Raw genomic sequence first — 52,928 nt, forward strand, 5'->3', positions numbered from 1 at the left:
CTCGAGGAACGGCTCTCGACTACGCCCATCGGCTGCCGCTCAGGGCATGCTCGGGGAACAGCTCAGGGCATTGTCAATAATACCCAACTGAGGTGTAGATTCATTCCTTCATTCCTTCATTCCAAACTCCAAACTCCAAACTCCAAACTCCAAATTCTAAACTCCAAATTCTAAACTCCAAATTCTAAACTCCAAATTCCAAACTCCAAATTCCAAACTCCAAATTCCAAACTCCGATGCTTGGATTTAATGGCATATAAGCGCCTAATAAAAAAGTATATTGGTAATGGCTGATTTAGGGCTGAAAGCGATAGAACGTTCTTAAATCCCAAATAAAAACAATTTAGAACCAAGCTAAAGGATACCAAAGTTATGTTACATATATATGTAGACGCAGACGCATGTCCGGTAAAAGAGGAGGTGTACAGAGTTGCCCAGCGCTATGGGTTAGAGGTAACACTGGTGGCTAACTCATGGATGCGAACACCAAATTACCACTGGTTACGGCTGGTGGTGGTTAAAGATGATAAACTTGACGCGGCTGATGACTGGATTGCTGAGCAGGCAGGAGAGGGAGATATCGTGGTGACGGCTGATATTCCGCTTGCGTCACGTTGTCTTAAAAACGGTGCGTTGGTTACAGGCTGCACCGGCCGTGAATTCAGGGAGGATACCATTGGAGACGCACTGGCGTCCCGAGAGCTAATGTCTGAGTTGCGTGAAAGCGGTTTTCAAATGGGTGGTCCGCCACCTTTTCAGAAAAAAGACCGCTCGCGGTTTTTGCAAAAACTCGATGAGATGATCCAAAGAGTACGCAGGTCGCAGAGTTGATCTAAGGTAAAGTAGTGGATAAAGATTAGAAGAGATTGAGCTCTTTCTGTTTCCATAGTCGTTTTTATCAGCTTACCGGGGTAACGGAATTAGCAATAAAAAGAAACAGAGGGATGTATTCTTTTCTCTCACTCCAAAACGGTCATCTTTGAGGAGGCGCTCCCGCGTCCTGAACTTCACTTGCCGTATTTTGCAATGATTTTTGAACTGTGTTCTCTTATAAGTTCAATAGCGTCCTCAATCATCGAATCGCGTTCCGGATGGTCAGGGAACCTTTGCTCTAAAGTAACGTGAGGATCTATTCCATACCCCTGAACTTCGGGTACATCCAAAGCTTTTACCTGTGCAACTGTTACACTGAGTAGGTAATCGTAGGGCATCCACTTATATGTTATACTGCCAAATGTTCCGGCTGTTTTAGATCCTGCGTGAATTACGTGTGGACACTCCCGCAACGCTACGGTAAACCATTCTGCCGCACTACCTGTAGACGAATCGGTAAGTAGTACCACTGGCTTGCGATAGGGGTTCTTTGATGGAGTAACTGTATGATAGTTATAGTCGGTAAATGAATTGTGACCGGGACCATTTCGAAACCTGCTTTTTGCATAGTTTCTGGTGGTATCAACAAAACGGGCGGCAACGGTCTCAATAAATTTTTTTTTACCTCCACCATTTCCCCGTATATCTATAATTATACCCTCTGTTTCTGCAAAATCTACTATTATGCTGTCCATGATTGTTGCCAATTCAGAGTAAGTATCCGCATACGATTCCATGGTGGGTATATAGATATAGCCGACGTTTGCGTTCATTATGCGACCGGTGATAAATACACTTTGAATCCAGTTATTTCCCCACCTTTTCGGGAAGAAATAGTAACGATGGTGATCATAAGGAGGCAGATTACCAAACATTTCTTCAAACTGGGCAGAATCAATTTCGGTGAAACTGTAATCGATCACAACCAGATGTTTGTCATTTAAGCTGCCCAACATTTCATCGAGTATATCGTTAAGCTCTTCTCTGGTTGTATTTTCATTCACCATTGGCCGGTATAGATTATATAAACTGTCCCAACTAACATCGTTGCGATCGAAATAGGCGTAACTGTAGTCAATTTCTTTCCAGATAGTCTCAAACGCTTCAACAGGTGTATGTTCGGGATCCGGGCCAAGAAGAGAGTTGCAACTATACAAAAGTTGAATAATTAAGAGCGCGAATACAACCTTTACCATTGCCCTGTGTTCCTTTCTTTTGCCCTGATGTGCCACTCGATTCCGGTATTTAACTCCAGATTATAGGATCTGAGTTCACGTTCACACAATGTCTTTCGGTACACGAAGTTGAGGTCAGCACGCAGTGAAAAATGGCTGTTTAACCTTACTGCATTTATACTGTTTATTGAAATTGCTCTGAAATTGTAGAGTTTGACATCAGTACCTTTGGCTCCGATAGGGAAGTACCAGTCCTTTTTATTCGGCGAGTGCACCCAGGTCCAGGGATGTCTGTTTAAAAAGGTGATAAATGGTGTATAAATAGTTATCTCAGAACGGAATCGTCGTCCCGGTGTCCATTTTAGATACAGAGATAAATTGCCGGATATTAGTGAATGCCAGTATTCATAAAATTTAATTTCCTCCATTAGATCATACTCTGCTGCAATCCCCGGAGCAATGGTAAAATGGTCTGATCTGTGCACCATATAGTGCAGTGTATTAACAACATTAATCCGGTACACATACAGCCCCGAGGAGTGAAGATAGTGATCATCAAAGTTTCTAAAGAACCCGGAATGGTTATAACTAAGTTTGTTGAGTAACCGTTTCCCCTCTACTTTGTGCCCCACATTAAAGCCTGCACCTGAAACCGTTTCGGCAAACCATGTTACCCGCTGATCTCTGAAACCCGTATGCCTGAAACCACCGGTAACAGAAAGTGAATGAATGCCGTTTTGAGCACATGCAGAAGCTGCAAGCAAAAGGATGCTAAGAAGAAAACTGTAAAATAATTTGCTCATATTCCTATTTATCTCTATTCACGCAAAAATTAGCAGGCATTGTTTCTGTATAACTGTTTTTCAATCAGTACCTCTTTGTATCCACTTACTTTCGCAAGTTCCCGGTAGCGGTGGAGGACCATAGTTTTCATTTCTTCTACTGACTCCGAGATTTGCATGAAACCAACTATCTAATTTCTTATATATACTCTCTAATCTTTCTTCTGAACCATCTCTCCATGTTTCAGTACCATCTTTCCATGTTTCAGTACCATCTTTCTATGTTTCAGTACCATCTTTCCATGTTTCAGTACCATCTTTCCATGTTTCAGTACCATCTTTCCATGTTTCAGTACCATCTTTCCATGTTTCAGTACCATCTTTCCATGTTTCAGTACCATCTTTCCATGTTTCCGAATAGAATAAAGGTTCATCTGGAAAATGTCTCTGAAATTCTCTCAGTATTGGCCACTTTATACTCTCAGTGATACATTTGTTAACATAATAAGTACTATCTTTTACTCTGGTAATGTTAATTACGCGTTCTTCCACCCAAGGTTCCCAGAATACCTCGGCTAATTTAACAAGCGACTCTTTGCTCCCTATATAACCAAACGCTTCTACTGCTTTACGCTTTTCTCTATATAGAGTATCTGAATCCAAAATCTTAAATAATGATTGTTTTGCACCCTCATCCCCGAGGCGTGCCCTTACTTTTAAGGGGAGGATGTCATATCGAAAATTTACTATCTTACTAACTTCTGCAGTATCAAGGTTTGCAAATCCGGCGAGGTAATTACGACTTCTAAAATCAAACTGTGCCGTTTCTAAAGCACTCCTTATCTGTTTGGAATAAAAATTAAGAAACTCATACGGAGTACGCAGTTTTAGAATTTTTGCACCTGCGGAATTTGCAGGGCTCATTAGTGTTGTATCTTTTTCTGTTAACAACGCTATAGCAATTTTGACCATTACAGAGTCGTTAAGCGTGTTGCCTTTCACTTTGATTGAACTCGATGTAGCTCCGCAAAGACCTCTAAAAGTATTTATAACTCTCCTATAATCTGAATACCAGTCTTCCAGTGGTTTATCCATAAATTCTTTGAATTTCTCAATGTCTTGAAAGCCACTACATGGAAACTTATCATTTCTTATCATGCGTGGAGTGCAATCATCCCACAGGGAGGAAATGTACTCCCTATTATGGTAAATAAGCTTAATTACATCGGTTTCCTGTTGTTTTTGGCCATAGGAAAACACAAAGGTCATAAATAGTATTGTAAGAAATAGTTGTAATTTCATTGTAGGCTCCCATTAAGGCTTTTCCACTGCTGTTCCCACGTGATAGCGCGTTTTCCACCTGTATACCTTACATCCTAATATATTTTGCACATCCCGGTGAGTAGTATTCCCGGTCTTTCATGCTGCAATGTAACATCGTAGGTGCTTTCCAACCACCGTTCAACTTTTTCCAGATAGGGATTTAATATTTCCGGATCCCTGCTCAACTGAACTGCACGAAGCTTTTCTCCAATAAGCTCTTCTGTAGGATGGTACACTCTCAGTGCTATCAAGATTTCATAACGAATAGAACGGGAAACGCATCCACTACTGGTAACGCTGAAAATTGGCTCATTAAAGTTACTAACCACATGGCGGATCGTGTTATCGGTTCCTGCAAACAGAAGTTTATACACCAGATCCCTTTTTTTTCTGAAATCTTCAGTTTCCTGTGAGTACTTTTCAATTAGTGCTTTTTCTGCTTCTTTATCGCCAACTCTTGCTTTTACATGAAGCGGCAATTCGAGCCTTTCATTATCTAATAAGTCCCTGATCTCCGGTATTGTTGCTCCTGTTAAAGCCAGAAGCTCAGATTTGGGTACATCATTAACTCTACTTCTTTTTAAATGATGAAAGATTACCTCTGCATTTTCTCTTATAATATCGTACGATGTGAACCGTAGCAATCGTCTTGCGTAATTATTAGAAAAAGAATGTTGAGACAGAAAAGAGGCGTATATTTGCACATAAATATCGTTATTGGTTATACCAGAGTATTGGTTTCCTTCAGTAGCTCTTAGACGACGAATTGATCTGGTAAATTTAGCTTCAACCGCCCTGCTTTGCTCTATCCAATTATCAAAGGGTGTAGTAATGTTTTCTTTGATAAAATCTACCAAATCAGGAGGATTAGATTGTTTTTCAAAGATGGGTTCATCAAACAATTCTAACAATTCATACCGTCTCTGGTAGATATAGTGGATGGGGCTGTTTTCTACTAAATGTTCTCCATTAGGGTTAGTTGGTTGTGCATTACATGACAGCCATACTGAATTAATGAGCAGTAGATAGGTGCTCCAAATGTGTTTTATATTCATACTATACCCTTTTATCTGAACGTACATGCACTGGTAATATAAATAAATAACCACTACTTGTCATGGGTAGTATCCCACAGGGATTAAATTGTGACGCAGTCATTCCAGGGTGTCACAAAATGCCCTGTTTCACCCTGCGGCCAAAAGGGTGTTTATTCAAATCTATTCACATTTGGTAGATTTATTTCTGTGGTACTGATTAGTTTGTCTTATATAATAAGGAACATAGTCTGGATCGATTTCCATTGTGCTACGCCTTAAATGAAAGTTTTCTTCGGTTAGATTTAACTCTATTTTAAAATTGTCATAAGCCCATTGATTTAACTTTTCCATGTATTCCATTCTTTCTTCTTTTGGATAAAAGCGATCACTTCTCTCCCGGAAAGGTACTTTTTGGAAGAGTGGTTCGTCCGGGAAGACCCGACTTAGTATTCTTAATATCTCACGTCTGAGATATATTACAACATCACCAAACTGAGAGTGGGTGGAGCATGCAATTGTCTCAACAAGAACCCTGATTGTATTCTCTGTTTCAACAAAACCAAGCCGCATTGCCCACATCCTTTTTCTAAGGTAAGTTTCAGCATTGTAGAAACTATCAATGAGGGATTGTTCTGCAGAGGTATCACCCAAAAGGGCATGGAATTCCAAATCTCTCTTATCGAAAAATATACGAAGAGAATCTATCTCTTCGTTACTTAAATCACACCGTAAATAAATACTTGGATATGGGGAGTGGGTTTTTGTACTTTCAAGTACTCTTAGTGTTTTAGGTTTCAGATAATCACAAAACGCGTAAATATGATCACTTCTACCGAAATTTGATATATACCTTAATGCACCTTCATAACCATGTACTGCGGCGGCAGTGATAAGTGCAAAGAATACAGGGTCCTGAATAGGCCTCATTGTTCTTCTATTAGGTCCTCCACCTCTGTTGATGAACCTGTGCGCTCGAAGTAGACCGTCTAAATGATGTTGGAAATTACTGGTTAAAGAGGACTCCTCCCACTCTGCCACATTTGTTAGTCCTATACTCATAAGGTGGTCTCGCTTTTTTATCACAATTTCTCCCGGATGCATCTCCGCAAGAGAAATAATGTCCGGATGAATTGGGCCAAAAGGCTCTTCGGCTTCTGTAGCGAAGGAATTTTTAAAAAATATGAGAATCGCGATTAAAATAATAGTCTTAATCATAGTAACCTCTAAAGTTATACATGTTTTTGTACTTATAATCAAAATTAGTCTATTTCATGTAGTGCATACCACTGTTTTTGGGTACCTGCTTCATATTTTATTGGCAGTTCCCTGAAACTCAGTCGTTTACCCATTTCGGGAACATTATAGTTCATTAAATTACCTGGAGATTTGACATCTAACAAACTGTTATGCAAGTCAAAATGTAACATTTCATGTAATATAATTTCATGTAAGTTTTCATGATTTCCTTTAACGAAACCGATGTTAAAATGACGAAATGACAGTCCTCCAGCGGTACTTCTAGAAATATAGGCACCCTTGGGATAGTCATTTTCTATAGGTTTGCATAAATAAACAACATGATCAGAATATCCTATAACAGTTATACCTATAGAATCGGTTTTTTCCAGCGAATTAGTATACAGTAAGTCTTGGCTTACAAAACAATCATTTTCGGAATCCTGCATTACATTCAGACCATTAGTTGTTTCTAGAGTAAGAGTTTTGTCACCTGCTTGAGCTGGCTGAGCAAGCACCCATGTTAACTTAAAATCATTTACAATATTTATTGAATTTTCGTTATTTTCTATAAAATAATCAAGTTCAGGATTAGAACCATCAGCATAATGAAAAATATCGACCCAATTATTACCATTGATATCCTTGTAATTATCTTCTTTTTTTGTATAATTAACTGTGTCTACAGAAAAGACAGCTTGTTTTAGAATAGTTTTAGCTTGTTCATAAAAAGATGTCTCATCAATAGTGAATCCGTTATACGCATAGATATTTGGAGTTATTTCTTTAGTATTAAAAAGGTGCACCCAGACTGAGAAGTCACAATCGTGAGAATCACAAATAAGCAACTTTGAATCCTCTCCTCTATTTCTACCTTCAACGGTAATTTCAAAGGGAATAGTTGCATTAAATTCAATACGACTATAAAGATTGATCATTGTATTTACATCATTTATGATTAGGCTATCTAAGAAATGATCGGGATCAAAAGAAACTCTTGAAGCATTGCTACTTTTAATTATAAATTCATCGTAATGATCAAAAAGCTGTTCTTCAATATGAAGTTCAATAGCAACTCTGCTTTCATTTGGCATTGAAATATAGATCTTATCGTAATCTCTGGGCTCTTGGTGATCTTTCGGGTATTCTCTAAAAAAATCGAAACCGTAAAACAGAGAAGAATCTGGTATAGTAAAAGTTATAAGTGTCGATGCTAAGGGGGGATCATTTGGATCTATTTCTGAACCTGGTCTGGTAGGTTGACTCTTTCGTACAAGATCTCTGGAACATCTGTGCCCTTTTGGTAATCTTTGTTTTCCTCTTGTTGTTAGATCGTAGCATGTTGTATCCTTATCGGTTACCTCGCATGTTACATTAACACAGTCAACATTCGTTCTATCTATACTTCTAGGTACATATGTTGTAGAGTTATTATCTCCGTCTTCATAACAACCATAACTTATTATAAACAAAAAATATATTAGAAAATATGCACTAATTTTAAACATAGTAACTATCCTTTTTATCTAAATTGTGAATGGGGTACTTCTACTTTTAAAAGGCCATTCGTTGTAGAAATAATGTGAGCCCACCTATTTTCCCAGTTATGAAAAGTTGTATCATTAACAAAAAGAATTGGTTTACCTTGTCCATCTGATGTAAGTGTCTGGTAAATTAATACACCTGCATCTTCTCCAACATGATATATTGGAATTTTAATAGGTTCCAAATCATCCCTGATTGTTTTATCGTCATTCAGAGAATAGAAATAAGCATTTATTTTGTTTTTTCTTCTTGTGTGTCTATTGTTTGGAATATAATCCCTCATAACGTATGCATGGTTCCCTGCTGCATATATATGAACTCGAGACCAATGGTGTATTGTATCCAATAATGTTATTGGTGCTGATGGTATAAAATCACCATCTCTATTAAGATATCCAAAAATTGAATCAACATCTTTTTGAATAAAATATTCATATGCACCTATATCAACGGTATGCTCAATAGGTCTTGTCATATCTAGAAGATCTGCTTCGGGTGCAAAGTGATTGTTTCCTGCATTTCTACATGGACTATTATCTGATAACTGTAAACCATCTTTGAAACTTCCATATCCATCACTTCCTTTAGGATCCTCCATATCCACAAACTGCGGATCCTCAAAAATATTGCCCTCTCCCTCATACCACCCGGTAATGCAGGAGTAACTAATATCGAAACCATCACCACCTACTTCTACCCGGTTGCGATTATTCCACAATATTGTATTAACAACCTCAGCCGTAGCACTGTCATTCCAGATGCTTTGTGCATAAATATTGGCGTTATTATCAGCAAAAGTGCAGTTGGTAATAGAAAGATGGCTCTTTCTGTTTACTATGGCTCCCCCTCTTGCACCACATGAATTGCGTGTAAATACACAATTCACCATTTCTATATCTGAAGATTGGGAAAACAGTGCGCCGCCACCGGAGGTTTCAATGGTATCCAGTACCCGGTTTCCATCAAACACTGATGCGTCCATGATTATATTAGTCTCTGATGTAAATAGTCCTGCACCGTATCCCGTTGTACTTACATTGTCCTCAAACAAACAGTTTTCAATTTTGATTATACCACCTTTATCCATAATCCCTGCACCGGAAGAGTCGGCGATATTGCGTTTTACCCCAACAAAGATAAGGGTAGGTGAGCACTTTTTGTTTAAAATTCCAGCACCAGTACTGTTTTTCGGACCACCATTTGCCACTCCACCAGTTATAACAAGCCTCTCAAGTCGTACACCTCTGCTACCATCATTTCCATCAATTGTTACCACATGGTAGGCGTTATCACTTAAATAGCTACTGTCAGCAGGGGCCGGGGGCCACACGCTTATGCTGTCATCATTGCCGGCAAGATCGCCGCTGAGTATGGTATTATAGGGTGATCCCTGAGGGGTATCGGTTAGCTCTGTCCCGTCATATCCACCCTTGATTTCAACACCCGGTCGTATGAGAAATGTTGCGGACCTAAGGTCATCATCATCCATCTTTAAAGTAGGCCTGTATATACCCTCTGCAACCCAAATCTCTCTGCCCTCTTCCATAGCCTTATCGATTGCCGGCTGCAGGTCTCTAAATGCAGTTTCCCAGGATTCACCATCCTGTTCATTCTCAGGTGCAGGGGTGTTTATATCGACAAATAACTGATGACGGTGCTCTCTTTTTACCGTAAGAGTGTACTCTGTTTCGCCACAATTGATACTATCAGAGAGGTGGACAAAAATATCTGTCTCATCGCTGTTAAGGAGCACTGGTGTTGCCGGATTTTCACCATTTACCGTAACCGTTACACCTTGCGGGGCTATGGGTGCGGTGAGAATTTCAGTTGTGGTAATTGGTACAACTGCGTCATATTCAAAGACCATAGGGTTAAATGGTGGGGCATAGGCCCACTTCGAATGCCAGATATCCTTTAGAACCGGAGGTTTACATACAACAGCCTGGGGCTTAATAACAGCCCGTTTTGCTGCAACAGCACCATAGAGCGTTGTACGCGAAGAAACATGAAGATCTGCAGAAGGAGCGGTAAATAGCCCGTAAACAAGAGCATCTGTACCTATTCTTAACTGGCCGCTTTGTGCACTGTAGAATGAGACAGAGAAGGGCAGCTCCTCTTCTTCAAAGCTCATCTGGACTCTGTCGCCAATGCTGAGTTGGTCACTTACCCGTATGTCGGTTCTTTTGCCTTCTCCTGATTGCAGTTTGATGGACACATCGGGTTCTACTACAAACGATTTCGCTGTATAGGTGCCAGGTGCAAGGGAAATCTTTGCATTAGCGAAAACCTTAATGTCATTGTAAGCACCTGGTTCAAGATGCACAGTATCATTGGGGGCAACAGTTATATCCTCTGTGCCATAATCAACAGAACTAAACGCAAGCTGCGGGAAATTGATCTGAGCAATATTACGCTGTTCGCCGGTAATAACTATGTTATTTTGCTTATTAATTTCCTGTGTTGCGGCAACATCACCCTCTATACGAGCCCGCTCTCTTAAAAAGATGTTACCGCCAGAGAAAAGGCTTCCAAAGATTTCCGAATCGCATCCGGCCTCTGCATACTGCCCAGAACCAACATTGCCGCCTCTTACAGTGGAACCATCGCGCAAATCCGTATACTGACTCGAAAACACCGCATAAGTACCAAGACCTAAATCTACACGGGGAGGTTGAGGTGGATTTTCGGGGTCGGGTATGCCGTTACCATATATCTGGGTACCATCGGCAAGAAAAACGGGTATTTCACCATTAAGGGCAAAATGAGGGCTAAGATTATTTGATGGATCGTTTGTTTTGTCCCAGGTAGACCAGTCATGGTAACGTAACCCTATAGAATTACCACCGGTATTGGGTTTAACCTCACCAGGTTCCAGGGTTACACCGGCAAAATGGTACCTTATAAAATGAATATTATCGCCTGCGCTGTGAATGGACAGGGCACAATCAGGAGTGTAGTAGTCATCAAATACGGGGGTATAACCTTCATCTATCTTAAAATAGTAGTAATAATAAAAATCAGATATCGGCTCTGTTCCATTATTTTCTATATATATCCGTGGCTTCGATATATTGGGTTCATGCAATGATTCCTCTTTAGAATAGACTCTTACAGAGATGTGTGCCTGCGCCAGACAGACAAAAAGTGCGACAATTGCAAACGCAAAGCGCAGTTTACCTGAATTCATAGTGCCTCCTGTGTTCAGAGTGATAGGGTTTAATCTTTATCCGTAATTTGCAGATCGAGCTCTAATCAGCTACAATACTGTTTTAAAATTCGTCCTATAGTATTTTAAAAGAGATAAATGTTTATAAATATGCTTTTGTTAAATCTAAAATCAATTGGTTTAGCAAATGTATATACGACAAAAAGGTAATATATATATATATATATATAATAAATCAACTTTTTTTTTCTAATTATTTAACCTGTTTAGAATATTGGTTGCCTGGTAATAAAAACCAAACAGTATATATAAGGAATAGACACTTGCCTTTTATTAGGTCACTCAATGAGGCGGGGAGGTATTTCGATTAAATTTTCGTATTAAAATGATTTGGCACAAAATTGAGAATCAGGTTGTATAAAAAAAACTTGTTAATACTTAATGTAAACAACCACGCTTGCACGTGGCAAGCAAGTCTCATGGCGCCCCCGTGAGGAACTTTTCACGGGCCACAAGACGTTTCTGGGGGGTGGCCACTTTCGCCTCGGGCGACACTGAATCATATGATAATAAAAAAATTTGAGTTAACACAAAAGGCATATCACCTACCAATGAAGACAGAGAACTGAACGACAGAACGACAAAACGAAAAGAGTAACACTAAAGAAGTCTGCTCTACATGTCTATCACTCTTCTTCGGCTCAAAGGTCACGGCTCACCGCTACACAACAAAATCACCATTTATTGATCTGTATCAAGTTTATTGTCCACTCCTGATGGTAATTTAGAGTTAAAAGCTCTCAACAGCAAAAAGGGGTAGATCTCATTAGGGATCTGATCAAGAAACGTAAACAGGAGTACTATGATGCACGATATAATAAACACCAACATAATCGATTTGATAAAGAAATACCCTCCCATCGAACAACATCTTGCAGCGTTTGAAATCGGGTGTGTAACCTGCTCTTTAGGAACCTGCAAACTGGGTGATGTCGTAGAGATACACAATCTTTCTGTAGCTCAGGAAAAGGAGCTGATGTCAAAGATCGCCAAAACCGTTTTTCCGGGGCAGGAGGTCGAGCTACCTGTTTCTGAGAGAAAACAGAGTAGTACCGATAAATCGATCATCCCCCCGGTGAGAGAGCTTATCGATGAGCATAGAGTGATAAAGCGACTCATTGCCGTTATTCCTTCAATAACAGAGAAGGCGATATTAGAGCAGGAGAGTGATTATCAGCTGTATAAAGAGATACTTACATTCATTGCGGACTATGCCGATGGGTTTCATCACGCAAAAGAGGAGAAGATACTCTTTGATTATTTTGACAAGGATTCCGACATAATAACTTCCTTTCTAAAAGAACATGAAACCGGACGAAGCTACGTACGAAACGCACGGGAGGCATTGGAAAGTGCAGACCTTGCTACACTCCGGGAAAACCTTATTGGATACGCAACGTTGCTTAAAGAGCATATTCAAAAAGAGGATGAGATCCTTTTTCCATGGATGAACCGCTCTTTGAGTGACAATCAGGTGGGAATGCTGTTTTCCAGATTCGGAAACACTAATAAAGAGTACCAAACCATAGCAGCAGAGCAGAAAAAAGTTATCGATGAGCTGGAAAACAGGTTTGGATAATCAGACCGTTTTGCGACTTTTTAGGGGTATACGGTACTTAAGAGAAGATAGATGCCAGTAAGGAGAAGGAATAGCGAAATAATCTTTCTGAATCGTTTTTGGGGGATTTTCCGCAAAATCCGTTTGGCCAAATATGCTCCCATAAAGGATGCGGGAATATAGATAACCATTCCGTAGAGCAGGGTTTCTGTAAGCACAGTTCCCTGTTCCACATATACTGCAACCCGTGTTATATCAACGCCTAACGATATGGCGCCATTGGTGAATATATAGATGGTTTTGTGGAGATTGAAGGCGCTGAGAGCCGCGCTTCTAATGGCGCCACCCACCCCTATAATGCCAGCTATAAAACCGGAGAGTATTGCGGTGCTGATTGTAAAACCGGGGCTTGTTTTAAGCTTAAGGGATGGTTTTAAAAGGAGTGTGACAGGGTAAATGATCAAAAAGACCCCAAGCAACTGTTTAAGAACTGTTTGATTGACCACTCCTGTGAGTTGAGCGCCCGCGAAGGAGAAGATTACACCTGGAATACCAAAGTATAGTAGTAAGCGCCATCTGATGCCCCGGTAAAAGAGCAGCATTTTCCAAATATTGCCAAACAGATGAATTATTCCAACAAACAGAAGGGTCATCTGGATGGGAAAAAAGAGGGATAACAGCGGCACCATTACAGTAGAGGTTCCAAAGCCGCTTAAAGTACCAACTCCGGAAGCCACAATTGTAAGAAGCGTTATGATTGCAACCTGCATGTTCCTATCACCGTTTGTTGTTAAATGATGGTTTGAATACCCAAACAAATAGTGTACCCTTTTTTGCTGATAGCCGATCTAAGGTGCAGCAGGATCCAGATGGTTCCGGTGAATCGGTCGGGAGAATAATAACGGGAAAGATTTTTTGAGCTCAGGTGAGAACAGTGGTACTGCATAATCTGCCTGTTACCAAAACGGTATATATTTTGCTTTTCTATAGTAATATGTTTACTCCATTGTTTCAGACGCAGAGGTGGCCTTTAGAGGAGGCCGGTTTAAAAAAAAATCAAACAAGGAGTTTTAAATGGCAGATAGAGTTTCCGAACGGGAAAATTCTACAGCCCCTGCGGAGCGCTGGTATAAAAGAGTATCCTGGGGAGCGATTTTTGTCGGTGTTCTTGTAGCGATTGGTATCCAGATTACCCTTTCGATGCTGGGAATAGCTGTTGGCCTGGCTTCCATAGATGTTTTTGGTGAACAGGAACCCGGAGGTTTAGCTATTGGTACAGTAGTATGGCTCATAATCACAGGAATTATCTCTCTTTTCTGTGGTGGCTGGGTCACTGGGAGGTTATCAGGAGATGTAGTAAAGCTGGACCGGGCACTTAACGGACTGGCTGTCTGGAGTCTCACAATTGTACTTTCGGTCTATCTTATGTCCGCTACAGCCAGTGCTATAGTAGGTGGTGCGTTTGGTTTACTTGGAACCGGAGCTGAGGCTGTGGTTGGTGTTGCACCTGAAGCTGCCGAGTTTTTGGAGGGTAATGGAGAAGGCCCATTGCAGGGTCTGCAGGACGAAGCAGAAGAGTTGTTACAGGAGGCACAGGAAGCTTCTCCTGAGGAAAGAGAGCAAATCCAGCAGGAGCTTGAAATTGTACTGGACGCCATAGGTGAGCTTATTGCAGAGGGAGAACTAACGGAACAAAACCATAATCAGGTCACAGATATTCTGGCTCGGCGCACAGAGATGTCTGAGCAGCAGGCAGATTCTGCGGTAAGTGCCTGGGAAACCGAGGCAAGGGAGACCAGGGAAGAGGTTCTGGAAACTGCAGAAGAGGTCAGGGAAGCAGCTGCCGCTACTGCCGCCGGACTCTTTTTTATCCTGGTGCTCAGTGGTGCAGCTTCAGCACTGGGAGCATATCTTGCAGGTAATCCTAACCCTAAAAAACCCTGAGAAAAGAGAGTGTTGAGATATGCTGTAAAAACAGCGTATCTCAACACTCTGACTATACTTCACCTTGCGTTCTAATCAACGGTACCAACGCAACCCCATGTGGCTCTAAGGGGGGACGGTGTGTCAAAAAAACAATTAACCCCCCAACAAAACTACCACCTACCTTTTACTTCCAAAACGATTAACAACGAGCCCAAGTATCATTATGGATGCGCCTAGAGTCAAACGAACTAAATCAGCATCACGGTTCCAGATCAAAATATTTACCACCAGGCCCACCGGTATTACTGCGTTGTTCATCACAGCAAGGGTTCCGGCATCGACTTTGGTTCCGCCGTGATTCCACAGGAATGATCCGATTGCTGATGCGCCTAACCCCAGCCAAATCAAAACCGCCCATTGGGTAGTGGTTGATGGCATCATTGACAAATTACCGAATAGCAGATACCCTGTCAGGATTATTATGATGGCCCCAAGGTAAAAGTAGCCAAAAAAGCGAAACGGGGGGATGTTTGTAGAGTATCGTTTTACCAGTTGTTTGTATCCCACCTGTCCGGCCGCAAAGGATGCATTGGCTATTTGCATTAAAACAAAGCCAAGCATATAGCCGCTCTCTGTGATCCCATCATATCTGATCACACCGGCTCCCAGCACCGCAAGAAGTGCCGCGGCCATTGCCGGGACCGAAAAACGCCGATTCAGAGCGTCATCAAAAAGTGTCACAAAAACAGGGGTCATAATTGTGAAAAGAAGGACCTCGGGTGCAGAAAGAAAACGAAACGATTGGTACAAACACAGATAGGTTACTCCAAACTGAAGCGCTCCTACGCACATCATTCCGACTATCAGCTCTTTATGTACCCCGCGAATTTGTGTGAAGGGCAGCATCGCTGACCCGGCTATTACTACACGCGATAATACGGCAAAGTAGCTGTCTACCTCTCCAAGATAATTATCAATCAAACTGAAAGAGAACGCCCATAGAAATGTCACGAAAAGGAGAAAACGCATAGAAGGATACCAATTGAGTTAGTGGTTGTCTCTGCTGTGGGCTAAAATAATCGGGTAGGGGAAAAAAAGCAAGAACGCTTTAGTGCTGCTTGCAGCGGGAAGAATGAGCAGAAAGGCAGAGTGTAGCTTATATCATTATCATAACAGGGTATGGGAAATGCCTTTCATATAAATGTAGAGAACGTATCAGTAATCAGTTTTTTGGGACCTTGAGCCCAAACACCCAGTAGCCAATAGTATCCCTGCTCTTTTCAGAGTTGCAAAACGTGAAACCGATCCTTAAAACCAAATTTCCTGTAAAATCCAAGCGCCTCTTCGTTACCTTCGGCTACATAAACCTGTATCGATGATAGTGGCAGCTCCCTTAACCAGCTCAGAGCTGTACTCATCAACTTTGCCCCAAGTCCATGATTTCGGAACTGTTCTTTAATATATAAGGAATCAATCTCTCCCTTATTTTTATCTGCACTGGCTATACAGTAACCGATAATTTCGGATTCATTCAGGGCTGCAAAAAGCGCAAGTGCCTTTTCTTTAACAGTTGTTCCGATCTTTTCTGAAAGGTAAAATTTCTGAAGTGAGATTTGAACCAGGAACTCTTTTTTTCATGATAGGAATTAAGCTCTTCCCAGAGCGCCCGAAAGTTTTCGATCCTCTCTGAGCTGAGTTTAACAATTTTCATTGATGCTCCTGTTTTGGATGCAGTGACACTTTTTTTATCATCACGTATCCTTCTAAGTGATTGTTAACAGCCTAAATATACACGACGGGTGGTGCCTGAAATCCAAGAAATTAGCGGGGAAAGAAGAAAAAATCTTGCATACTGTTCAAATGAGCAGTATATTACTACCAGTGATGAAATGATGAACATAACAAGGAGAGTGCATGGTTAAGTTTTCTGAATGTAGGGCTGCTGCAACAGGGGTACAGTCGGCTGTAATAATGCCTTCGGTAAGACCTCTGCGGCTATGGAGTGAAAACAGTAATCAGGCAGCTCTCAGTACCAGGGCTGGGTATCTGAAATTCCCGTCTCACTTTACCGTTAAGGGAAGCTTTGTAGGTCGGGGCTCAGAACGGCGAATAGTAGTAGCTGGTAAAATCGGGAAATTCTGAATTCCCAGCTCTGGTTTTTTTTACAACTTGTAAGTTTTACAGAATAAAAAAGTTTTTAGTACAAAGGTCAAAATATGAGTTCATTGTTGACGCCGGAACAGAGCCGGGTTCTCTCTTTTATAATTCAATACAGAGATGAATCCGGTTTTCCACCTTCAGTGCGCGAAATCGCACAGCATTTTGGGTACAAAAGTGCTAATAGTGTAAGACAGCACCTCAGACTCATTGAGCGTAAGGGCTATATTCGTATCATTACAGGACGTGCCAGAGGAATCGAGGTTTTGGAAAATCCTTTTTGCTCAGATGAGCTGAGCGATGAGCAGATGGTGCCACCCGATGGGGTTCCGCTGGTTGGCTCTGTTGCTGCCGGAAAGCCTATAACCGCTGTTGAGAATCTTGAGGGCTATGTTACTCTGGACAGGACAATCTTCAGGGGTGATGATCTTTTTGCGCTTAGAATTCGTGGCGACAGTATGATCGATATCGGAGTGTTACACAACGATTTAGTAGTGGTGCGCAAGAAAAATACCGCGGAAAACGGTGAGGTTATAGTTGCTATTTTGGAAGGCGAAGCTACTTTGAAGCGCTTTATTAAGAAGAAGGATTGTATTATTCTACGACCCGAAAATCCCGAATATGAAGACATTGTCGTTCACCAGGGAAGCGATATTCAAATCGCTGGTAAACTGGTTGGTGTGATAAGGAAATATTGAGCGGACGTTTATTATTACAGTTTGACCTATGGATACTCACGAAAAACTAAAACTACTCTCTGATGCATCGCGGTACGATCTTTCATGTGCCTGTGGTAATAAAGGTAGTGATCAGCGCGTAAGGGGAAATGATGGTGCCTGGCTCTATCCGGTCTCTCTTCCCAGAGGGGGGACTTCTGTGATGCTTAAAACACTGATATCCAATGTGTGCAGTAATGATTGCATGTATTGCCCCTACAGAAGCGAGATCGATACTCCACGCTGCACCATCGCTCCCCGGGAGATGGCATCGATGTTTATGGAGTATGTTCGGCGTAAAAAGGTTTTCGGGTTATTTCTCAGTAGTGGGGTTATAGGTACCCCGGACAAAACAATGGAGTATTTGAATACCACGGCAAAAATTTTAAGAAAAAAGCATAGCTACAGAGGGTATATACATTTAAAGATCATTCCGGGTGCATCGGATGCTGCCATTGATGAGGCGCTTTCTCTCTCCAGTGCGGTTTCTCTTAATATTGAAGCGCCGGGGGAAAATCATTTCTCACGCTTGTCCCAAAGAAAGGACTTCCTGCGCGATATTATCGGTCCCATGAAACGCATCAGCCATCTTACATCGCGGGGAAGAAAATTTAACAGAGTGAAACAGACTACTCAGTTTATTGTTGGTGCCGCGGGGGAAAATGATTCGGAAATCGTACGGTATACCGCTGGTCTTTATGAAAGGCTTAAGCTTAACAGAGTTTATTTTTCTGCCTATCAGCGTGGCCTTGGCCATGAGAGTATCCCCGGCGAACAGATCGCTTTAAAGGGTCAGGAGGGGTTTGTGCGTGAACACCGCCTCTATCAGGTAGACTTTCTGTTGAGAAATTATGGTTTTTCTAAAGACGATATCATCTTTGATGCATCGGGGCGCCTTTCGATGGATCGGGATCCCAAACTGGTGTGGGCGCAGGCCAATCCCTGGTTTTTTCCCGTAAATGTGAACCGGGCGGAGAAAAATGAGCTGTTGCGTATTCCCGGCATCGGGCCTCAAAGTGCAAAACTGATTATCAAAAAGCGCAAAGAGGCCAGAATAAAAACTCCCGATGCACTTCCATTGAAAGGTAAGCGGTTAAAGCTGGCCCTGGACTATCTGAAGTTTTAATCCTGATTTACTAAACTGGTTTTTGTCTATGCACCGGATTTTGCGGGGTAAGTTTTATATATGGAAAAGAAAATTGTGGTGGGCACAAGTGGTTACTCCTATAAAGACTGGGTTGGTCCTTTGTATCCGCCCGGCACCAAACAGCGTGACTTTCTCTCTGTTTATGCCCGGCATTTCGAAATGACGGAGCTTAATTTTACCTATTATCGCCAACCTGATGCTGCTACGGTAAGCCGCATGGCAGATAGTACCCCTGCCGGTTTTCTTTTCACCGTAAAAGCACACTGCTCTCTGACTCATTCGGTCGACCGATCAAATTTCTTACAGGAGGCAGATACTTTTGTTCGGGGGATAGAACCACTTCTTGAGCATGGTAAGTTAGCATCAGTGCTGTTTCAGTTTCCCTATAGTTATCATTACAATTCAGAAAACAGGCTGTATCTTGATACTGTTTGCAGCGGATTTAAAGGTTATCCGATTGCCATTGAGTTTCGCAATAACGAATGGATGCGGCCGGCTGTGTTTAAAGAATTTAAGGACAGAGCCATAACTTTGGTGAATGTTGATGTTCCACCACTAAAAAACCTTCCTCAGAGCAGTGGAGAAGTAACATCTGGTACCGGATATCTTCGCTTTCATGGTCGAAATGCAAAAAACTGGTGGAGTGGAGATAATGTGACCCGTTACGATTACCTCTATACAGATAACGAGTTACTGGAACGTCTTGGTGATATAAAAAAGATGGTACAGAGGGCAGGGATTGTGCTTGTGGTGTTTAATAATCATTCAAAAGGCCAGGCTGTAGTGAACGCGAATCGCTTAAAAGAGCTTATAAAAAATGATTCTTTGCCGGGATGACCATTTGTCTGGATTTCACACGTAGTATAGTAATAGTTGTTTGGGGAGATGAAAATCGCTAAAAAGAGGGCTGCTTATTTTTGTGCTGGAAAGAAGCTAAGGTAATAGTTGAGGTAGTAAATGGATAGATCGGTACTTCATGTTAATGTGGTAAACTTTTACATATCGGTTGCGCGTGCACTTGAACCCGGGTACAGAAGTTACCCTGTTGCGGTTATTAGTGCCGGAGCTTCCCGCAGAGTTGTATTGGATGTATCGTCTGAAGGGTATATGGCTGGAGTCAGACGTGGAATGGCGGTAGAGGCTGCAAGACGCATATGCAGAGATCTTGTGATTACAAACCCCCTTCCTTCCGCATACGAAAAGGCCCAGAGGTACATGCTTAAGCAGGTATCGCAACTCTCTCCCCGGGCAGAAATCGCGGGTCCCGGACACCTGTTTGTTGATCTTACCGGAACGCGCCGTTTGCTTGGTCCTTCGGTGGATATCGGGGATAGATTACGTAAAACCATACAAAATCAGTTACGGTTCGAATCTGCTATTGGTATTGCTTCAAACCGGCTGGTGAGTAAAGTGGCGACAAGGGTAATTAAGCCTACGGGACTGTGTTCGGTGTTAAACGGCTGTGAAGAGGAGTTTATGGCACCTTTGCCGGTTACCATGCTCCCTGGAGTGGAAAGAGCCGTTTTGGAGCAGTTGCTTCAGTTTAACATACGTATGATACATGATATGCTTGAGATCGCCCCAGCTTCTTTAGCCGCAGCACTTGGACCTGCTGCATTTGATATCTGTGCTCAGGCCAGGGGGATCGACAATACTCCGGTAAGGGAGATAGAGCAGCCGCCTCCGGTGGTAAGAGAGTTGGAAACATTACAGGAGCAAACAAATGATGAACAGTTGATTAGGTGTGTGTTGTTTACAATGGTTTCGAGGGCGGGGAGGAAAATTCGTACCATGGGTCTTGCTGCAGGTAAAGCGCGTCTTACAATAACCTATGCAGATGGGGCGACTGCTTCAAAACGAATACGTCTTTCGACTCCTTTGAGAAATGATCTCATTTTATTTGATATGGTTAAAGATATTCTCTCCGCAATTTTTACCAGAAGAGTGCGTTTGTCTGAGCTTGATCTTGAATTCAGTGAGCTAACGTTTCCCTATGGTCAGATAGATCTGTTTTTGGATGATTCAAAACAGGAAGGGCTTACCAATGCTCTCGATTCCATAAAGAAAAATTTTGGTGATAAATCAATACGCTTCTGGGGCAGGGAGGTGGCATGATCATCCCCGGGCAGCTTTTTTCTTTTCATTGTTACTATTCGCGGTTCCATAATTTGTGCTTTAAGGTGTAACCAATGCCGGCCTTATTAAGTGTTTTAAGTTATTATTCGCTAATGACCGGCGTGCTTTCTCCCAGGGCTATCTGCAGCAAAGCAAAAGAGCTGGGGTATGATGCTGTGGCGATTACCGATACCGATAACCTCTATGCGCTTCCTGCGTTTATCGATTCCTGCAAAGAACAGGGAATGCGGGCAATTATTGCAGCAAAAATCACTGCTGATCAGGGTTCTCTCTTGCTTTACGCTGATGGTGAAAAAGGATATCAGAATCTTTGTCGCGTTATAAGTGAAATTCACTGCAGCAAAACCTTTAACCTCGTAACATCTATGAAGGCTGATCCCTCAGGGCTTTATGCTGTTTCTCAAAATCAGCGTGTTTTGATGTCCTTGCGTACTATACTTCCTGTTTACTATCACATGGTAAAACCACGAATTGTTCCGTCATGGGTGAAAAAGAGTGGCATTGAAGCGCTTGTAATACCACAAACAATATTTACAAGCAGTGATCAGTATCAGGTACACCGGATGCTCAACGCAATCAGGAATAACACTACTCTTTCGAGAGTAAATGAAAAGGAGTTATACTCTGCAGATGCTCTTATAAAGCCATGGGATGAGATAAAGGATCGCTTTGAGGTGTTTGAAAAAGAGCTTGCTTTAACCGAAGACTTTGCCGAAAAAATCATTTCCAGAAAAGAATTCGGTCACTGTATCATGCCCGAGTTTAAATCCGGTAGTTCTGCGTCACAGCTGCTGCGTTCAAAGGCATTTGAGGGGGCTAAGCGCAGGTATGGTGAAATTAGTGAAAAAGTTGAAAAAAGGCTGCTGTACGAACTCTCACTTATAGAGAGTAAAAACTTTTGCGGTTATTTTCTGATTGTAGACGATATCGTTAAACAGTCACCCCGTACCTGTGGAAGAGGGTCGGGGGCAGCTAGTATAGTAGCATATTGTCTTGGAATAACCAATGTTGATCCCATTCGTTATAACCTTATGTTTGAACGTTTTTTAAATCCCGGAAGAACCGATCCCCCTGATATCGATATAGATTTTGCGTGGGATGAACGTGATGCGGTTATTCAGTATGTTTTTGATAAGTACGGAACTGAACATACTGCAATGGTAGCAACACACCAGACCTGTGGCATGCGAATGGCAATTCGTGAAGTAGCCCGGGTGTTTGGGTGCACAGAGCAGGAAATAAGTGAGGTTACCAAAAAGATTCCATGGTTTACAGAGATTCCGGAAGGTGATGGGGGGCTTGAAACCGCGCTCCAATTGTGGCCTGAAACAAGTGATGTAAGGCTCGATTCTCCCTGGCCCGAAATTCTTTGTGAAGCACAGAAAATTGTAGGGATGCCAAGGGGAATCGGTACACATTGTGGTGGGGTGGTTATAACACCCGGCCCTGTAAACAGGCATGCCCCGGTTCAGTATTCTGCAAGCGGAGTTCCTATTATTCAGTGGGAAAAGGATGGGGCAGAGGCCATGGGGCTGGTAAAGATAGATCTGCTCGGTAACCGCTCACTTGCCGTGATACGCGACGCAATTATAAATGTAAAAAAGGAAAACAGGGAGTTTGATGAGTCGCGATGGGATCCTCAGAGTGACCCCGCGACCATAGCGCTTTTTGCCCGCGGAGAGAGCATAGGGGTATTTTATGTTGAATCTCCGGCGATGCGCCTGCTTCAGAAAAAGAGCGCAAAGGGTGATTTTGAGTATCTGGTCATTCATTCCTCAATTATCCGTCCGGCTGCAAACAGCTATATTCAACAGTATCTTAAAAGACTTCACGGTGCTCCCTACAAAATGCTTCACCCTCTTCTTAACGGGGTTCTTGATGAGACGTTTGGTATTATGGTCTACCAGGAGGATGTGGCACGAGTGGCGATGGCCTTAGCCGGATTTGATTCACAGGATGCCGACACGTTGCGCAAGATTATGTCTAAAAAGATACACAACAAGCGCTTTGAAGATTACAGGGTAAAGTTTTTCAGTGGAGCAGAGGCTAAGGGAGTAAACGTATCGGTTATAAACGCTGTATGGAATATGATGCTTTCTTTTTGCGGCTACTCTTTCTGTAAGCCTCACTCTGCAAGTTATGTTCAGGTTTCGTTTCAATCAGCATACCTTAAAGCACACTTTCCTGCTGCGTTTATGGCTGCTGTTTTATCAAACTACGGGGGGTATTATTCAACCCAGGCGTATATCAGCGAAGCAATGCGGCTGGGAGTTAAAATTATCCCGCCAGATATAAATTTAAGTTCAGTAAACTTTCAATCCCGTAATAACAGTATCATTGTAGGGTTCTGCCAAATCAAGAGTTTGACATTTGCGGCTCAGAGAACAATCGTTCAGGAACGTAACGCAGGAGGAAATTACCATAGCTTTGAGGATTTTTACCGGCGTACAAAACTGGATGAATCCGATATGGAGCGTCTTACCCTGGCAGGAGCATTTGATACTATATGTAAGCCGATGAACCGGGCCCAGCAGTTTTGGTTGATGCGTACCTGTTACAAAGGTGCAAAAGCCAGGACCACCGCGCCACGGCTCAAACCACTTTCGCACAGACAGTTTCTGGCTTATCAGTACAAAGTATTGGGATTTTTAACTCCTGATCACCCTGTTAGCTATGTTAAAACATCCGGGAGAGAAAAATTTATTAAAATCAGGCAGATCGAGAGACTTCGCGGCACAAGGGTACGCTTTCTTGGCTGGTGTATTACATCAAAAACCGTTTCCACAAAGGTGGGGGATAGTATGGTGTTTGTAAGTTTTGAAGATGAGACCGGAATATGTGAATCGGTACTTTTCCCCCAGGTGTATAAAAGGTGTGCCTATCTGCTTTCATTTCAGACAGCACTGGTGGTGAGTGGAAAAGTAACAGAGGAATTTGGGGTAAAGGTGGTTGATGTTGAACGTATAGAGCGTCCCTGAAACGCTCATTTTTCACGACTATCAAAAAGCGTGTGATTAAACCTCATTGTAAGCAGAAACATATTTGATAGATCCACGCCATTTTCGATTAAGTGTACACCCTGGGTATATCTGAAATCCACTGTTCCATCGGCAACTGTTCTTCCATAGCTTAAGTCTATTCTGCCATAGGAGGGTGCTTCGTAGAATGGGTCACTGAAAAGCTGATTGTTTCCTTCACCTTTATAGGCGGTGGCTTTCAGTCCCAGATTAAACGCGCTTATCTTACCCTGCGCGATTATCCCACCAGGAGTATTCCATGACGAGCCGTCTCTTCTGAGGCGATCGAGTGTAACCAGGTATCCGGTTGAGAACATAAGCGTATCAATATAGCGCATCCCGTTTTGTTTGTAGCCAATACTCGCCATCGCTCCACCATTATCGATCACCCCGGTGCCCCGTTCCCGAACAGCCGGGCCGACCATATGAAACATCTTAAAGTGATGGTCAAAAAAGAGCTGGTTATACCGGGCGGATCCCGAGAAGCCGAAAAGAAAATGCTCAGGATCATCATCGGTTCTTCGGCTGACCCAATCTACCCACACATCTTGGGTGAAATAATCATTAAAGACCCGAAAGTAAGCGCCCTGAAGATTTGGGCGAAAATAGCCGGTGCTGTCTGAAAAGAGCGCAAGTGGATAGCTGAGGGTTTCATCTCGTGGGAAACTACCCATATAAAAGAGTGCGTGTGGGCCACTGAATTTATAGTAGAGTAAGAGGTTGGGGTCATTGAGATCCGGGGAAGCGCCAAGTTCCTGAAAATAGGATGCCCCTACTCTCAACTGATAACTCTGGTTTCGGGTAAAGCCCAGCGTCGTTCTGAGTCGTCCGCCAAAGATCGTCTGATCGGTAGTCACAGAGTTATTATATTCACGATTATCCAAAATACCATCAAACGAGGCTTGAAAGTCTATTTGCTGCTGTCCTGATACGTTTTGAACAAGAAACACACCCACGAATAAAAACAGATATAGTAACACGTCTAAAACTCCTTTTTTTTAACACTACATAATATAAATACAGTTTTTACTCAAAAAAACCAATACAGCTGTGCTTTGATGGGCGGAAATGTTCATCCCTTAGTACATAATTTCTTTAAAGGTAGTCATTTATACATTAAACGTACTTTAAAGTTTGCGATATTATCTATTTGAGTATATTTTAAAAAACAGATTTGTTGGATGAGGTATTGTTTTCAGTGTTATAGAGCGGGGGAGTTAATGGTTTCAAGAGATGTATTTAGCTTCAGTCGAATCAGCCTTTTAAGTATTACCACTATTTTGATAGTTACATCTTTTTCTTACGGAAGAGATGTACTTAACCAATTAAGTGAGGATATAAAAACAGGGCCAACTCTTTTTTACACCCCTGAAGCCGTTCATTATTATTCAAGAACCGGAAGTGCCGGGCATATCAGTTTTCAGGATATAGAGCAGGCAGAGAAGAGTTTCAGAGCACTTTTGGAGTTAGCGCAGAAAGGCTCGGTTTCATCACCCGCACTACCGGTATTAATCGATAGAATGCCTGTGGGGATACATGTAACAACAGTTTCTGCTACATTTGATGGAAGAGAATCATTTGATGATTGGGTAAGCTCCTATTTAATGAATGAGAGAAATAATTTTATCTTCAACCCACCGTTTCTTGATCATAGTGCAGTAAGTAGATGTGAAGATTTTCTTGAGGTGACTCACAATGTTGATTTTAAAGAAAGACGAGAGACTGGTGGAGAAGTAAGAAGTGCCGTTGTAGATATTCACATTGTTTTTAGATTACACATCGGAGAATACGCATTAGCAAGTGTTACTGGTGTAACAGATGTTAGAGAACCTGAAAACTGGGTACGGTGGTGGCGTGAAAATCGTGAACAGTTTCAGCATGCATCCGCAGATCCTCAACTTCGGGAGTATGAGAAAAGAGATTACATCGAGGGGGCACAGTACAATCTTACTTTGGTTTCAAAACAGAATGTTGAGGGGGTAGTGAACTCCGTTTCTGATACCGCTATAGTGCTTCAGACTGATGACGCACGGCGCTTTTTACTGAGACGAGAGCAGATCTTTACCGGTCAGCTGGTTATGTTGCCTGATAAACCGAGTGCTTCTGTTGCTGATCAAACCCCAAAACCGGACTCTACATCAGATTTCGGTGATTTGGTAAATCTCTCCGGAAAAACAGATATTATGATCAGGCTTACCAATGGTTCTATTCTAAAGGGAAAATTTCATTCAATTGAAGATGATTTATTGATAATTGATATCGATGGAGTCAATATTCCGGTTAGGGAAAATGTGGTGGATAAAATTTCCACACCAAATTGATGGAGCATAAACAAAATTGAGCAGGGGGGTAATTGTGTTAAAACTATTTGTGTTATTGTTTTTTGTTTCAGGTGTTGTTGTTGGTGAAGAAATAACCGATAGTCTCGCTGTATATGACAGCAGTGCTGTAGAAGAGGAAGAGCAAATACCAACAGCACCGATGGTAGATGATGAGCGGGCTGTAGTAGAGCGGTTGATGCAAGAGTTAGGATTACCGGATAATATCGGTGTTGATGACATAACGGTATTTGAATCCGGCAGATTAGTGCTTCTTGACCTTTCCAACCCTCAGGTAAGCAGAGCGGGTTTTGAATCTTTCCCCGAAGATATTACTAAATTAACAGCTCTAAAAGTACTAATTCTGAAAAATAACTCAATAGGTACTATTCCCGATGAGATAAGTAATCTTAGGGATTTGCGGGAGCTTGATATGGCAAGCAATCGCCTGAGAACTATTCCCGCGAGCGTCAAAAATCTCAGAAGATTGCAGAAACTTGACCTCCGGTACAACAGTTTTTCTCAGTTTCCGGAAGAGGTCCTTACGCTTGAGAGTCTCTCCTATCTCCACCTGTGGGGAAACAGGCTTACGACATTACCGGATAAAATTAATAAACTCTCAAACTTACGACAACTGTTCTTAAACCAGAATCGCCTTAACTCTCTTCCTGAGTCTATAATGGAATTGGAGCTGGATTATTGTGACTTTCAGATGAACAGGCTTTGTGATCTGTCTTCTGAGCTGGATGAATGGGCGGAATCGATGAACCGAAGGTATAGAGAATATCAGAGATGCTGGTAAAAAAAGAAAGGCTCAGAGAAACTCTGAGCCTTTTTACTTCGTATAACTAAACCCAACAAATCAGGCAATGATTTTACTGACCGGATACTCTACAATTCCTGATGCCCCGGCACGTTTGAGCAGGGGAATGACATGTTTGGTTTCCTGAAACGGCAGAATCGTTTCTACTGCCATCCAACCCTTATCTGAGAGATGTGAAACAGTAGGGTTATGCAGCGCAGGTAAAATCTTGAGAATTGTTTCTACATTTTTCTCTTCAACATTACACTTAAGCCCTACATAGTTTTCCGCATCAAGAGTACCCAGAAGCAGCATTTTAAGGTTTTCCAGTTTACTTCGCTTATCCTCCTGATCCCATGCTTTTTTATTAGCAATGACAACAGTGCAGGTTTCCATCAGTACATCGATGATACGCAGTCTGTTAGCCCTGAGTGATGAACCGGTTTCGGTTATATCGACAATAGCATCAACCAGACGCGGTGGTTTAACCTCTGTTGCACCCCATGAGAACTCAACATCAACGGGAACATTTTTTTTAGCAAAGAATCGTTTGGTAGTACCAACCAGCTCTGTGGCGATACGTTTTCCCTTAAGGTCCTCAGCGCTTTGGAACGGTGATTCCTCAGGCACAGCAAGAACCCATTTGCATTTTTCCCGGGAAGATTTACTGTAGCGTAGTTCTGTTACCTCAACCACATCAGCATCATTCTCTGAGACCCAGTCCTGGCCGGTAATACCGGCATCAAGGATACCCTGTTCTACATAACGGGGTATCTCCTGAGGACGCATTACAATTAAATCCAGTTCAGGATCATCACAGCTTGGGTAGTAAGAACGCTCTTTACACCGAATGTGTATACCTGCTTTATTAAAAAGACTAACAGTAGACTTTTCCAGACTTCCTTTTGGAATTCCTAACGACAGTTTCATGAGTCTCCTTACGTTGCGACCTTTTCCTTAAAAGCTTTGGTTAGCTCAGGTACTATCTCCAGTACATCACCAACAATACCCAGATTGGCGATTTGGAAGATATCAGCATCCGGATCTTTGTTAATTGCTATAATGTAGTCGGCTGATTGCATTCCCGCCATGTGTTGCACAGAGCCGGAGATACCGCAAGCGATGTAGAGTTTAGGACAGACAGTTTTTCCGGTTTGACCAACCTGATGAGAGTAGGGGATCCACCCGTTATCAACCGCAGCACGGCTTGCTCCCACAGCACCTCCAAGAACTTCTGCCAACTCTCTGATAACTTCAAAGTTTTCTGGTTTATTAAGTCCTCGTCCACCGGATACAATAATATCGGCTTCGGTGATATTTACCGTCGATTCGATCTCTTTAACTATATCGATAACTTTCGTTCTTTCAGTAACATCAGATGACTCGATGTTATGAACGATTACTTCACCGGATCTGGTTTCATTATACTCTGCAGCCTTCATCACCTTATGGCGAACAGTAGCAATCTGCGGGCGATGGTCAGGGCAGATAATGGTTGCCATGAGGTTACCACCGAAAGCAGGTCTGGTACCAAGAAGAAGCTTTTTCTCTGTATCCACTTCAAGTTTTGTACAGTCGGCGGTAAGTCCACCCCAGACTTTTGCTGCTACTTTTGGAATAAAGGAGCGACCAATCGCTGTTGCACCCGCGAGCACTATCGATGGCTTCTCCTCTTCGATGACTCTGCACACAAGCTGAGCATAGGTGTCATCTCTGAAATCTTTAAGATTCGCACCATTCATATACACCACTTTATCCGCGCCGTACTTTATGAGTTTATCGGCCTGCTGGTGCATATCATTGCCCAGAAGTATCGCCACCAGCTTTTCCCCAAGCTGATCCGCGAGCTTGCGCCCTTCACCAAGCATCTCATAGGATACACCGGCTACAGTTCCTTCATGCTGTTCGATAAATACCGCGACATTGCTGTAATCATTAACATCGATCTTTGCGCCTGAAGTTTTGGTAATGGTTATGGCACCGAATTTTTTACATGCCTCAACACACGCGGAACAAAGGTTGCATTTTTCCAGATCAATAACAGCCTTTTTGTCCACTATCTGGATGGCATTCTGTGCACATGCTTTCACACACAGGCTACATCCAATGCACTTTTCAAGTTCGACTTTAATACTCATTTTAAGCTCCCCCTCTATTTAACGATGCCAAGATCCAGGATTGTGGACTGTAATTTATCTACTAAATCAGGAACTTCCCCTTCAATTTTTTCACCACCAGATTTTCTCTCGGGCACAAAGGAGCGCAAAACCTGTGTAGGGCTACCTTTAAGGCCGATGCGGTTTTCATCAAGATCCATACTTGCTGCATCGAGGGTCTTTATGGTTGCTTTTTTGGCTTTCATTTTTCCCTTCAACGAGGCCATTCTTGGAGTGTTTATCTCTTTTACCACAGTGATAAGACCGGGAAGAGGCATCTCCACCACATCGTACCCGCCTTCCATAAGACGTTCCAGACGAATAGAGGATGAAGTTATTTCTTCGATTTTTCTTACCCAGGCCACAAAGGGAATTCCAAGCATCTCGGCAACACCGGGACCGACCTGGGCGGTATCACCATCGATTGCCTGCTTTCCGGAGATGATAAGGTCTACATCACCAATGGTTTGAATTCCTTTGGCAAGGGTGTAGGAGGTAGCCCATGTGTCTGAGCCTGCAAAAGCCCTGTCAGAGATAAGAATACCTTCATCTGCGCCCATAGAGATCGCTGTGCGAAGAGCACTTTCGGCTTGAGGTGGGCCCATAGTTACTACTTTTACCACTCCACCTACTTTCTCCTTTATACGGACCGCCTCTTCGATAGCATACTCATCAAAGGGATTAACGACCGCTTCTACACCATCCCGGATAAGTGTACCAGTATCAGGATTTATCTTTACCTGAGTTGTACCCGGTACCTGTTTAATCAAAACAACAATGTTCACTAAGATCCCCCTTGAGGAAAGACTGTCTTTAATCTGCGAGAAAAAGATTTTTTTCCGCTCAGAAAAGTAATCTAAAATAGTAATTGAACCTTTGCGGTGCAATTGGAAATACAATCACCTATTACGTATGTGTATTTAAATTATTTAAATTAGCACTGGATGACCATAAATGCCTTCTGGATACCGGGGGTTCTGCAATCACCAATAATCAACCTGTTTATCTGCTCATAGCACGCATACATTGGGTACACACCGTGGTCTCTGGTAAGAACTCAAGTCTTTCGGGGTTTATCTCTTTTTCACACTTTACGCAAATTCCATAGGTTTGCGCTTCAATGCGTAAAAGAGCTTCTCGAATCGCGGTAAGTGTTCTTTCAGTACGTTCCTTAGCGTGCAGAGCCTGGTGCTGGCGCTGAAGAGCATCGATTCTTGTGATACGCCCTATCGGATCATCGAGAGAAACAGGTTTCTCCGATTCGGCACTCATTTTTTGATATGAGAGGAGTTCCCGCTCCTTTTCCAGTAACAGCTTTTTAAATTTTTCGGTATCAATCATGTTAGTTATGTTCCATTTCTAAAAATGGTGATTTGTTTCCGGTGTGAATGAGGTTTAATTTATGCATCGCTCTTGTACAGGAAATATAGAGCATACTTTTATCCATTTCGTTATGATAATTTTTTGAGCATGAAAAAGGAATTATTACCTGATCAAACTCAAGACCTTTGGCCATGTGTGCGGTGGTAATTATAACACCATTAGAGAATGTACTGCTCTCCGCGTCCAGGATAGTTATCGTTTCCGGCTCATCTTTTATTGAATCGTAAATTTTACCTGCCTGATGCTGACTTTTACAAATCAATCCCAAAGATTTCAAGTTTGAGGCGGAGAAATCTTTTATCAGTTTCTTAATTTCAGCAATCTGTTCAGCATCATCTTTTACCTTGGTTACCGTTGGTTCTTCTCCATGGCGTTCGATAATTTCAAGTTCCTCATTTTGGGATATCTTTTGAGCAAAAGTGGCAATCTCAAAGCTGGAACGGTAACTTTTACACAGTTTCATGATGTCGGCTTTAGAAAAAACTTTCGCTATATCATTGCAGGTAGTTGAGCTGTATGGATTTACCGACTGGTTCGCGTCTCCGAGTATGGTTTTTCTGCACCTGAACAACTCTTCCAGTACAGCGTACTGAACGGGTGTATAGTCCTGCATTTCATCAACGACAAGGTGTTTTACATAGTCGAAACTGGTTGTTCCCTCAAACTTTATTTTCAATAACGTTAGGGGGAACACATCGCTGTACTCCAAAACTCTTCCCTTTCTTGTTTTGAACATTTCGGGGCTGCCAAGCCAGGTATAAAACTCCTTATACAGACTTATGAGGGTATGAGTTTTGAACATTTTTTTTATGGATGTTCTGAGTTTATTTACGTCTGCTGCTTTCAGGTTTGTTTTGTGAGTAAAAGAGATTCTCTTCGCGATCTCTCTGGCCATTGGTGTAAAACGTTTGGAGATCGGTGTCGCCTGAAGGGATTTAAATTTCTCACGAATCATCTCTGCGGGAATAGTAATCGCGCCGATCTGTACATCCTGAGGAGAGAATAGGTCGCTCTCCATGTAACTGAAAAAACTCCTGAGCTTACTTAAAAAGTCGAAACTGGACTTGTACTGAATTCTTTGGATAAACTTAGAATCGGTACTGTCGATTAGTTCTGTAACCTGTTCAAAAAAGGTTTGAAACTTTATCTTACTTCCAAGCTGATCGGAAGCGATCTTTTCGCAATCAACTTCAAGGATTTTCTCTTCACCAAGCTCCGGTAGTACATTTGAGATATAATCAGCAAAAACTTTGTTGGGTGAAACAATTAAAATGTTTCTGGATGTAATTGTCTCTTTGTGCTTATAAAGCAGAAAAGCAATTCTATGGAGCGCGATGGAGGTTTTTCCCGAACCGGCAACTCCCTGAATGATTAAAACTCGTGATGTGTCATTTCTGATGATCTGGTTTTGATCTCTTTGTATCGTCGCTACGATATTTTTCATCTTTTCATCAGATGTGCTGCTCAGTTCTTTTTGCAGGACATCGTCGTGAATGTTTAAAGAGCTCTCAAGCATAAACTCCAGTTTGGATTCTCTTATTCTGTATTGCCTCTTCAGGTCAATTGTACCCGAAATGGTGGCTTGCGGAGCTTCGTAAAATGCTCTGCCAAGTTCAAAATCATAGAACATGCTTGAAACCGGAGCACGCCAGTCATGAATAAGAGTTACATGATTTGCTTCATCGTAAAAAGAATGAACGCCAATATAGATATTTTCCGTGTCGCGCTTACCATCCTCTAAAAAGTCGATTCTACCAAAGTAGGGGGTCTCAATGAGTTTGGCGATTCTTTCGCGCTTCTCTGCCATCGATTCACCAGTAAGAACCGAGACCGCGATAGATTGCCGCACAGATGCCTTCTCTGCCCCATCCATCTCGTCTCTGCTCTCCCACAAATATTCCTTGTTGTCATGAATATCCTGCACATGAGCAGAAAGATTGCCATCTATTTTTTCGAGGTTCTTATTTAAGATGTCCTGAACCTTTTCAAGATGAATTCTCTCTTCAGTCTCAAGTCTGTTCATTTTTCATTCCTTTATCATTCTAAAGATTTTTCGCATAACATTTTAGATTGAAAAAACTATGAGCCGCTCCTGTATCCGCACATCACTAAACTCAAATTTCTCTTTTATCAGCGCGATGGTTTCTTTACAGTAAAAAAACACATGAGTAGTATCGGTAATATAGTGCCAGTTTTTAAAATCAACATCATCAGTATATAACTCAGTCATACAGTACAGTTTTGACTGTGGCTTAAGAAGATTTTTCAGAAGAGTAAAATCTTTTTCCGGATTGTAAAAATGTTCTATTACTTCACAGCATGCTATGTAATCATATTTGGTTTGGAGCATCCGGGGGTAATTAGAAAAGTAAGGGTCATAGGCTTCAACGCAATACCCCTGATCTTTTAAAATCTTTGTGATAACGGGGCCGGGGCCTGCGCCAAAATCGAGTCCCGTATGATCAGAAGAGAAATCAGCCACTATGGAATTGGTTATCGGTGATACAAAGCTTTGGTAGTGAGGATCGAGGACATCATTATTGTGATAGCAATACCGTTTATACTCCTCATCGTTGTCGGGCAGAAATTCTCTGCCACAAAATATGCCACGACACTCTGTGCAGCGATAAAATGAACGCTTCTTACTGCTGTAAAAGAGCACTGCTTCAGCACGGCATAGTGGGCAGAGGCTGGTAGTTTTACGTTTGTTTCTATGGTTGTGAGATGAGTTTTGTTTACTACACATTGTGAATAAGTCTGTTTAAAGAAAAAGTTGTTAGGGAATTAATAGTAACTTACTACGGTTATGAACAGCGAAAATGTGCTGAGTCTTTCAGGGCGGACACTGGTGAAGAAGACCACTTACCCGGTTCTGTGATCTCGGGTTAGAGGGGCGTGTACGTATTTTTTGGTATAAAAGTGTTGTTTGCATCAATCCAAAATACTTTTATGCTCCTAATCGGGCAAGCCAATAAAGCGAAACGTTAACAGCTTCAGTTTTTAGGAAAAAACATCCTCTCTGGTGTTTTGAAGATGGGCTACTACCATGCGCAACGCTCCATAGGAGTACTTTTGACCAAAATGCTCCCTGGCGGGATTAAGTTGTCTGCTGTTTTGTGAGAGAAAAAACTCCGAGATCTTCGCTACGTCTTCACTGGCAATGACACTTTCCACACCAAGCTCCCCGGTACTAATGAAATGGGCAAGATGGCCTTCGATGGTGGAATGTGTAAGACCCCGCTGAGAGGCGATTTGCTCAATTGTTTTACCTGTTTTAAACAGGTCGAAACTGATCTGTTTTGTATCCCGTTTTAAAGGCTTTTTAGTTTCATCCACAAATGGTTCATCGCGTTTTTCGTAGGGGATATTGTGTTCGTCCGCATAAAGATCGATTACCTTAAGTAGTTCCTCTCCAAAGTTTTTAAGTTTCGCGGCCCCTACGCCTTTTATTTTCTTTAGCTCGTTTAATGATGAAGGCATACGGCTACTGATCTCTGAGATGGTCTTGTAGGGTAAAATCATATAGTGGGGCAGGTCTGCTGATTCAGCTCTTTTGTCACGCCACTCTTTTAACCTCAGGTAAAGCTCCGGGTGTGAAGAATTGATTTGGTCTTTACGTATCGATCCTGAAGAACTTTTTTTCCCCGGTTTCTCAATCTCTGATTTAGCTCTGGCCTGAAGAAATGTGCTTACAACAAACCCTTCACTGCAGGCTTTAAAACAAGCCCCTTTCTTTTCAACCTCTTTATGGATTTGTGTAAGTAGATTGGAAACCGATTTTAAAACTTCTCTGTTATCGATATCAAGCGTATTGGTGGCAGGTAACTGTTCGAAACAGTGTTCTATTTTTTCCGAAAAGTATAAACTAGCCTTTTTTACTCTCTGCTGTAGCGCCGAATTGAGTTGTGTATCGGCTTCTTGTGAAAGGTAGGCTGAAATTTGTGGCATAAATTTGTTCGCTACAGTTATGATTTCACTTTCTGCCTGTGCCGCGATCTGTTCAATGAGTTCTATTGTTACTGCCTGTATACTCTGCTGGTGATCCTTAATGATTTTAAGGCAGTAGTTTAATTTACGTTTTAAATCCCTGAAATCAAACAGTTCAAACAACAGTGTTCGCTGATACTTAATTTTCGCTCTTTGAAGCTCAGCTGTATCGGGCGGATTGTTAAGAACGTTACTGTTGAATTTACTCACTGAGCTACTGCTTATAAGTACCTTTGAAGAGAGGGGAGTGGTGAGCACAAGTCCCTCCAATGTTTTACAGCGACTTAGTGCTACATATACCTGTCCATGGGCAAATGCCGCTCCCGCGTCAATTATAACTTTATTAAATGTAAGACCCTGACTCTTGTGTATCGTGATAGCCCACGCGGCTTTCAGCGGATACTGGGTGAATGTGCCCTTGATGGTTTCATCGATGTCACCCTTGTTATTGAGGCTGTATTTCATATTGTGCCAGATTTCGGGGGTAACCTCGATATCCGTGACATCACCCGGGCACCTGACATACACAGTACCCTTGAGTATATCCTGAACAGTACCGATACGGCCGTTGAAATATCGTTTGTTAGGTGATGAATCGTTTTTTACAAACATCACCTGGGCACCCGTTTTAAGCGTGAGATCAAACTCTGTAGGGTAGGAAAATTCCGGAAAATCTCCCTCTATTGTGGCTTTAAAACTGTAGGCTGCGGTTTTTAGACTCTCCATCTTTTGGGTGTTTATTTTTTGTGCCTGATAGTTATGGGTGGTGAGAATTATTCCTCCCTCTTTATCATTACTGAAATCAGGCAGGTATCTTTTGTTGAGCTGTTCGAGGGTTTGAGGATCGCTTTGGCCATGACGGACATTGTTTAAGAGATTTATAAATGTCTGATCACTCTGTCGGTACACTTTTTGAAGCTCGATGGTCACATACGTTGATTCCTGAAGCGCTTTGCTTCCAAAGAAAAACGGGGTATGGTAATGATCTTTAAGCAGCTCCCATTCATCATCCTTAACAACCGGAGCAAGTTGCTGAAGATCACCGATCATTAGAAGCTGCACGCCCCCAAACGGTTTTGATCTGTCGCGCAATCTTCTAAGCACTTCATCGATACCGTCCAGAAGATCCGCTCGCACCATACTGATCTCATCAATCACCACCAGATCAAGACTTTTTATAATGTTAAGTTTCTCACGGTTAAAACGATGATACTTCTTTGACGTTTCTGTCGTTTTGCTGCCCGGAAGCTGAGGGCCAAAGGGGAGCTGAAAAAAGGAGTGAATCGTTACCCCGCCGGCATTTAACGCAGCAACCCCGGTTGGGGCAAGGACAACCATTCGTTTCGGTGAGTTTCTTTTTAAGTAGTGTAGAAATGTTGTCTTTCCGGTTCCGGCCCTGCCGGTCAGAAATAGGTTTTCTCCGGTGTTTTGAAGAAACTCAAAAGCAAGGCTTTGCCGGGGATTGTCATTTACAGACATAGATCTTCTCCTTATAGAAACCTGGGCATATCCATTGGGTCGCGACGGTTTTTGTAAGCGAAACCTTGAAATGACAGGAACGGGGAGAATGGATATAGTGTTTCGGTTCTGCCTGAGTATCTAAATATAGAAATAAGAAGAGGCAGAAAACAGCCCTTTTTTAAAAAAGGGGTTTTGCCTCTGTGCTGAGGTAACCTTAAACAACGTTTTGAATTAGTTTACAATAATACTACTCTAAATCAGGATACCATAACTGGTTCTTCTTTATTTTTATGCAATTTTTTATCAAACGAGAGAGCTTTTTTAGGACAGGTTGCTACGCATACATTGCATTTGAGACAGTCCCTTTCCAATGATACGCCCTGCTCCCTGTATTTGGCTATGGGCAGCTCAAGGGGACACTTTTTTTCGCACAGCTTACAGTTCACACAACTTTGGCTCACTTTGAGGGGTTCCTTGTGGCCGCCGATAGCGTTCTGAAGTGTACCCATGGGACAGAACGCACACCAGGTGCGTGGTTTAAAGAGGATGCCGGTGCCAATTCCTATTCCGGTGGTGACCGCGCACATTGTCCAGAACAGTATCCCTAAACTGTACCAGTTTCCTCCGCTTTGAATAACCCTGACAGCAAAAAAGCCCATCATGAGCCCAAAAGCCGACCATCTGAACACCGGGTTTTTTAGTAGCGGGGGTATTGGTTTGTTTTTGCTGAGTTTTGAGAGATATACAGTATAAAACGCGCCCCGCGGGCAGAGATTGCCACAGACATAGCGCCCTTTGTACACACTGACCACTATTCCTGTGATCATCACTACCGGCACGGTGTAGCCAATGAGGGGGTATCTCCATGCTGCGAGCAGTGTTACGATTACAATTGATGAAAGCAGTAGTTTTTTGTGTATAAGCAGGTAATTGAGGTAGTGATTTTTCATTGTTTTTTCCTGATTGGAGTGCTGGTTTAGCTAAATTATTGTGACCGGAGCAAATATGCAATGACTGTGCCACCTTTAAAGGAGGCGAAGTGAGGTGCTTTTGGGTGTGGTATGGATCTGTAGTGCAACGATTTGGTGTTGCAAGGTGCACAGGATGTGTTGCATATGCAACGCCTGGTCTCCGTGGTTTTTGCGTAGGTTTTGAACTTTCATAAGCGCTGAAAGCGCGGGATATTCGTTATTGTTATCGAGATTTGGGGGAAAAAGGATTTTTATGGGGCTAAAGGCGGTATCATAATTACTAATTAAAGATAAAAGGAAAGATTTTTATGGGGCTAAAGGCGATAGATTGGGTCACCCCCGGGCGTCAATGGTGAAAGCGTGGGAGGATCCGTTTGGGGGGACCCTTGGGCTATGATCTCGGGGAGGAAGGGGGAAATGGAGTTTGGTTTTGATCTTTTTCATAAGCGCTGAAGGCGCGGGATATAATAGCCCGGGGTAAGCCAGTCTTCTGGCGCAGCCCCGGGTGCAGGCGTGAAAAAAGATCCCAAGCGCTGAAAGCGCGGGATATTCGTTGATGCTGTTATCGAGATTTGTGGGAAAAGGATTTTTATGGGGCTAAAGGCGATAGATTGGGTCACCCCCGGGCGTCAATGGTGAAAGCGTGAAAGGATCCGTTTGGGGGGACCCTTGGGCTTCAATCTCGGGAAGGAAGGGAAAATGGAGTTTGGTTTTGATCTTTTTCATAAGCGCTGAAAGCGCGCAATTTAATAGCCCGGGGTAAGCCAGTCTTCTGGCGCAGCCCCGGGTGCAGGCGTGAAAAAAAAGATCCCAAGCGCTGAAAGCGCGGGATATTCGTTGATGCTATCGAGATTTGTGGGAAAAAGAGGGATTTTTATGGGGCTAAAGGCGGTAGATTGGGTCACCCCCGGGCGTCATTGGTGAAAGAGTGTAGGGATCCGTTTGGGGGGACCCTTGGGCTATGATCGCGGGGAGGGAAGGGAACTGGAATAACATTCCTGCTATAGATCCATATCTTTTATGATCATTCATAATACTAATGTACACAGAAAAAATCGATCGTTTGGTTTTGATCTTTTTCATAAGCGCTGAAAGCGCGTGATACTATAGCCCGGGGTAAGCCAGTCTTCTGGCGCAACCCCGGGTATTGATGCAAAGAAAGATCCCAAGCACTGAAAGTGCGTAACATTTGTTGGAGAGTAAGAGATTTGGATTTAGAAAAAAGGATTTTCATGGGGCTAAAGGCGATAGACTGGGTCACCCCCGGGCGTCAATGGTGAAAGCGTGTAGGGATCCGTGGGAGGGAAGGGGGAATGGAATTTGGAATTTGATCTTTTTCATAAGCGCTGAAAGCGCGCAATTTAATAGCCCGGGGTAAGCCAGTCTTCTGGCGCAGCCCCGGGTGCAGGCGCGAAAAAAGATCTCAAGCGCTGAAAGCGCGGGATATTCTGGTGATATTTGGATATGCAGGAAAAATGAAACTCACAACCCTTTTTTTCACTCCGCAGTCACTTAGAAATGAATCTCACAACTCTTTTTTTCGCTCCTCGGTCACTTAGAAATGAAACTCACAACCCTTTTTTTCGCTCCTCGGTCACTTAGAAATGAAACTCACAACCCTTTTTTTCGCTCCTCGGTCACTTAGAAATGAAACTCACAACCCTTTTTTTCGCTCCTCAGTCACTTAGAAATGAAACTCACAACTCTTTTTTTCGCTCCTCGGTCACTTAGAAATGAAACTCACAACTCTTTTTTTCGCTCCTCGGTCACTTAGAAATGAAACTCACAACTCTTTTTTCGCTCCTCGGTCGCTTAGAAATGAAAATCAGAACTCTTTTTTTAACTCCTTGGTCGCTTAGAAATGAAAATCACAACTCTTTTTTTTATTTCTACTTCATAATGTTAAGTAAATTGGACTCTGTTTTTGATTTCTAAGTCACTTAGAAGTCAAAATTAGAACCCTTTTTTTCATTCCTAAGTCACTTAGGAGCCTCATTAGAACCCTTTTTTTCATTCCTAAGTCACTTAGGAGCCTCATTAGAACCCTTTTTTTCATTTCTAAGTCACTTAGGAGCCTCGTTAGAACCCTTTTTTTCATTCCTAAGTCGCTTAGAAGTCAAAATTAGAACCCTTTTTTTTATTTCTAAGTCACTTAGGAGCCTCATTAGAACCCTTTTTTTCATTCCTAAGTCACTTAGGAGCCTCGTTAGAACCCTTTTTTTTATTTCTAAGTCACTTAGGAGCCAAAATTAGAACCCTTTTTTTCATTTCTAAGTCACTTAGGAACCAAAATTAGAACCCTTTTTTTATTCCTAAGTCACTTAGGAGCCAAAATCAGAACCCTTTTTTTTATTCCTAAGTCACTTAGGAGCCAAAATCAGAACCCTTTTTTAGTTCCTAAGTGCCTTTTAAGGCCAATTGAACAGAATTTTGACCAAAAACGTTATAAATTCGGGTAGTTTTTACTTTCCTGGGAAAGAAAATGGAAAAAAAAACGGAAACAATCAGTTTTCTCTTTTCCTTTTCCTGCTCAACAGGGCGGCTTCTATTGTAGATGATACTTTCTTTGGCCTTGATCTCCCTCTTAAGCGCTGAAAGCGCGGGATATTTGATGCTGTTATCGAGATTTGTGGGAAAAGGATTTTTATGGGGCTAAAGGCGGTAGACTGGGTCACCCCCGGGCGTCATTGGTGAAAGCGTGAAAGGATCCGTTTGGGGGGACCCCTGGGCTATGATCTCGGGAAGGAAGGGAAAATGGAGTTTGGTTTTGATCTTTTTCATAAGCGCTGAACGCGCGGGATATAATAGCCCGGGGTAAGCCAGTCTTCTGGCGCAGCCCCGGGTGCAGGCGCGGGATATTTGATGCTGTTATCGAGATTTGTGGGAAAAAGGATTTTTATGGGCCTCCTACGCGGAAGCTACGGAGGCCAGGGCGACAACATGTGTACTAATTAGAGATTAGGAAATAAAAAATTTCCCCTTTTCTTGCTCAACGCTCATAGCTCATAGCTATTTTAAAGCGTGAAAGGATCCGTTTGGGGGGACCCCTGGGCTATGATCGCGGGAAGGAAGGGAACTGGAATAACATTCCTGCTATAGATCCATATCTTTTACGATCATTCATAATACTAATGCACACAGAAAAAATCGATCGTTTGGTTTTGATCTTTTTCATAAGCGCTGAAAGCGCGGGATATTCTGTCCCTTTGTTTTCTTCAGTTAAGATGAAATAACTTTTCCAAAACAAACCATTTTTCCTACCACTGAAGCAAGCCCTGAACAGGGCGGTTTCCATTAAAAGCCCAGGGCAATCGCCCTGGGGAAACATCACGGTGACCAAAGAGCCCTGAATGGGCGACCTTTATTGTCGAAGCTCCAAACATTCTCTCAAACCCTCATGCACTGAGAAACATACCCCAAACAGTGAGAAACATACCCCAAACAATGAGAAACATGCCCCAAACAATGAGAAACATGCCCCAAACAGTGAGAAACATGCCCTAAACAGTGAGAAACATGCCCCAAACAGTGAGAAACATGCCCTAAACAGTGAGAAACATGCCCTAAACAGTGAGAAACATGCCCCATTTACCCGATTTTGAGCATGTTTCTCACTGAAAGGGGTATGTTTCTCACCGTACATACCATGTTTCTCAGAAGAATAGGCATGTTTCTCAGAAGAATAGGCATGTTTCTCACCGCACGGGCCGTGTTTCTCAACGCACAGGGGGTGTTTCTCACTGTTTCTGTAGTGTTTCTCACAAAATCACCCATGTTTCTCAAATTTTGGACTGTCCAGCCTTCCTGATAACGCTTGTCCCACTCTTAACGGATTTAGCACAGCGCCTTTTACCATATACAAAACTCCACCGTGGTGTCTCGGGACCCGGATGAGAATTTCCCTGAGCTACAATGAAAATGGTGATCACTGATTGAACTGTAAAAAGAGCTGCATTACATAGTACCTGAGCGGATACTTCTTGTAGACGGAACGATTCTGACACTTAAATCCCATTGAAGCCCAAAAAAGTTGCGCGGTGACATGTAAGCTGTTGCAATGCTTCAATCTATTATTTATTTAACTTATATAGAGAACTTGTCACTATCACATTTTCAGTTTACGGCCCATATGCTCCTTTCACACCTTCATATTCCACAATCTACTGTTTTAGATAGAGCCAGTCTTTTGTTTTGTGAGCTTGAGAGTTCGGTTTTGGGTTATTTGTGAGAAAATTGCAGATGTAATGTGTTAGGGATGTTTGCGGGTTATGGCTAATATGAGTGTTAAGAGAGTAAGTGCTTAAAAGTGAAATGAGAGTATGTCGAGGATGTGAGAGTTTCTGATATGTACCTGTTTTAGGGTGATAGACGATAGACGAAAGTTTAGGGGAAAAAAAGTAGCGATTTTGGGTGCATAGACGGAAGTGGGATAAGGCAAATATAGCAGAAATTGTTTCTACTACGTAGGAGTTTGCCAAAATATTCCGCTGCATGAAGAACAAAGAACGGGAGAGCTGCGCTAACAACTTCAATTACAATTACTCAAAAGCAACATAAGTGCATAGGAGAAACTGATAGCCGCCGAGGAAAAATAAAGAGAATAAAAGAAAGAGTGGCGCACGCCGTCGTGGCGGCAAAATCATTCTAAAATTTTTGATAGCTGATTTATGCAAAAGGATTTATCCTAATGAGTAAAAAAAGTTCATTAAAACAGCCCGAACCTACTAATAATGAAATAAGAGAAAGGCTAAGACTTAACAACCCTGTACTTATTAGCCAAATACTATCCTTTTCGATGAAATATTTCGAAGAAAGCATTTCAGGCAGAAAGGATATCGATGAAAAAGCAAATTGGTTCTTGGTCACAGCAACAGGCTGTCTTACTCTATTTTTTACTGGTGTTGCAGTATTATTGACACAACTTTCAATTCCAATCAATTCTGGGTGTGTATTCTTTACATCTGTATTATTGAGCGTTTGCTTTTTACTGTTATCTGTATTCTTACTTTTCTTTGCTCTCCGTGCACGTTCTGATTTTAGAACGATAAATGTACTTGATATTATTGAAAAGGATACAATTGGTGAATCTGATCAAATCGATGATAGCGAACCCAATTCAACAGTATATGATAGGTACATGGCTGAGCACTTGTTAGATATTGCAAAGAAAAATTACCGTATTAATGAAAAAAAAGGCAAATGGTTAAAAATCGGGCAGTTAGTATTTCTTATCGGATTGTTTTTCATTTCTACAGTTTCAGTTCAATTGTCTTACACACTTATCAACCAACAAGGAGGTAAGAATGGCGAACAAAGCCAAACCCAGTACAACAAAAGCGAGCTCAGGGGGGCAGTCTTCAACAAGATCGGCGACACCGGCACCGACAAAAAAGAGCAGCGGAGGGATGCCAGTTACCTCAGGGGCAAAAAAACATACACAATAAAAGGAGTGTTAATGACTGACTCAGATAGTTCTAATCGTAACCGTAAATATAAACCTGCTTCATCTCCACAGAGTCGACCAAAGCCACCTCCGACTAAGCCATCAAGTGGTGGTCAGGTGCTCACCGAGGATCGCAAATAGTACATCTAACCGTATTTGCATTTCTGTTTATGCAATGCGGTTAGGTTGTTAGGCAAGGTCAATTATGCTGCTATAATAATTGGATAGTTTAAAAAACAAGAAGATGTTAATCACGCGTCTTAAATTGAAAGTTCTTATACTATGTCAGAAACAAACAAACGATGCTATATTTGCGGGCTAAATGGCGCTGACACCGCCGATCATACGCAACACTTGGGTATATAATCGTAAAAGTTAAAAATACAGATGGAACAGTATCAATAATATATGAAGGCAACTCCATCAAACATTTCTAAAGAATAACCGTCCAATTATGGTTCGTGGTGGTAAAAACGCAATTTTGAAGGCGAAACAATTACAGAAAAATGGTAACTATAGTGTTTCCAAGTCTAGAGATTGCTAAAAATTGGTATAGTTCAGATGATTATCAGAATGCAAAAAAAAATTGGGAGAAGGTACTGCATAGGTATCTTTTTATGCAAAAACGTTGTGTAAATTTTTGTAGATTTGAAGTAAACAATTTGTTTGTTTAACTAACGTCAATAGAAAATACACCTTATCATGGCAAATATGAGGAATCGTATGAAATGCAGGTATTGTAATGGCGAAATGTATAGGGAATCAGAAACAAAAATTAACGGATATTTTGAATTTTATAACTGCCACTCATGTAAAGCCGTTTACGAAAGAAATGTTGATAGCAAATATAAGAGGATTTCAAATGAAAGGTGGTGGAATCCGGCACTTGAAGATTGGGATGATTAAAAGAGTTATTATTCACTTTGTCTGTTTATTAGCAATGACGACTGCATTAAAATAGACAATATATAATACATAATAAATCAAAAAGACGCGCGCTGAAGAATCAAAAATTAACATATTACGACAGAAAACAGCCAAAATGCCTGCCGCAGGTGCAACACAGGCACTTCGGCTGTGCTGCGACCCGTTGGTGGAAATGGACCAGTATGATTCATAGCGCACCCCTAAAAAGCTGCCCACGTCGTGTGGGCATGAGCAGAGAGATTCAGAAGCAAGGAGAATGATAGGCTTTATGATTACCCACAAGACCGTTTCGGCAGCAGAAATCAAAAACACTTCAAACCAGAAAGTTCAATATCAGTCGGAAAGGGGGCCGCTCTTTGCAGAGCAGTACGCTCAATGGCTTTACCAGAAAGAGGGATACGGGACAGCTTGGTCGGAAAACGACTATTGGTGGGAAATCATGGCACTACTTTTCTGGGATACAATATTTGCCAGAATCCGAGGAGCAGTTTCCGTGTCAATCGATGGCGAATCAGTTGAACCTGATCCGCAAGATAAGAAATTCAAGAGCGTATTCACGTCAACTATTCAAATGAACGGGATGCCAAGCGATTTCTTCTCACCTGAGTTTTACCAGCGCAGAAGGCAGATCATTGAAAACCGCTTACGGGAACTGGAGAATTCGGATATCGTCGCAAAACTAACAGATGCGTTTCACAAGCACAAGAATAAGCCGTGCAGACCAATTGAAAATTGGAACAAATACTCGATTGAATCTTTGGTTGCTCCGCTTGCTTACATCAACAAGACAACTGTTCTGGGTATCTGCCAGAGACTAATTGCAGACTTTGCATACAACAGGGCAGGGCTTCCTGACCTCATAGTATTCCGACAAGGAGAATTCTTTTTTGCTGAAGTGAAAAGTTCTAAAGACAAGCTTTCGGAGAAACAGAAACAATGGCATGATTTCCTATCCACTGAACTGAACCAGAAGGTTGAGCTTGTCCTGATCAATCATACAGAACGACAGATCGAGAACCTTAAGAAGGCATCAGAGAAGAAGGGAGTGGAAGTACGAATTTCATTCGGACATTCATCGTCAAAGAAACTGAATGATGCAATCCAGTTCGCTTCACTGCAGCCCTCCTACAGCAAAGAGGGTGAGGGAAAGGAAGCAATCCATTCAGCAGTCTTTTCTACGAAGGAGATCAAAATACTCTATGAAATGCTTGATCTGACAAGTGGTTGGAAGTCTCAGAAGATCGAGATTAACGGAGAACATGTCAAGTCGACGGCACTGAGAAATTCTCTCTATTGCTACAGGCAGAAAACTGAAGACCACGCCTCTGATGACTGGTGCAAAGTCTCTGATCGAGGAAACGGCAAACGCAATCCATTCCAGTGTAAAAACTTCTATTTCAACGAGCTTGAGTACAATCACTGGGAAAAGTACGGCTACGTTGATACAGACCAGGGTGAATGGGTTTTCGATAAGGGTACCATTCGCCACGATTTAGAAGAGCGTATCGCTCAACTTGCCTATTGCCCACTCTTCAACCCCGACTACATACGGAAGATTGTCGATAAGCTGCCCGACAGAGTTAATCCACAACTTGATGTCAACTGGGGATTCCGTGGTCAAGACTACTATGATTGGATTTATGAAGACGGGAAATGGCTGAGTTATTATGGTGATGGTGACACCTTTCCTGGTTTAGCTATGATGACCGGCGTGAAGAAGGTAACAAAGAAAGATCGACAAAAGATTGTTAGGGTAAACCGCAATAACTACGGCGGTTCTTCGATTAGTATTGATACCACGCCTCACCAACACGAGAAACGAGAGAAATCCGGATGCTTCGTGGCTACTGTCGTATATGGGAGTTATGAGTGCGAACAGGTTGTGCAACTGCGGCAATTCCGGGACCAAGTTCTACTCAGGAGCTTCTTAGGCAGGGCTTTCGTGCGAGTCTACTATTCCCGCGGTCCTGCGCTTGCCTCTATCGTGGAACGCTCAGGTATTCTTAAGCTCATGTCTCGTATTGGCTTTGACCTGTTACTAACAGCAATACGAACCGGAAGAAAACAAGGTAGGCCGCGTCGTGCAGGGGGAGGCGCAGGAGAATGATGCATGGTAGCATACTGGCCCACATCCACCAACAAAGGCAAGCCGGCTTCGGGCGCAAATGCCGGGTAGAACAAGGGGCAGTGGCGAGATGATAGACCCGGCACTTCAATTTGCCTCGGCCCGTTGTTCAACAGGTGCATACCAAAGTTGCCATGATACCGGGGGTAGGTTTATATTATCACCTGAACAAGGTTCGAGAACATGCTGAACAGGAGATGATTTAACAATGATTATAGGCCTAGCATCGGCATGCGGCTGAACGTTGTGCCCTATTTTTTGTTCAAATCTCGATTTTAAGCAGTTTTTTTGCCGGAGTAAGAGCATGGGGGGAATAGGAGCGCGGGGGAAGGGAAGAATGATTATGAAAAATATGATAACATTAGCCGAAGGATATAATTATGAATACTAATGCTGAATGTAAAATATGTAAAACATCTCCTATCCATTCTGAAGTTATTCCTAATAAAGATGGATATTTTATAGAATGTCCTGTTTGTGGCCAATATAATATCTCAAGACCTCTAAATGTTTCAGTTACATCCAACACAATAGAGCCATATCTTATGAGTGGAATTATTCGTTATTTGTCGGAAAGAAATAGTAGTGTAGAATTAACAATGACAAATATTAATGCTGTAATCGAGTCTGTTCGTTTTCCTCATAACCCATTCGATAAAATTGATCTGTTATTAGAGTACTTGTCTTTGAAACAGAAAAAAATTAATGACGAAATTAGTCTTGTTAACAATGATTATTCCGTAGCCTTTGCAGAAGACTCAGAAGAATTCTGGTTCTTGATAGGTAAAGCTATTGAATCGGGATATGTTGAAGAGGTAAAGGGTGAAAAGATTAATTATAGACTTACCATGAAAGGATGGAGTAAAGTAATAACAAAACAGGACAAATCTTTAAATAAAAACGCTTTTGTTGCAATGTGGTTTGATAATAAAATGGAAAATGTTTGGCAAAGTGGTATTAAGCAAGCTTTAATCGAAACTGGCTATAATCCGATCAGAATTGATGATATTGAGCACAACGGGAAGATTTGTGACAGAATCATTGCAGAAATAAATAAGTGTGCATTAGTAGTAGCCGATTTTACTGGACACAGAGGAGGAGTATATTTTGAGGCTGGATATGCTTTGGGAAAAGGCTTGCCTGTGATTTGGACTTGCAACCAAGAATATATCGATTCTGCTCATTTTGATACTCGACAATATAATCATATTCTCTGGGAAAGTCATGAACAACTTAAAATTAAATTAATAAACCGAATAAGTGCTTTAGAGATTGCTAGGAAATAAGACCCGCGCGGAAGAGGAATAAGACCTCATGCGGAAAAAGAGGCACCCAAAATATTTGATTCATTATGGTAGCAGAACAAAAAACACAACACACAAGTTTCTGCATTCAAGACGCAGAAAGAACCTGTTGAACGAATAGCTCAGGCCAGGCACTATCTGTAATATTATTTATAGGAACATGTATTCAGAGTTTTTTTTGAGATTCCGGGGGGGGCAGTCGTTAGACAAACAACCCTGCCATACTACGCTCCGCTAAGATTGACTCCCGCTGGTCGTAATTTCTGGTATTCGTGGACTGTTAAACTAAGCGTATCGGCAGCTAAAACCACATTTTTCTCCAATATCTTACATTAGCAGAGACAATCTGACTAAATCCAAAAAATGTTTATGCAAAACATTTACACTTCCGGGGCTTTTACCTATATTATTACATTGGTTGTCATGCTAAGAATAGAGAGCGAATCCTTATAGCACAGGGGTTAGAATGTAGAATAAGCAGCGGCTCTGTTCAACATGGTTCTTAGTGAAATGACCCGCAGAGGGGTGGTAAAAGGTGGTGGTTTTGGTGCGTTTCACAAAGAATCTTTAAATGTTGTGTGCGCAATTAGCCCGCGGAGAGTATTGGCATTAAGAGCTGCGCATCGTGCGCAGCAGAGTAATTGAAAACGAATACAGGAGAGAAATAATGAGGTTCGAAGAATGGGTCAAAGATAGACATATTCCTTTCAAGCTGAATCACCATGATGATAATAATGATGATTTTAAACCACTAAGTAAAATAATAGGAAATACCCGGGTTGTAGCATTAGGTGAAAATTCGCACTTCATAAAAGAATTCTTTTTGTTACGACATAACCTTTTGCGTTTTTTCATCGAAGATCTTGGGTTTACAACGTTTGCTTTTGAATTTGGTTTTGCTGAAGGGCATATCATCAATAACTGGATACATGGGCAGGGAACTGACGATGAAATAGACAGATTCTTAACACACTTCTATTATCCAGAAGAGCTCAAAACCACATTACTATGGCTAAGAGACTACAATAAAGCAGCAAAGACTAAAATCACATTTCTTGGCATTGACATACCCAGAAATGGAGGTTCATACTTTCCAAATATAGAGATAGTGCATGACTTTTTTAGAACAGCGGATAAAGAAGCACTTCACATTATCAATGATGCACTGAATATTGCAAAAAAGATTGATTACTTCTCCACATCACAGGCTGCCTTAAAATTGCATGAGCTAACAGATTCTGATAAATGCCATTTAACTTGTCAAATAGCTCGTGCAAAAGTACGCCTTGAAGCTATGGCTCCGATTCACATTGAAAAATATGGAAAGAAAAAATATGAGACTATTCTGCATTATATCAACGGAATGATATACCTGGACTATAATATTCAAGCAATGGCGGGCTTTATTTCCGGAGCTGGAATGCAGGGCGATATGGGTGCAAAAGACAAATACATGGCAGATTCTGTGCTGTGGCATTTAAATAACCAACAAAGTGAGCAGAAATTGATAGTAGTTGCACATAATGCACATATTCAAAAAACACCCATTCTGTATGATGGATTTCTAAGTTGCCTACCAATGGGCCAAAGACTAAAAGACGCCATTGGTGATGACTATATGTCTTTAGGCATTACTTCTTATAGTGGACATACTGCGGCCCTCTACCCGGAAGCTGATACAAAATATGGTTTTCGAGTTGATAACTTCCAATTGCAGGAACCCAATGAAGGTTCTGTAGAGAAGGCAATTTCTGATTGTGGAGTTACTAACTCTTTTGTCTCCTTTAGAAATATACCTGGAGATGTACAATCCATTCCGAACAAGATTCGATTTGATTCCATTTACATGGAAACAGAACTTGAAAAAGCATTCGATGGAATATTTCAAATTGAAAAGTCATCTGTATCTGAGGTCGTTTATGGTTAATTGTATAGGCAGTATAACAGTTAAAAAAAGATCGCCATCCATGGCGAGAGAAGCCAATGAAAGAGTGTGCTAACAAACGCACAACACCAAACGTTTTCTTTGCATCCAAGATGCAGAAAAAAGGAGCACCGGTAATTCAACGCATAACAGGCCAGGCACAAAAATTTGCACAGCTGGGCTAAGATAGGTTAAACATATTATAGTTGCAAACCTTCGGTGCCATCCATGGCAGGAACCAAACTACAGCCCATAACACAGCCATGCAGGGTGAGTACGCCCCAAATTGCAGCTGAACACTGTGGAATATATATTAATATGGCGACTAAGAAACATTTCTGAAGAGAATATAAGAAAAACTTATAAAGAGAGTAATTAGTTAATAGGTATAATTTAGACAAAGTATAAGTGCCTAAATTGATTGGTAAGGAAATAAAATAACACAGGGGCGAACGGAAGTGAGCGCCACGAGAAAATGTTAGGGATATCGATCCGCCCCGATCACCGGCTCGTGAGTGTTTTCGCCGGTCTTTTTCTCCGGGGCCATCGAGTCCGCGAGTTTATGGCCCCTCCCCGGCGAAATCACGAACAGAAGAGCCGGTGTGGGGCTCTTAGGGCGTTCTTTGCCTACTTTCTTTGGCCCTGGAAAGAAAGTAGGTCGCCGAAGGCAGTACAAGGACAAGAGTGATCTATATATTTACGTACCATTATGGTTTGAATCAGTAATCAATATTAGAATTATTTGCACATGAATATAAGAATTGGCGGGGATATAAGTTTCGAGCCAGTTTTCAGACAAACAACCATGCATAGAACATTTTGGTATGAAGTGCCAACTATGCAACGCAATTATCTGAGATATATGGAAAAATGGCAGAAAAGGTAATTCACGTTCATTATCTCAATCCTATATTAATATACAAATAAGAAAATGAAATCAATCCCAAAAAAGATATAATAACAATATGCCCTAATCGTCATGCAGTTTTACATTCAAAATACCCTCCTTATGATGATGAGGAAGTAAGAAGAAATTTGAAAACGAAGGTAAGTTAAGAAACTATATAAGGCAGCAAACAGATGGAAAAAAAATTGGAAATCGTTGAGCTAAATTATAAATCATCTGATAAAGATAAGGGTAGATACATAAGAGCACATACTGAGATTTGGAATAACCCGGAAAACCATAAATATCTGAGTTTTACAGGGCAACCATTTTCTGATAGCATGCTGGAGGAATGGATTTATGGATTAAACAAAGATAGCCAGATGAGATATTTTACTGCAATTAAAACAGACATTGTTATTGGAATAATAGTGTTAAAGGCAGATGTTTTGAATGGATTTGAAATCTGTGGCTTAGGCATTAAACCGAATTTTAAACGGCAAGGAATTGGAAATCAACTTGTACAAAAGGCGATAGCAGATGCTAAAAACAGTAACTACAGAGCCATTCAAACACTTGTATATGCAGACAACTTACCTATGCTTATGCTAACAATAAAGAATGGTTTTCAACCTTATCGCATTGATATAAACCAAAGATACGATGGAGCGAATATAGTCGCGTTAAAGAAACAACTATGAAATAATGTAAGGTCAAAGTTGTCAAAACCACTGTACGAAGGCAAGAATATGGCAGGTGCAAAATTTTAGATACTATAAAGGATGGTAAATCTATGGATATTTTAAAGCACAATCGTGAGGCGTGGAATCAACAAGTTGAGAATGGAAATATTTGGACAAGACCTGTTGATTCACAAATTATAGAAAATGCTAAAAAGGGGATTTGGAGTGTAGTTTTGACTCCTACTAAACCTGTACCTTTAGATTGGTTTCCAAAACTTGATGGAAAAAAAGTATTATGTTTAGCATCTGGTGGAGGACAACAAGGACCAGTTCTAGCTGCTGCAGGAGCAGATGTGACAGTGTTTGATAATAGCCCATCACAGCTTAAAAGAGACATGGAGGTCGCAAAAAGAGATGGATTATCTATCAAAATAGAGCAAGGAGATATGCGTGATTTATCAAGATTTGTTAATGAAAGTTTTGATCTTATATTTCACCCAGTATCAAACTGTTTCATGGACGATGTAAATAAAGTTTGGAAAGAGTGTTATAGAGTTTTAAAGAAAGACGGAACTTTATTAGCTGGATTTAGCAACCCATTAACATACATTTTTGATATGAATGAATGGGATGAAAATCATAAACTTATAGTAAGGCATCGGATTCCCTATTCCGATTTAGAACAACTCTCAAAAGAACAGCTAGAAGTAAAGATAGCAAATAAAGAAACACTGGAATATGGACATTCATTGCAGGATCAAATCGGTGGTCAGGTTGATGCTGGTTTTATGATAAATGGATTTTATGAAGACTCTGCTGGAGGAGATCTGTTAGATCCATATATTAACACTTTTATCGCAACCAGAGCAATTAAGAAGTAAAAGTGTTAGAAGGAGACGATGTCCGTGTGTTTTTAATAAGCGCTGAAAGCGCGGCATATTCTGGTGGTATTTAAATGTGCAGGAAAAATGAAAAAAAGAACTCTTTTTTTGGGCTCCTAAGTCACTTAGAAAGCCTTATTAGAACTCTTTTTTGGATTGCTAAGTCGGCTTATAAGGCCAATTGAACATTTTTTGACCAAAAATGTTACAAATTCGGGTGGTTTATCGTTTTTCGGGAAAAGATTTGAAAAGAGGAACTTAGGTTACCCCCGATTTGAATAACTCTGATTCCAAAAAAGCTCATCATAAGCCCAAATACCGTTTATCTCAAACCCAATTCTTAAAAGTTGCAGAGATTGCATGTAATATCCGGCAATGAAAACAAGTATATTTGAGCCCAAATTATGCGAAAGGAATTTTTTTAGAAAGTTTGTATGAAAAATCTTCTCTATTTTGTATTTGGCAACAAAAGGCTTCTTAATTTCGGTTTTCTCTTCAATTTCTTTTCTTCATTTGGGCAGACCTTTTTCATTTCCCTTTTTGTACCCTTCTGGACAGAACTTTTTGGCCTGACTAATACCTCCTTTGGTGGGATCTATACTTCGGTGACACTGCTTTCGGCATTTATGCTTTCGGTGTTTGGTCGTTTTATCGACCGAATCAGCCTTAAACGCTTCGGTTTGATCGTTTCCTGTGCTCTGGTGAGTGCTGTTGCAATTCTTTCCAGGGTTAGTACGCTTTATACTTTTATTCCCGCACTGTTTTTAGTAAGGTGGCTTGGTCAGGGACTGATGACCCATACATCAGAAACCGGAATCGCGCGACATTTCTCTTTCAATCGAGGTAAAGCATTAAGCATAACTACCTTAGGTCATCCTGCAGCACAGTTTGTTTTGCCGGTGATTGCGGTACCTCTGTTGCAACATGTGGGCTGGAGATCGACGCTTCTGTTTATGAGTGTTTCGGCTGTGTTCTTTGTGTTACCATCAGTGATGCTGATGAAAAACGAACCAGTATCAAAACACAAATCATTCAGTTCCAAAACACAAAAGTCCAGTGATGGTAAAAGGCTTTTGTTTTCACCGGAATTTTGGCTTATTGCTGTGAATACAGTCATTATTCCCTTCTTTTCAACTGCACTGTTTTTATATCAGTATGTAATTGGTGAACTATACGGCTGGGATGCGCAAAGAATCGCCTACTCCTTTGTGTTTTACTCGACTTTTGGAGCGTTGACGATGCCTCTCTCCGGTTATTTTATCGATAAGTTTAGTGCTGTAAAACTTTTCCCCATCTATTTAATTCCGCTTCTTTTTTCTGTTGCTCTTCTTGCGGTAACCTCTACAGATACCCTTCTGCCCGTTGTTTATGCGCTGCTTGGGATTACCACCGGGTTTAGAAACACGATGAAAACAGCTTTAATTACCGAGGTGTATGGTGTTTCACGACTGGGTAAAATCAGGAGCTATTTTAGTACCCTGATGGTGTTCAGTACAGCGTTAGGTCCACCACTGCTTGGATTTTTTCTTGACCGTGATATGTCGTTTCAGCTGGTTGCTGGAGGGTTTTTTATAGTTTTGCTTGGGGTTATTGGTGCGAGTTTTGGTTTGTGGAGGGGTAGGGCTGTTGGTTGATGAGTGCCTCGTGTTTTTAAGGGGACGGACTGTGTTTTTAAGGGGACGGACTGTGTTTTTAAGGGGACGGACTGTGTTTTTAAGGGGACGGACTGTGTTTTTAAGGGGACGGACTGTGTTTTTAAGGGGACGGACTGTGTTTTTAAGGGACGGACTGTGTTTTTAAGGGACGGACTGTGTTTTTAAGGG

At 41.7% G+C, this 52,928-nt stretch carries 40 protein-coding genes; 20 read left to right on the plus strand and 20 right to left on the minus strand.

Annotation, left to right across the window (positions count from 1 at the left end; all coding sequences use genetic code 11):
- Window positions 1-372: 372 nt before the first annotated feature.
- Window positions 373-831, plus strand: a complete 459-nt coding sequence (locus QA601_14120) for a YaiI/YqxD family protein (GenBank protein ID MDG5816226.1) — start codon at window positions 373-375, stop codon at window positions 829-831.
- 176 nt (window positions 832-1,007) lie between these two features.
- On the opposite strand, the gene QA601_14125 is transcribed toward QA601_14120, so the two are convergent.
- The 7 genes from QA601_14125 to QA601_14155 form a co-directional block, all read right to left on the minus strand.
- Complete coding sequence (locus QA601_14125) at window positions 1,008-2,069, minus strand: S41 family peptidase (protein ID MDG5816227.1); 1,062 nt, start codon at window positions 2,067-2,069, stop codon at window positions 1,008-1,010.
- The gene (locus QA601_14130; GenBank protein MDG5816228.1) at window positions 2,063-2,851 is read right to left on the minus strand and encodes a hypothetical protein; all 789 of its coding nucleotides are present in this window, start codon (window positions 2,849-2,851) and stop codon (window positions 2,063-2,065) included. Before QA601_14130 ends, QA601_14125 begins: the two co-directional genes overlap by 7 nt.
- Window positions 2,852-3,109: 258 nt before the next feature.
- The gene (locus QA601_14135; GenBank protein ID MDG5816229.1) at window positions 3,110-4,132 is read right to left on the minus strand and encodes a hypothetical protein; all 1,023 of its coding nucleotides are present in this window, start codon (window positions 4,130-4,132) and stop codon (window positions 3,110-3,112) included.
- Between the two features lie 74 nt (window positions 4,133-4,206).
- A complete protein-coding gene (locus QA601_14140) occupies window positions 4,207-5,208 on the minus strand; it encodes a hypothetical protein (GenBank protein ID MDG5816230.1) in 1,002 nt (333 codons plus the stop codon).
- A 162-nt stretch (window positions 5,209-5,370) separates the two neighbouring features.
- Complete coding sequence (locus QA601_14145) at window positions 5,371-6,405, minus strand: hypothetical protein (protein MDG5816231.1); 1,035 nt, start codon at window positions 6,403-6,405, stop codon at window positions 5,371-5,373.
- A gap of 44 nt (window positions 6,406-6,449) precedes the next feature.
- The gene (locus tag QA601_14150) at window positions 6,450-7,934 is read right to left on the minus strand and encodes a hypothetical protein (protein ID MDG5816232.1); all 1,485 of its coding nucleotides are present in this window, start codon (window positions 7,932-7,934) and stop codon (window positions 6,450-6,452) included.
- Between the two features lie 14 nt (window positions 7,935-7,948).
- Window positions 7,949-11,158, minus strand: a complete 3,210-nt coding sequence (locus QA601_14155; GenBank protein MDG5816233.1) for a choice-of-anchor Q domain-containing protein — start codon at window positions 11,156-11,158, stop codon at window positions 7,949-7,951.
- Window positions 11,159-11,999: 841 nt separating this feature from the next.
- Between QA601_14155 and QA601_14160 the strand changes: the two genes are divergently transcribed.
- Window positions 12,000-12,776 (plus strand): hemerythrin domain-containing protein, encoded by a 777-nt coding sequence (locus tag QA601_14160; GenBank protein MDG5816234.1) that lies wholly within the window; start codon window positions 12,000-12,002, stop codon window positions 12,774-12,776.
- 20 nt (window positions 12,777-12,796) lie between these two features.
- On the opposite strand, the gene QA601_14165 is transcribed toward QA601_14160, so the two are convergent.
- Window positions 12,797-13,525, minus strand: a complete 729-nt coding sequence (locus tag QA601_14165) for a sulfite exporter TauE/SafE family protein (GenBank protein ID MDG5816235.1) — start codon at window positions 13,523-13,525, stop codon at window positions 12,797-12,799.
- A 304-nt stretch (window positions 13,526-13,829) separates the two neighbouring features.
- Here QA601_14165 and QA601_14170 point away from each other — a divergent pair, with 304 nt between their 5' ends.
- The gene (locus tag QA601_14170; GenBank protein ID MDG5816236.1) at window positions 13,830-14,699 is read left to right on the plus strand and encodes a hypothetical protein; all 870 of its coding nucleotides are present in this window, start codon (window positions 13,830-13,832) and stop codon (window positions 14,697-14,699) included.
- A gap of 159 nt (window positions 14,700-14,858) precedes the next feature.
- On the opposite strand, the gene QA601_14175 is transcribed toward QA601_14170, so the two are convergent.
- From QA601_14175 to QA601_14185, 3 genes are all read right to left on the minus strand, one after another.
- Window positions 14,859-15,710 carry an EamA family transporter gene (locus tag QA601_14175; protein ID MDG5816237.1) on the minus strand — a complete coding sequence of 284 codons (852 nt, stop codon included), beginning with the start codon at window positions 15,708-15,710 and terminating at the stop codon, window positions 14,859-14,861.
- Window positions 15,711-15,961: 251 nt separating this feature from the next.
- Window positions 15,962-16,261, minus strand: coding sequence for a GNAT family N-acetyltransferase (locus tag QA601_14180; protein MDG5816238.1), 300 nt, complete (start codon window positions 16,259-16,261; stop codon window positions 15,962-15,964).
- The gene (locus tag QA601_14185; GenBank protein ID MDG5816239.1) at window positions 16,213-16,392 is read right to left on the minus strand and encodes a hypothetical protein; all 180 of its coding nucleotides are present in this window, start codon (window positions 16,390-16,392) and stop codon (window positions 16,213-16,215) included. The genes QA601_14180 and QA601_14185 overlap by 49 nt, the downstream gene beginning before the upstream one ends.
- A 203-nt stretch (window positions 16,393-16,595) precedes the next feature.
- On the opposite strand from QA601_14185, the gene QA601_14190 reads away from it, so the two are divergent.
- The 6 genes from QA601_14190 to dnaE all read left to right on the plus strand — a co-directional run bounded on the left by QA601_14190 (window position 16,596) and on the right by dnaE (window position 23,815).
- Window positions 16,596-16,823, plus strand: coding sequence for a hypothetical protein (locus QA601_14190; GenBank protein MDG5816240.1), 228 nt, complete (start codon window positions 16,596-16,598; stop codon window positions 16,821-16,823).
- A 74-nt stretch (window positions 16,824-16,897) separates the two neighbouring features.
- Window positions 16,898-17,536 carry a transcriptional repressor LexA gene (gene lexA, locus QA601_14195; protein ID MDG5816241.1) on the plus strand — a complete coding sequence of 213 codons (639 nt, stop codon included), beginning with the start codon at window positions 16,898-16,900 and terminating at the stop codon, window positions 17,534-17,536.
- Between the two features lie 28 nt (window positions 17,537-17,564).
- Window positions 17,565-18,680: a helix-hairpin-helix domain-containing protein gene (locus QA601_14200; protein ID MDG5816242.1), complete on the plus strand. Its 1,116-nt coding sequence runs from the start codon at window positions 17,565-17,567 to the stop codon at window positions 18,678-18,680.
- Window positions 18,681-18,740: 60 nt separating this feature from the next.
- Complete coding sequence (locus QA601_14205; protein MDG5816243.1) at window positions 18,741-19,538, plus strand: DUF72 domain-containing protein; 798 nt, start codon at window positions 18,741-18,743, stop codon at window positions 19,536-19,538.
- Between the two features lie 120 nt (window positions 19,539-19,658).
- Window positions 19,659-20,816 carry a hypothetical protein gene (locus tag QA601_14210; protein MDG5816244.1) on the plus strand — a complete coding sequence of 386 codons (1,158 nt, stop codon included), beginning with the start codon at window positions 19,659-19,661 and terminating at the stop codon, window positions 20,814-20,816.
- Window positions 20,817-20,890: 74 nt separating this feature from the next.
- On the plus strand, window positions 20,891-23,815 hold the full coding sequence (dnaE, locus tag QA601_14215) for a DNA polymerase III subunit alpha (GenBank protein MDG5816245.1): 2,925 nt from the start codon (window positions 20,891-20,893) through the stop codon (window positions 23,813-23,815).
- A 5-nt stretch (window positions 23,816-23,820) separates the two neighbouring features.
- Here dnaE and QA601_14220 read toward each other — a convergent pair whose 3' ends face one another.
- A complete protein-coding gene (locus QA601_14220) occupies window positions 23,821-24,834 on the minus strand; it encodes a hypothetical protein (GenBank protein ID MDG5816246.1) in 1,014 nt (337 codons plus the stop codon).
- A gap of 240 nt (window positions 24,835-25,074) precedes the next feature.
- Here QA601_14220 and QA601_14225 point away from each other — a divergent pair, with 240 nt between their 5' ends.
- Both QA601_14225 and QA601_14230 read left to right on the plus strand, forming a co-directional pair.
- The gene (locus QA601_14225) at window positions 25,075-26,175 is read left to right on the plus strand and encodes a hypothetical protein (protein ID MDG5816247.1); all 1,101 of its coding nucleotides are present in this window, start codon (window positions 25,075-25,077) and stop codon (window positions 26,173-26,175) included.
- Between the two features lie 34 nt (window positions 26,176-26,209).
- Entirely contained in the window at window positions 26,210-26,974 is a 765-nt protein-coding gene (locus tag QA601_14230) for a leucine-rich repeat domain-containing protein (protein ID MDG5816248.1), read from the plus strand.
- A gap of 60 nt (window positions 26,975-27,034) precedes the next feature.
- On the opposite strand, the gene hisG is transcribed toward QA601_14230, so the two are convergent.
- From hisG to QA601_14270, 8 genes are all read right to left on the minus strand, one after another.
- Window positions 27,035-27,904, minus strand: coding sequence for an ATP phosphoribosyltransferase (hisG, locus tag QA601_14235; GenBank protein MDG5816249.1), 870 nt, complete (start codon window positions 27,902-27,904; stop codon window positions 27,035-27,037).
- An 8-nt stretch (window positions 27,905-27,912) separates the two neighbouring features.
- The gene (locus QA601_14240) at window positions 27,913-29,112 is read right to left on the minus strand and encodes an electron transfer flavoprotein subunit alpha (GenBank protein ID MDG5816250.1); all 1,200 of its coding nucleotides are present in this window, start codon (window positions 29,110-29,112) and stop codon (window positions 27,913-27,915) included.
- A gap of 14 nt (window positions 29,113-29,126) precedes the next feature.
- Window positions 29,127-29,915, minus strand: coding sequence for an electron transfer flavoprotein subunit beta/FixA family protein (locus QA601_14245; protein ID MDG5816251.1), 789 nt, complete (start codon window positions 29,913-29,915; stop codon window positions 29,127-29,129).
- A 217-nt stretch (window positions 29,916-30,132) separates the two neighbouring features.
- Complete coding sequence (locus QA601_14250) at window positions 30,133-30,471, minus strand: TraR/DksA C4-type zinc finger protein (GenBank protein ID MDG5816252.1); 339 nt, start codon at window positions 30,469-30,471, stop codon at window positions 30,133-30,135.
- Window position 30,472: 1 nt separating this feature from the next.
- Window positions 30,473-32,536, minus strand: a complete 2,064-nt coding sequence (locus QA601_14255; GenBank protein MDG5816253.1) for an AAA family ATPase — start codon at window positions 32,534-32,536, stop codon at window positions 30,473-30,475.
- Between the two features lie 42 nt (window positions 32,537-32,578).
- Complete coding sequence (locus QA601_14260) at window positions 32,579-33,259, minus strand: class I SAM-dependent methyltransferase (protein ID MDG5816254.1); 681 nt, start codon at window positions 33,257-33,259, stop codon at window positions 32,579-32,581.
- A 254-nt stretch (window positions 33,260-33,513) separates the two neighbouring features.
- Window positions 33,514-35,979, minus strand: a complete 2,466-nt coding sequence (locus QA601_14265; protein MDG5816255.1) for a helix-turn-helix domain-containing protein — start codon at window positions 35,977-35,979, stop codon at window positions 33,514-33,516.
- 239 nt (window positions 35,980-36,218) lie between these two features.
- Window positions 36,219-36,911 carry a 4Fe-4S binding protein gene (locus QA601_14270; protein ID MDG5816256.1) on the minus strand — a complete coding sequence of 231 codons (693 nt, stop codon included), beginning with the start codon at window positions 36,909-36,911 and terminating at the stop codon, window positions 36,219-36,221.
- Between the two features lie 3,646 nt (window positions 36,912-40,557).
- On the opposite strand from QA601_14270, the gene QA601_14275 reads away from it, so the two are divergent.
- The 9 genes from QA601_14275 to QA601_14315 all read left to right on the plus strand — a co-directional run bounded on the left by QA601_14275 (window position 40,558) and on the right by QA601_14315 (window position 52,739).
- Window positions 40,558-40,740, plus strand: coding sequence for a hypothetical protein (locus QA601_14275; GenBank protein ID MDG5816257.1), 183 nt, complete (start codon window positions 40,558-40,560; stop codon window positions 40,738-40,740).
- An 879-nt stretch (window positions 40,741-41,619) separates the two neighbouring features.
- A complete protein-coding gene (locus QA601_14280; protein MDG5816258.1) occupies window positions 41,620-42,516 on the plus strand; it encodes a hypothetical protein in 897 nt (298 codons plus the stop codon).
- A 582-nt stretch (window positions 42,517-43,098) separates the two neighbouring features.
- Window positions 43,099-43,281, plus strand: coding sequence for a hypothetical protein (locus QA601_14285; protein MDG5816259.1), 183 nt, complete (start codon window positions 43,099-43,101; stop codon window positions 43,279-43,281).
- Between the two features lie 592 nt (window positions 43,282-43,873).
- Complete coding sequence (locus tag QA601_14290) at window positions 43,874-45,409, plus strand: VRR-NUC domain-containing protein (protein MDG5816260.1); 1,536 nt, start codon at window positions 43,874-43,876, stop codon at window positions 45,407-45,409.
- Window positions 45,410-45,807: 398 nt separating this feature from the next.
- On the plus strand, window positions 45,808-46,713 hold the full coding sequence (locus QA601_14295) for a hypothetical protein (protein ID MDG5816261.1): 906 nt from the start codon (window positions 45,808-45,810) through the stop codon (window positions 46,711-46,713).
- A gap of 685 nt (window positions 46,714-47,398) precedes the next feature.
- Window positions 47,399-48,658, plus strand: a complete 1,260-nt coding sequence (gene ere(B), locus QA601_14300; GenBank protein ID MDG5816262.1) for an EreB family erythromycin esterase — start codon at window positions 47,399-47,401, stop codon at window positions 48,656-48,658.
- A gap of 1,077 nt (window positions 48,659-49,735) precedes the next feature.
- The gene (locus QA601_14305; protein MDG5816263.1) at window positions 49,736-50,242 is read left to right on the plus strand and encodes a GNAT family N-acetyltransferase; all 507 of its coding nucleotides are present in this window, start codon (window positions 49,736-49,738) and stop codon (window positions 50,240-50,242) included.
- 92 nt (window positions 50,243-50,334) lie between these two features.
- On the plus strand, window positions 50,335-51,105 hold the full coding sequence (locus QA601_14310) for a class I SAM-dependent methyltransferase (GenBank protein MDG5816264.1): 771 nt from the start codon (window positions 50,335-50,337) through the stop codon (window positions 51,103-51,105).
- Between the two features lie 434 nt (window positions 51,106-51,539).
- Window positions 51,540-52,739 carry an MFS transporter gene (locus QA601_14315; protein MDG5816265.1) on the plus strand — a complete coding sequence of 400 codons (1,200 nt, stop codon included), beginning with the start codon at window positions 51,540-51,542 and terminating at the stop codon, window positions 52,737-52,739.
- The last annotated feature ends 189 nt before the right edge of the window (window positions 52,740-52,928 follow it).

The organism is Chitinispirillales bacterium ANBcel5, assembly GCA_029688955.1.
Taxonomy (GTDB): domain Bacteria; phylum Fibrobacterota; class Chitinivibrionia; order Chitinivibrionales; family Chitinispirillaceae; genus Cellulosispirillum; species Cellulosispirillum alkaliphilum.

Excerpts from the sequence above, each read along its gene's own strand:
- QA601_14255 (MDG5816253.1), bottom strand. The coding sequence starts at position 32,536 with ATGAACAGACTTGAGACTGAAGAGAGAATTCATCTTGAAAAGGTTCAG.
- QA601_14175 (MDG5816237.1), bottom strand. The coding sequence starts at position 15,710 with ATGCGTTTTCTCCTTTTCGTGACATTTCTATGGGCGTTCTCTTTCAGT.
- QA601_14305 (MDG5816263.1), top strand. The coding sequence starts at position 49,736 with ATGGAAAAAAAATTGGAAATCGTTGAGCTAAATTATAAATCATCTGAT.
- QA601_14260 (MDG5816254.1), bottom strand. The coding sequence starts at position 33,259 with ATGTGTAGTAAACAAAACTCATCTCACAACCATAGAAACAAACGTAAA.
- QA601_14160 (MDG5816234.1), top strand. The coding sequence starts at position 12,000 with ATGATGCACGATATAATAAACACCAACATAATCGATTTGATAAAGAAA.
- QA601_14155 (MDG5816233.1), bottom strand. The coding sequence starts at position 11,158 with ATGAATTCAGGTAAACTGCGCTTTGCGTTTGCAATTGTCGCACTTTTT.
- QA601_14120 (MDG5816226.1), top strand. The coding sequence starts at position 373 with ATGTTACATATATATGTAGACGCAGACGCATGTCCGGTAAAAGAGGAG.
- QA601_14310 (MDG5816264.1), top strand. The coding sequence starts at position 50,335 with ATGGATATTTTAAAGCACAATCGTGAGGCGTGGAATCAACAAGTTGAG.
- QA601_14290 (MDG5816260.1), top strand. The coding sequence starts at position 43,874 with ATGAACGGGATGCCAAGCGATTTCTTCTCACCTGAGTTTTACCAGCGC.
- QA601_14190 (MDG5816240.1), top strand. The coding sequence starts at position 16,596 with ATGGTTAAGTTTTCTGAATGTAGGGCTGCTGCAACAGGGGTACAGTCG.
- QA601_14275 (MDG5816257.1), top strand. The coding sequence starts at position 40,558 with ATGTTTCTCACCGTACATACCATGTTTCTCAGAAGAATAGGCATGTTT.
- QA601_14140 (MDG5816230.1), bottom strand. The coding sequence starts at position 5,208 with ATGAATATAAAACACATTTGGAGCACCTATCTACTGCTCATTAATTCA.
- QA601_14225 (MDG5816247.1), top strand. The coding sequence starts at position 25,075 with ATGGTTTCAAGAGATGTATTTAGCTTCAGTCGAATCAGCCTTTTAAGT.
- QA601_14125 (MDG5816227.1), bottom strand. The coding sequence starts at position 2,069 with ATGGTAAAGGTTGTATTCGCGCTCTTAATTATTCAACTTTTGTATAGT.
- QA601_14205 (MDG5816243.1), top strand. The coding sequence starts at position 18,741 with ATGGAAAAGAAAATTGTGGTGGGCACAAGTGGTTACTCCTATAAAGAC.
- QA601_14135 (MDG5816229.1), bottom strand. The coding sequence starts at position 4,132 with ATGAAATTACAACTATTTCTTACAATACTATTTATGACCTTTGTGTTT.
- QA601_14170 (MDG5816236.1), top strand. The coding sequence starts at position 13,830 with ATGGCAGATAGAGTTTCCGAACGGGAAAATTCTACAGCCCCTGCGGAG.
- QA601_14185 (MDG5816239.1), bottom strand. The coding sequence starts at position 16,392 with ATGAAAATTGTTAAACTCAGCTCAGAGAGGATCGAAAACTTTCGGGCG.
- hisG (MDG5816249.1), bottom strand. The coding sequence starts at position 27,904 with ATGAAACTGTCGTTAGGAATTCCAAAAGGAAGTCTGGAAAAGTCTACT.
- QA601_14200 (MDG5816242.1), top strand. The coding sequence starts at position 17,565 with ATGGATACTCACGAAAAACTAAAACTACTCTCTGATGCATCGCGGTAC.
- lexA (MDG5816241.1), top strand. The coding sequence starts at position 16,898 with ATGAGTTCATTGTTGACGCCGGAACAGAGCCGGGTTCTCTCTTTTATA.
- QA601_14250 (MDG5816252.1), bottom strand. The coding sequence starts at position 30,471 with ATGATTGATACCGAAAAATTTAAAAAGCTGTTACTGGAAAAGGAGCGG.
- QA601_14240 (MDG5816250.1), bottom strand. The coding sequence starts at position 29,112 with ATGAGTATTAAAGTCGAACTTGAAAAGTGCATTGGATGTAGCCTGTGT.
- QA601_14295 (MDG5816261.1), top strand. The coding sequence starts at position 45,808 with ATGAATACTAATGCTGAATGTAAAATATGTAAAACATCTCCTATCCAT.
- QA601_14130 (MDG5816228.1), bottom strand. The coding sequence starts at position 2,851 with ATGAGCAAATTATTTTACAGTTTTCTTCTTAGCATCCTTTTGCTTGCA.
- QA601_14315 (MDG5816265.1), top strand. The coding sequence starts at position 51,540 with ATGAAAAATCTTCTCTATTTTGTATTTGGCAACAAAAGGCTTCTTAAT.
- QA601_14265 (MDG5816255.1), bottom strand. The coding sequence starts at position 35,979 with ATGTCTGTAAATGACAATCCCCGGCAAAGCCTTGCTTTTGAGTTTCTT.
- QA601_14285 (MDG5816259.1), top strand. The coding sequence starts at position 43,099 with ATGAAATGCAGGTATTGTAATGGCGAAATGTATAGGGAATCAGAAACA.
- dnaE (MDG5816245.1), top strand. The coding sequence starts at position 20,891 with ATGCCGGCCTTATTAAGTGTTTTAAGTTATTATTCGCTAATGACCGGC.
- QA601_14280 (MDG5816258.1), top strand. The coding sequence starts at position 41,620 with ATGAGTAAAAAAAGTTCATTAAAACAGCCCGAACCTACTAATAATGAA.
- QA601_14210 (MDG5816244.1), top strand. The coding sequence starts at position 19,659 with ATGGATAGATCGGTACTTCATGTTAATGTGGTAAACTTTTACATATCG.
- QA601_14165 (MDG5816235.1), bottom strand. The coding sequence starts at position 13,525 with ATGCAGGTTGCAATCATAACGCTTCTTACAATTGTGGCTTCCGGAGTT.
- QA601_14145 (MDG5816231.1), bottom strand. The coding sequence starts at position 6,405 with ATGATTAAGACTATTATTTTAATCGCGATTCTCATATTTTTTAAAAAT.
- QA601_14270 (MDG5816256.1), bottom strand. The coding sequence starts at position 36,911 with ATGAAAAATCACTACCTCAATTACCTGCTTATACACAAAAAACTACTG.
- QA601_14150 (MDG5816232.1), bottom strand. The coding sequence starts at position 7,934 with ATGTTTAAAATTAGTGCATATTTTCTAATATATTTTTTGTTTATAATA.